Origin of the sequence: Planococcus sp. YIM B11945 (genome assembly GCF_050864155.1) — a bacterium.
Taxonomy (GTDB): domain Bacteria; phylum Bacillota; class Bacilli; order Bacillales_A; family Planococcaceae; genus Planococcus.
In genome coordinates this window covers 1-44,015 of sequence record NZ_JBOZWR010000012.1, presented here as the reverse complement: position 1 = coordinate 44,015, position 44,015 = coordinate 1, and the positions used below count along the sequence as shown (strand labels likewise).

Sequence of the window (44,015 nt, the reverse complement as noted above, 5' to 3'; positions counted from 1 at the left end):
GTCTTTCCGTCAAATCCCAGGAGGGATCTGAAACTATTCGGTATTAGCACCGGTTTCCCGGAGTTATCCCGATCTGCAGGGCAGGTTGCCCACGTGTTACTCACCCGTCCGCCGCTAAATCGAAAGAGCAAGCTCCTTCGATTCCGCTCGACTTGCATGTATTAGGCACGCCGCCAGCGTTCGTCCTGAGCCAGGATCAAACTCTCCATTATAGAAGCTTGATTGCTCATGCTGGCGCACCAACCGTTCCCGAAAGAACGCGTTGGCGCTTGATCTGGTAAACCTGATCAGTAGTTTTTGGATGAAGCGTTCGGAACGCTTCGATCCTGCTTTGTTGACGTTTTGCTGTTCAGTTTTCAAGGTTCATCATTTCAGGCTGTCGTTTGCGACAACTTTATTAGTATATCTTTTTTCTAATTTAGTGTCAACAATTAATTTGACATTAAATTAAAAGTTTTAAAAGATTTTACTACTGCTTTAATTAGCAACTTTATTAGTATAACTAGCAACAGGAATGATGTCAACAATAAATTCAGCTCTTTTATCTTTTCTCTTTTACCCCGTCTTAACTAGCCTCTCCACACTCTTCTTCACCAATAAAAAACGACTTAAAACAATGAAGTTTTAAGTCGTTAATTGTATATTAGTCACGCGGACGCATTTGTGGGAATAAGAGAACATCTCTTATTGAAGCAGAATTAGTAAGCAGCATGATCAATCGATCGATTCCGATCCCTAATCCCCCAGTTGGAGGCATACCGTATTCCAACGCTTCAATGAAGTCTTCATCCATTTCATGCGCTTCATCATTTCCTGCCGCTTTTTCAACAAGCTGAGCTTCAAATCGCTCGCGCTGGTCGATTGGATCATTTAATTCAGTAAATGCATTTGCATGTTCACGGCGAACAATAAACAATTCAAAACGATCGGTAAAGCGCTCGTCTTCCGGATTTTTCTTTGCTAAAGGAGAAATTTCAACCGGGTGGCCGTATACAAAGGTCGGCTGCACCAATTGCTCTTCTACTTTTTGCTCGAAGAATTCGTTTAAGATATGGCCCGTCTCCATTGTAGGTTTAATTTCAATATTATGTTCTTTGGCAAGATTTTGAGCTTCTTCTTTAGTAAGAGGCTGCCAGAAATCTACGCCTGTGTATTCTTTTACGGCGTCAGCCATATGCAGCCTTTTCCAGCCGGGCGCCAAATTGATTTCGTCTTCTCCGTATTGAACCGTTGTTGTGCCGAGCACTTCTTGCGCCACGTGGGCAATCAAGTTTTCGGTTAACGACATGATGTCTTGATAGTCAGCATATGCTTCGTAAAGTTCAAGCATCGTGAATTCCGGGTTGTGGCGCGTCGAGATTCCCTCATTGCGGAAAACACGGCCGATTTCATAAACTTTTTCTAATCCGCCAACAATCAAACGCTTCAAGTGAAGCTCGATCGCAATGCGGATATAGAGCTCCATGTCCAAAGCGTTGTGATGCGTAACAAATGGACGGGCAGCTGCTCCGCCGGCAATTGAATGAAGCATCGGCGTTTCGACTTCTAAAAACCCTTCGCCATCCAAGTACCGGCGCATTGATTGAATGATGCGGCTGCGCAAAATGAATGTCTCTTTGCTGGAGTCGCTTGTAAGCAAATCCAAATAGCGTTGGCGATAGCGTTGCTCGACGTCTTTCAAGCCGTGGAATTTTTCCGGAAGCGGACGAAGTGATTTTGTTAAGAATTCAACTTCTTTTGCTTTAACCGACAGTTCGCCGACATTGGTTTTAAATACTGTTCCTTTTACGCCGACAATGTCGCCAAGGTCGGCGCTGTTAAAGTAGCCGTAAGCTTCTTCGCCGATTGCGTCTTTGCGCACATAAATTTGGATGCGGCCTTTTAAATCTTGAAGATGCGCAAAGCCTGCTTTCCCTTTTCCACGCTTTGTCATGATGCGGCCGGCAATGACGACTTCATGAGGCGTTTCTTCCAGCTCTTCTTTTGACAATTCGCTGTACTCATTAATGATGTCTTGGGATAAATGCGTACGCTCGAAACGCGCACCAAATGGATCGATTCCGTTATCGCGGAACGTTTGCATTTTTTGGCGTCTCACTAATATTTGATCATTCAATTCTTCTGACATGTTTTACACTCCTTTGTCTTTAAAAACCACGCTCGTTCGTGTATTTCTCTATTGTACACAATTTTGCTTGCCTAAACATAAAAAAAGCTGTCACGAATTTGTGGCAGCCGGATTTTTTTCAATTAATATCAGACCGGTTACCGGCAACAGAAAGACGAGTGAGGGTTCTAGCGAATTTAACTCTCTCCCAAGAATGCGTCGATCCCATCATACGTTTTCCATAATTGAACGCCTTGTTGCGCCGGAAGTTCGAAATCGCCAAGCGCCGGATTTAGTTCAAGCAAAGGAATGAGGACAAATGCCCGTTCATGCATTCGCGGATGCGGAACCACTAGCCTTTCCGTATTCATATTTTCTTGATTGAAAAGCAAAATATCCAAGTCTATTGTACGCGGGCCCCAGCGGATAATGCGTTTGCGGTCAAGGCGCTGTTCGATTTCCTGGCAAATGTCCAGCAGTTCGTGTGCAGAGAGCGCAGTATTGATGTGGACAGCCATATTCAGAAAAGGATGCTGATCGGTAAAACCTACGGGTTCGGTTTCGTAAAGAGAAGAAATTTCGGCAACTTCAATCGCTGGGTGCTCGGTTAAATACCGGACTGCTTGCTTGAGCATGTCGAGCCGGTCGCCCATATTGGAGCCGAGCGATAAATAGCTGTCGTTCATATGAATTCACCGCGCGTCAGTTCAACCGCTACCGATTTGTAATGGCCGGGAATCGGTGGATCCGGTTTGATTAACACGACCCGGATGCCTTTGACGAGTGGAAACGCCGTTAAAATTGTCGAAGCAATCGATTCAGCGACCGCCTCTACCAATTTTTTCGGCTCGCCTTCGACGACCGAGCGGCACGCCTCATACACTTCTCCGTAATGAACCGTATGTTCCAGCTCATCCGTTTCACCCGCCGCCCGCAAATCTACGGCCAAGGAAACCGTTAAGCGGAACCGCTGGCCGAGTTTCGTTTCTTCCGGAAAAACTCCGTGGTAGCCATAAAACTCCATGTCGTTCACGTGAATAAAATCCATTACGCCATCTCCTCGTATTTCGTTTTGCCAACAAGAACGTCCATCATGCGGACGGCGCGAGCCGTTTCTTTCACATCATGGACTCGGACAATTTGGCAGCCTTTTTCAATGCCAAAACAAACAGTTGCGAGCGATCCTTCCAATCGCTCTGAAACAGGTAAATCCAACACCTTGCCGATCAGCGACTTGCGGGAAGTGCCGAGCAGCACCGGAAAGCCCAAGCCGACGAACTCGCTTAGCAGCTGCATCATTTCAACGTTGTGCGCAGTCGTTTTTCCAAAGCCGATTCCCGGATCGAGCCAAATAAGGTCTTTGGCTACACCGGCAGCTAAGGCAATTTGAACGCTCTCCTCCATATCTCGCTGGACATCTTCCCAAAAGTTAATATATGACGTATCGTTACGGTTGTGCATTAAAATGATCGGCACTTTATAAGCCGCGGCAACTTCAGCAATCGCCGGCTCGTACTTTGCCCCCCAAATGTCGTTGATGATATGGGCACCCGCTTTAACGGCAGCTTCCGCAACAGCCGCTTTGTACGTATCAATCGAAATGAGTACGTCTAGTTCTTTTACAATGGCTTCAATAACTGGAACCACTCGGGCAATTTCTTCTTCTATTGAAATTTGAATATGCCCCGGCCGCGTGGATTCGCCGCCAATGTCAATGATGCCTGCGCCGTCCGCCACCATTTGTTTGGCATGCGCGACTGCTTGTTCAAGTATTGTGTAGCTTCCGCCATCTGAAAAAGAGTCAGGGGTTACGTTTAAAATGCCCATTACCCATGTTTTTTCATTTACATTTAATTTCATTTTTACACCGCCTGATTGAATTATGTATAGCAATGATATTTCCTGGGAAATATCATTGCTGCAAGTAAGCTGACTTCATCTTAACGCGAATAGCCGAATTTTCGCCACAATAAAAGAGCATGCGTGGGCATACTCTTTTATCCAGTCTTTTAGTTGTTTTCTTCAAATTGGTAAAGCGGAGTGCTCAAGTAGCGCTCTCCGTTTGATGGAATGATTGCCAACACTTTTTTGCCTTTGCCTAAACGTTTCGCCACTTGTAAAGCTGCGTAGATGGCAGCTCCTGAAGAGACGCCTCCTAAAATGCCTTCTTCGCGGGCCGCGCGGCGGGCAGTGTCGTACGACTGGTCATTCGTTACTTGAATGATTTCATCGTAAATTTCTGTGTTTAAGACAGCTGGCACGAAACCAGCACCGATTCCTTGAATTTTGTGAGGACCCGGTTTTCCTCCTGAAAGCACAGCAGAATCTGTCGGCTCTACCGCAACGATTAAAATGTCTTTATAATTCTCTTTCAGCACTTGTCCAGCACCTGTAATCGTACCGCCAGTCCCGATCCCTGAAATGAATGCATCCAATTGATCCATCGTTTCAACGATTTCCGGCCCTGTCGTCAAACGGTGTATTTCCGGATTGGCTTCGTTGTTGAATTGCTGCGGCATAAACCAGCCGTTTTCCGCCGCTTTCTTTTCCGCCGTTTTGATGGCTCCGTTCGGGCCGTTCATACCATCCGCTCCCGGCGTCAAAATAAGTTCTGCCCCGTATGCCCGCAACAAGTTGCGGCGCTCCATGCTCATCGTTTCCGGCATCACAAGAACAGATTTATAGCCTTTTGCTGCCGCAATCATCGCAAGCCCAATTCCGGTGTTCCCGCTTGTCGGTTCTATAATGGTGTCGCCTTCTTTTAAATCCCCTGATTTTTCAGCCGCTTCAATCATCGCTAATGCAATACGGTCTTTCACACTGCTTCCTGGGTTGAAATATTCCAATTTCAAGTAGACTTCCGCATCTTCTGCGCCTGTTAAACGGTTTAGTTTCACAATAGGTGTTTGCCCAATCAATTCGGTAATCGAATTTCCAATACGAGTCATCATCAACACTCCTAATCCCCACTATTTTTATCGGCATTACTTATCCAGTATCGTACCAATCTTTCAGAGAACGTGTCAAATTGTACGAATTATCAAGAAAAATGCAAGTGCCGATGTTTCGGCAGGAAAAAAAGGCGCTTCCTATTTGGAAACGCCTTTCATTATTTATTCCCCGTAAAACCACTCAGCGTTGAATTCATCCCAAAAAGCTTCTGGAGTGATTGATTGCGGCAGTTGCTCTAGAGCCAATTCTCGGCTGATGTGCGCTTTTACGTCATCAAATGAGAAAGTCCGGCCTTCTGCTTTTTCCGTAACGGAAAGAACGGCGATGCGCCCGTCTTCCAATTTGATCGGCGAAGACCAGCTGTCGACATCAATTCCGACGACCGCTTGTGCAATTTTTGGATCGATGCCAGCCTGGCCTTCTGCCACATAGCCGATGTCGCCGCCCAAACTGCCAGTAGCCGTATCGATCGACCGTTCTCTTGCTAACGCTTCAAATGAAGATCCGTTTTCCAGTTCCGAAATGGTTTCATCCGCTGCAGCGGCAGAGTCCAAGACAATCATACGGGTGCGATACGTATCTTTGATGTCATAGAGCATTTGGTTTTCTTTGTAAAAGGCTTCCACTTCCTGCTCTTCAATGACGACATCTTTTGTCAAAACTTTTTCCAAGATCAATTGCGTTTTCACGTTCTCCCGCAATTGATTTTCATCCGCTGCATATAGCGTTTGTGCGCCGCCTTCTTGGCCGGAGCGCAGCATTGCCAGTTCCAATTCAATTTCTTTTTCACTGACTTTAATCTTGTATTCTTTCGCTGCCGTTTCCATCACTTTTTGATTGACCAATTCGAGAAGTGTGTCGCGCCCATGCTGCTCTTCCATTGCAGCCATCCACTCTTGGCGGGTGATTTCATCGCCATCGACCGAAGCGACTTCTTCATCGCTTCCTGCTTGGTTCGGAATCAGCCAAGCAATAAACCACAGCAAATTCGCGACAAATAAAATCAGCAAAAGGATAAGCAACGGTTTTGTTTTTAAACGTCTTTTCGGACGGCCCCCATCTGCCGGTGAAGACACAGGACGCGTACGGTTATGATTGGAGCTCATTGATGAATGCTTCAAGTTCCTTTTTAGAATACTGATACGTTTCCAAACAGAAATGGCATTGCGCTTCTGCCATTCCGTCTTCTTCGATCATTTCCCGAATTTCTTGTTGGCCCAATCCAATAATTCCATTTGCAAAACGTTCTTTTGAACAATTGCACTCAAAGCTCACCGGCATTTTGTCTAGGATTTGGACATTTCCTTTTCCAAGCACTTCTTCGAGCACTTCTTCAGGAGAAAGCCCCCGCTTGATCATCGTTGAAACTGGAGCAATTTTCGCAAGTTGCTGCTCGAGTTGTTGAATCGTTTCCTCATCGGTATTCGGCATAACTTGGATAATAAAACCTCCTGCCGCCAAAACGGAATTGTCGGTATCAACCAACACGCCCAATCCAACAGACGACGGCACTTGTTCGGAAACTGCGAAATAATACGTAAAGTCTTCTGCGATTTCACCCGAAACAATGGGCGTCTGCCCCGTGAAGTTTTCACGAAGGCCTAAGTCTTTGACGACGGACAACATACCTTCCGTGCCGACTGCCCGGCGTACATCCAATTTGCCTTTTTCATTTAAATCAAAATGCGTCTGCGGATTGGTGACGTACCCCCGCACTCCACCTCTTGCGTCGCTGTCTACTAAAATAGCGCCGATCGGGCCGCCGCCATCCACTTTAATGGTGACTTTGTTGTCGCCTTTTAACATCGCACCAAACATGACGCCTCCGGTCATCGTACGCCCTAGGGCTGCCGAAGCAGTTGGCCACATCATGTGGCGGCGCTGCGCTTCTCCAACCGTTTGTGTAGTATCTACTGCAAACGCACGGACACTGCCATCAAATCCGAGGCCCCGTACTAAATAATCTCCCATGGTGTTCATTCCTTCCTTACGCTTGGTTTCGTTTGTAAATAAAGTATAGCCCTTTCAACGTTAAAAAAGGATCCACTTTATCAATCACCGACGACTCGTTAGCAATCAACGAGGCCATGCCTCCAGTCGCCACAACGGTCGGCGGCAATTTGCTTTGTGCTTTCATGCGGGCGACGATGCCTTCCGCTTGTCCAACATAGCCGTAAACGATGCCCGCTTGCATCGCCGAAACTGTGTTTTTGCCCACAACTTGTTCAGGCCGTGCAATTTCAATGCGCGGCAATTTCGACGCACGGTTGTAAAGGGCTTCTGTGGAAATGCCAATTCCTGGAGCAATGGCTCCGCCCATATATTGCTGTTTTTCGTCAATATAGCAATACGTGGTGGCTGTGCCAAAATCCACGATAATCAACGGGCTTCCGTATTCTTGAATTGCCGCCACCGCATTGACAATCCGGTCAGCTCCAACTTCGCGCGGATTCTCGTATTTAATATTCAACCCGGTTTTAATGCCGGGACCGACGATTAAGGGCTTGATGTGAAAGTATTTCTGGCACATCCGCTCAAGCGAAAACATGATCGGCGGCACGACAGAAGACATGATAATGCCCGCAATATCATCAAACCTTAACTCAGCGTCCTGCAAAAAAGCCTTAATTTGCATGCCAAATTCATCTTCGGTTTTATGGCGGTCTGTCACCATGCGCCAATGATGCGTCAGTTGATCTTGGCTAAAGACCCCCAAGACGATATTGGTGTTCCCGATATCCATTACTAAAATCATAATCCAGCCCCATTTATCGACGATTTTCCACCACATCATACCATATTTTCAGGAAAAGAAAAAAGCTGATTGCCCATTCCGTTTACAGGAACTAGGCAACCAGCTAAATCAATTGTTTATTTTCGTTCTTCTTGGATGGGCCCTCGCACTTCGCCCGGGTGTCCTTCACTTGGCAAATCGCCAGATGACGGATCATTCGGAGCTCCTGTTACGTCAGGGTTTACTTCATCCTTTTTCAAATCAAGTGCTTTTTTCTCGAAATCTCCATTTAGCGCTTCGTATGAACGTTCAGGAAGCGTGCCATGTTCTTTCAAGTGCTGAATCTGGCCAGCGTCCAATGTTTCCACTTCAAGCAATGTAGTCGCAATTAACTTAAGAAGATCTTGATTTTTCGTCAAAATCTCTTTCGTGCGAATGTATTGCTCTTTGATGATACGTTGGATTTCCTGGTCGATTTCAAACGCAATCGCATCTGAATAATTTTGTTCGGAATTAAAGTCGCGGCCTAAGAAAACATTGCCGCCTTGTGCTTGGCCAAACTGAAGCGGTCCGATTTTATCGCTCATCCCGTATTCAGTAACCATGCTGCGAGCAATGGCTGTTGCGCGCTGGAAGTCATTATGGGCGCCAGTCGAAACTTCGCCGAATGTAATATCTTCCGCGACACGTCCGCCGAGCAAGCCGGCAATTTTATCCAGCAATTCAGGCTTCGTCATAAAGTAACGGTCTTCTCTTGGAAGCATAACCGCATAGCCGCCAGCTTGTCCGCGAGGAACGATTGTTACTTTATGGACGATATCGGCATCATCCAAGATCAAGCCGACAACGGTATGGCCCGATTCGTGGAAAGCAACAATATTGCGTTCTTTTTTCGAAATGACGCGATTCTTTTTAGCAGGCCCCGCAATTACACGGTCTGTTGCTTCATCGATATCGGACATATCGATTTTCAATTTACTGCGGCGAGCTGCAACAAGTGCTGCTTCGTTCAATAAATTCTCTAAATCTGCGCCTGAGAAACCAGGTGTACGTTGAGCGATTGCTTTCATGTCCACTGACTCATCAAGCGGTTTGTTGCGAGCGTGTACTTTCAACACTTCTTCGCGCCCTTTTACATCTGGACGGCCAACGGTAATTTGGCGGTCAAAACGGCCTGGACGAAGAAGAGCTGGATCCAAAATATCGGGACGGTTTGTCGCTGCGATAATGATAACGCCTTCGTTTGCACCGAATCCATCCATTTCAACCAATAGCTGGTTCAATGTTTGTTCGCGTTCGTCATGCCCGCCGCCGAGACCGGCACCGCGCTGACGCCCAACCGCATCAATTTCATCAATGAAAATAATACAAGGAGAGTTTTTCTTCGCGTTTTCAAACAAGTCACGAACTCGGGAAGCCCCTACTCCGACAAACATCTCAACAAAATCCGAACCACTGATCGAGAAGAATGGAACGCCTGCTTCACCAGCAACTGCACGGGCCAATAAGGTTTTACCGGTACCCGGAGGTCCGACAAGCAAAATCCCTTTTGGAATGCGTGCGCCGATATCAGCAAATCTGCGAGGGTCTTTCAAGAAATCAACAACTTCAACAAGTTCTTGTTTCTCTTCGTCTGCTCCCGCTACATCCGGGAAACGGACTTTGTGTTTCTGATCATCATACAGCTTCGCTTTGCTTTTACCAAAGTTCATCACACGGCCGCCTCCGCCGCCTTGTGACTGGTTAAGCAAGAAGAAGAAGAGGATGAAAATGATAATAAACGGAATGATCCCTGTGAAAAACTGAACCCAGCCGCTTGTTTGCGGAGCTGCCAAGTATTCAACATCCACTTCTCCAGCTGCCGCTGCATCGATTTCAGTCAACAGCGCTTCGTTTTCCATCGGGATATTTGTGACAAAAGATTCGCCTTCGTCATCAGTCTTGCGCTTCCCTGTCACTTCATAAACCATTTGATTTGGCTGAATGGTGATGTTTTCAATAGCATCACTGTTCATAGCCGCCAAAAATTCGTCGTACCCTATATTTTCGGTAGGTTGGTTGCTGTTGTTAAACGTCCCCAAAATCCCAATAATAACAAGGAAAATCAGTAGATAAAATATGGTATATCGAAATATTCGATTCATTCCGAGCCTCCTCACAAAGTTTCCCAAAAACTATACTAAATACTACCATAGGAACATTTAAGCGTACAACGAAAAGCCTTTGTTTCACGCGCCATTTCGGCAGTCTGTGAACTTCTGTTGTCTATTCCGATTCTCCGCTGTAAACCGATGGCTTCAAAATTCCGATATACGGCAAATTCCGGTACTTTTCCGCATAATCCAAGCCGTAGCCGACTACAAAAGCATCCGGTACTTCAAAGCCGACATAATCCGCTTTCAAATCAACTTTGCGCCCTGACGGTTTGTCCAAAAGCGTAACGATTTTAATGGAATTGGCTTTCCGGTATTTGAACAAGTCCACCAAATAGCTGAGCGTCAACCCGCTGTCGATGATGTCTTCGATGATCAAAAGATCGCGGCCTTCTACGCTGGCATTCAAATCTTTGATGATCTTGACTTCTCCAGAAGAAACAGTTGCATTGCCATAGCTTGAAACGTCCATAAAGTCCATTTCAATATAGCTGTCGATGCGTTTCATCAAATCGCCCATAAATGGCATCGCGCCTTTTAATACACCAATGGCAAGAGGGTATTTGTCTTGGTAGTCACGCGTTAATACTTCTCCAAGCTCGCGCGCTTTCGCTTGCAGGCGCTCTTCTGAAATCAATACTTCTTCAATGTCTTTCTCTAACATGGTGGACCTCCTATAATCCGCTTTCTGCGACCTAAATCTGTTGTTCAATCAATACCCAGTTATCTTCAGCACGCTTAGACCGGCTAACAAACTTTGATGGGCGCAAACCCGGCACAAGCAAAATCTCATCGCTTGCCGTAGCAATCACTGGCCAACTTTCCCTAACCGAGGCTGGGACTTTTTCATCAATCATCAATCGCGCTAATTTTTTTGGCTCTTCCATCCCTTTCAAGTGGATTCGGTCACCCGGCTTGCGGCTTCTAACCAGCAGCGGAAAAGTTCCCGAAGCAGAAAAATACCAAAAACTCGCATTGTCTTGTATGTTAACTTGGTTGAGCGGCACTGCCTTGTAACGAAAGCCGTTCACCTCTTCGGACCAGTCATGTGTAATGATCGAAGAGTAGGTTAAATCGTTTTCGCCAAATAGCTGACGGCTAAAATACACCCGATCATACTGGCGAACCATCATATAATTTTGCGGCAAGTGCAAGAAAACAGTGCCGGCTGAACTGTGCAGCAACTCACGCACTTGTTCAGCCAGCTGCTTGGCAATCGCAACTTGCTTCTCGTTATATAGATAGTTTAATAGTAGTAGAACCATTCTTTTTTGTAAAGCAAGGGGCTCTTGGCTAAATTTTTCTGCAGACAAGGCGATGCCTTTTTGTTCTTCTTGCAAAAGCGCTTGCAGCCTAGTTTCTGCCAAATCCATTAAAAAGTGCTGATCTTCTTGCAGCTGTTCGGCTAGTTCCGCAAACTGTTCAGAAGCTTGGCGGTTTTCTTTCTTTAATAAAGGGACGATGCTATGGCGGATGCGGTTGCGAGTATAGACAGGCTCTTGGTTGCTTGGATCTTCCCGGTGGGCAAGCGCAAAAAAGCGGGCATACTGGGAAATATCCTCTTTCGTTACTGCCAGCATTGGACGCACCAACTGTCCGGTGCCAAAAGGCCGGCTTGTCGGCATTCCGAAAGAAGAGTGCAGTGTTCCTTTCACGCCTCCCATCAAGATGGTTTCAAGCTGGTCGTCTGCATGATGCGCCGTCGCCAGTTTTGCTGCTTTCGCCACTTCCATCACCTCGGCAAAAAAGGCGTAACGCTTAGTGCGGCATAGCTGTTGTTTGTTGCCGCCTTCCGCTTTTAACAGTTCGGGAATCGGAATGTCACGGCTGTAGCACGGCACTTCCCATTCGGCGCAAAGCTGTTCGGTGAAAAAGCGGTCTTGCAGCGATTCCTCTCCCCGCAGCATGTGGTTAACGTGGACAGCAGATACTTTAATGCCAAGATCTGTTTGATGAGTCGCCAGAAAATGCAGCAGCACCACCGAGTCGATTCCTCCTGAGCAGCCGACCAGCACATGGTCTCCCGGAACAATCAATCGATGTTTCTTTATATAGCGTTGCATTTTCTCATAAAAGCCCTTCATCTTTTCACCTCGTTAAAGTTATACCAATATTTTTTTCAAAAATTCCGTTGACACATTTCTTTTTCAATAGTATGCTATTAAAGTTCGCTTGAACAAGGCGGCGTAGCTCAGCTGGCTAGAGCGTACGGTTCATACCCGTAAGGTCGGGGGTTCGATCCCCTCTGCCGCCATATTATTATTCAGTTTGAAAGCAGCGTTCCTTTTTAGGGACGCTGCTTTTTTCATGTCAAAAAAGAGTTGATTTGTTCGATATGGTGATGGTCGTGCTCCAGCATTCCGCCAAAATAAACTGCGGGTGACGTTTCTTTCCCGCCAGCTGAAAAACGTGCATGCCAATTCTGCTCATCCAGCTCTTCAATAGCTTGGCGCAATAAAGCCCGCTCTTTCTGAGCATGAGCCAGTATTTCGGAGAATTTCATTTCTTCAACGCCTTTTACAGCTTTTCGATTAAATTCATCCACATCTCCAAACCCTGCAAGGTTTGATCCTTCCTTCATGTAGGGCAACCGTTCCTCTCGGACAAAGCGATCCCATTCAGCAAGGTGCATAATGATTTGGGCAATTGACCATTTTCCCTCCGTGCATGGTGTATGGGCAACTGTTTCATCTTGTATCGCTGTTTGGAGCGACGTTAAATAAACTTCATACTCCTTATATGCTTCAAGTACACGAGCTTTTTCCATCACACTCTCACTCCCAACAAATTTTTTGATGAAAAAAACGCTTCCCAGGTGAGAAGCGTTCTAATTGAAATTTGTTCAGCTGTGCAAGAGCATTTTCCTATGCCTTTAAAACAGCTAGCAAGTTAACCTCTTCTTGCGCCACGGCCGCCGCGCTTAGATTCTGTAGCACGTTTCAATGTCGTCATATTTTCTTCGCTGTCTTTTAAGAATTTCGCCATTTTTGTTTCGAAATTCTCTTTTGGTGCGCGATCAAATGTCCGATTATTGCTTGGGCGTGGACGTTGTGGACGAGCAGTTGTTGCTGCTGCACCTTCTGGCTGTGGTTTTGCTTTGCGAATGGAAAGGCCGATTTTGCCATCAGCTTCCACATTCATGACTTTCACTTCTACCATTTCGCCAACTTTGAGGTGATCGTTGATGTCTTTGACGTAGTTGTCAGCGACTTCACTTATATGCACGAGGCCAGTTGCACCAGTCGGAAGCTGAACGAACGCTCCGAAATTTGTAATACCTGTAACTTTACCTTCTAACTTGCTACCTACTTCAATCGACATAAAAAAAATGCTCCTCCTTAAAAATTAAGATGACCCCATTCCAGTGTCATGCAAACGTTATAGCGGGACTTTTCCCACTTTTAATTATAACCATCAAAAAAAGAGTGTCAACTGACTACTCTTTTTTAACAGCTTTTTCTTCATTTTCAGGTATGGTGAAAATCGTTTCGCCGGCTTCAGACACAAACAGGTCTTTTCGGGCGAATTTCTTCACGTATTCGACATCATTCAATAACAGAATTTGCTCTTCAAGCTGCGCTTGTTCGTCTTCCGCTTTTTGAAGCGACACGAGTGCTTCTTCGCGCAATTGCTCTTTTTCAGAAATAGTCTGCGATTGCGCATGGAGCGTGGTGCCAATCCAGATACCAGCCATTAAAACCAGCAGCCCGAAAAACGACAACCTTCTGAAAAGCCGGACTTTATGCGCTTGATGGCGCTTTTCTTGGCGTTCAATCGAGCGGACATAGTCATTGCGAATTGAAGTGACTTCGCGCTGTTCCGCCTTTTTTTCCCTCTTCAAACCCATGACTTGTTTCCCCCCTTCCGAATCACGTTGATGCCATTATACACGAAAAAATGAATTTTTATAAGCTTTTTTTGCAATTCTTACTATTTTTTCCGCTTTCCTATTGGATTTGCATTATACAACTCCCGAGAATAAGTAATAAAAATACTATTGACTTTATATTTATACACAACGTATAATCTAAAACATCTTTAAAAATCTTTACATCAACTAATTATGTTTCACTTAATTTATATTTATGCAAATTTACCGAATAAATGAATGGAGTGTGAAGAAATGAAAGGATTGCTGTCACTGCCTACCAGACAATCGTTTACAGGGCTTTGACACGGATCGGAATCAAGCGTTCAAGGCGAACTGGTCTTTTATACAGGCATGACGGGTTATGAAGAAGTCTTAACGGACCCTTCTTATAAAAGGCAAATTATTGTTTTCGCTTGTCCCTTAATCGGCTATTACGGTGTGCAAATTTCTCATATTCAATCTGACAAAATCCAGGCAGCCGGAATTGTCGTAGCGGATTTGCATGAATGGCCCGTGGATGATGGTGCGATGCCGCTTGCGGAATTTGCCAAACTTGCGAATGTCCCGCTTTTAAGCAGCAAGGATACCCGTTCGATTATCCATGCAGTCTTCTCTGAGTCCCGGAACGGTTGCTCCTTCTTTTCGGCAAACAAAACCGAATTTCTTCTCTGACAGCTTGCCCGGCCAAAAAATCTTGTAGGTCGGAGAAGGCAGCATTATTCCCTTACAATACGCCGACCGAGCTAATGGATGCCCTTCATGAAAAATACGACAATAAAAACAAAAAGGAGTGCTTGCAAAATGACGGCAACTTTAACAATCGCCCCACCCCTTACGCAGAACCATCTCTTGTCGCTAAAGGATTATACGCCAGAGGAAATCTTTGGTTTATTGTCGCTTGCCGCTGAATTGAAAAAACCGGAAAACAAGTACTTGCCGCTGCTGCAAGGCAAGGTGCTCGGCATGATTTTCGAGAAGTCGTCGACGCGCACGCGCGTGTCGTTTGAAGCGGGCATGCTCCAACTCGGTGGACACGCCATGTATTTGAGCACACGTGACATCCAGATGGGGCGCGGGGAGACCATTGCCGACACGGCGCGCGTCTTGTCCGGCTATTTGGACGGCATCATGATACGCACGTTCCACCAGTCGACCGTCCAAGAACTCGCCGACCATAGTTCCATTCCGGTCATCAACGGCTTGACCGATGAATTCCATCCGTGCCAAGTACTGGCGGATTTATTGACCATCCACGAACATTTCGGTTCGTTCAAAGGCAAAAAATTGGCGTATATCGGCGATGGCAACAACATGGCGAATTCGTTGATGATCGGCGCAGCAAAAGCTGGCATGGACATTGTTGTTGCTGCGCCGGCCGCTTATGAGCCTGCCCCGGAGATGATCGCCCTCGCACAGCGCATTGCAGCAGAGACTGGAGCGAACATTTACGTTACGGCAGACCCGGTTGAAGCGGTCACCGGCTGCGACGTCATTTATACCGATGTTTGGGCAAGCATGGGACAAGAACAAGAAGCGCTCGAACGACTGGAGCATTTCAAAAGTTTCCAAGTGAATGGACAATTGGCTCAACATGCCAATCCTAATTTTATTTTCATGCACTGCCTGCCGGCTCACCGGGAAGAAGAAGTGACGGCCGAGGTTTTGGAAGGGCCGCATTCGGTTGTTTTCCAACAAGCCGAAAACCGGCTTCATGCCCAAAAAGCGCTGCTTGTGGCGCTGCTTGCCGAGAAATAAAAAAAGCTGTTCCTAAGCCTCGGCTTACGGAACAGCTTTTTCTGTGCTCAAAACACTTACGCTTCGTCATCGATAAATTCCGGTTCAACTTTATCGAGTTTTTCTTCTTTTAGAATTGTGTACATATTGGCCGTTTCTTCTTTTCGTGCGTTTTCTTTTAACAACTCAACGCGCACCGTTACCACTTTTTGGCCAAAACGGATTTGCAGTTCGTCATTTACTTTGATGACGGAGCTGGCTTTTGCTTTCGCGCCATTGACGGTGATCCGCCCTTGATCGGCCACTTGTTTGGCCAATGTCCGGCGCTTGATCAAACGCGAAACTTTTAAAAATTTATCGAGTCTCATTTGCCCTCTTCCTTTCGTGCCAATTGTTTGGCTTCGTTCCAAAACGCATCCAGCTGTTCAAGTGTGTAATCGCTGAAATCGCCTGTTCCTTCATTTACCCGTTTTTCCACATATTCAAAGCGCTGTTGGAATTTGCGGTTCGCGTGCAGCATCGCTTGTTCCGGCGACAAATCGAAAAAGCGCGCGATGTTGACCAACGTAAACAACAAGTCTCCGAGCTCATCCAGCTGACGGTCTTTTGATCCTTTCGCCGTTTCGGCTTGGAACTCCTGCAATTCTTCTTCGAATTTCGTCCAGGCGCCTTCTGCATCCGGCCAAGTGAAGCCGACTTTCGCCGCTTTTTTCTGGAAATTATACGACGTCGTCAAAGACGAACTAAAACGTTCTTGCCCTTCAAGGAGTGAAGCCGCTTCTGGTTTTTCCTGGGCTTTAATGGTTTGCCAATTGGCAAGCACTTCGTCGGAACCGGAAACTTGGGCGTCGCCGAAGACATGCGGATGGCGGCGGATCATTTTCGCGCTGACCGCTTCCAATACGTCTTCAAGCTGGAAATAGCCGTTGTCTTGGCCGATTTGTGCATGCAGGAAAATCTGCAGCAGCACATCGCCCAGTTCCTCCGCCACTGCCGCGTCGTCTTCTTCCTGAATGGCCTGAAGCAGCTCGTGCGCTTCTTCGATTAAATACGGGCTCAGCGATTCATGCGTCTGCTCCCGGTCCCATGGGCATCCTTCAGGGCTTCTGAGCACAGCGACAATGTCACGGAACGTCTGCCATTCTCTTAATCGCTGCATGCGGTCTGTTGCCGGCGGCACGTAAACGGTCGTCAAATTGTTCACTTCGGTACTGCGGTCGAGTTCATAAAGCGGCACCGTGCGAAGCGATTCCGCAGCAGATCCGGCCGCCGTGACAATCGTCACCGGGTAGTCGTCCGGGTATTTTTCCATCAGCGTCAGCTTGACTTCAGAAGCGCTGAACGAATCGTAGACTTGGGCAATCAATAAATGCTGCGTCATATTGAGTTGGCCGCTTTTCATGTCCGTTCCGTCGACCAATTGAAAGCCTTCGATCGGATCGATGCGCAAAGCACCGAACAAGGCATCCAAAAAGCTGTGCCCGCCTTCGATGCTCAAGCGGCACAAACCCGTTTTTTCCGCTTCGATCAAATGCTGAACCGTTTGTTCAGCCACAAGCGGATGTCCAGGCACCGCATAAACAATCGGTTTTTCAAGCGCCAGGCGGATCAGTGTATCGGCGATTTCCGCATAAACCGGCTCAAACGAATCATGCTTTTCGTACACGGCGTCAAAACTCAAGAACGCGACGCCTTCTTGCGCAAGTTCCGCAAGCACTGGATGGTCTTCTGTGCGCACATATAATTCGGCACTGTTTTTTAATTTTTTATAAACGCCAAGCGGCAATTGGTCCAAATCTCCTGCGCCGAGGCCGATGATGTGAATGGTATTCATGAGTTGCCACCTTTTCTTCTAGAATTTATTGCCAGCTGAAGCCCGGCCATTTTTCGGCCAAACGGAATGATGTACCATTCCCTTTCAGTAATGATGCGGCTTTTGGCGATGATCACCAAAAACAGGCCAGCACCAAGCGGAACAGCGGTCAGCGTCGTTAATAAGGCGCCCAGTCGGCTGGACAATCCGTCTACTGCAAACTGGTCCATTAACAACGCCCAACCGATAACGGCGGCGGCCATTGCCAAGGCGGCGGCAAAAATCCAGCCATAATAGCGGAGCGGGGCAAAACGGATTGGCCACACCGATTTAAAATAAAGGAACAAGCCGGCGACAATCACTATCAAGCCCACATTCCCTGCTATGGCAGCACCAAGCACGCCCCACACGGGAATAAGCAGCCAATTGCCGAGTATTTTAACAATCAAGCCAATCGCCAACAGCTGCGCCGGGACTTTTGTTTTGCCAAGGCCATGGAGGATGCCGTTCATGACCAAAATCAGCGACGTCCAAACGATTTGCCAGCTGAACACAATCAACGCCTCTGATTCATCCCGTGTTTCAAACAATGTTTCATTGACATAAGGCATGACAAGCGTCAACCCAGCCGCAGCCGCAAAGGCAAAAAGGAAAGACGTGCGAAAAGCGAGCTGCGCGTAAAGGTTAGCCGAGCGGCCGCTGCTTTTTTTGACGGTATGGGCAATCAACGGCACAATGGCCAGCGCCAAAGACGTTGCAATCAACAAACCGAATTGGACAAGCGGCTGGCCGCGGTCGTATACGCCTTTTTGCTTCATCGCCGCCAGTTCCCCCAATCCGCTGTCCGTCAGCAAACGGAACACAGTAAACGAATCGACGAGCTGGAAAAACAGCAAAATGAGCGAACTCATGCTGACGCTGAGGCTGACCGCGAGCATATTTTTGACGACCGGCCAAACCTTCACCGATAAACCGGCGGATGGCGCCATGTTTCTTTTTTGGAAAAACCAAAACAACAAAAGAACACCTGCAAGTTCCCCGGCTACGGTGCCAGACAACGCTGTTTGCCCAGCTGCATATAAAGAAGAACCGCTTGAGACAACGAGCCAAGTGCCGAGCAAAATGACCGAGACGCGGACCGCTTGTTCCCATACTTGGGAATAGGCGACCGGTTCCATGCGGTTATGCGATTGGAAAAAGCCTTTGTATACCGCAAGCGGCGGCATGAGCAGAACCGCAAAAGCGCTGACTTTCAACAGACCGCTCAACTTCCCATCACCCATCCATACAGCCAAAACACCCGACCCGAAGAACAGCGCGATAAAAAAGAAGGCCGAAATAGCCGCGATGCAGCCAAACGCAATGCGCAAAAGCGCCGCATGTTCACGCGAATCGTGGTCAGCCAGCACTTTCGAAACCGCCACCGCAAAGCCGTACGACGTCCAGACGCTGAAAATGCCGATAAACGGATAGACTTGCTGGTAAATGTAAAATCCTTGGTCGCCGACGAGGTTTTGAAAAGGCACTCGGTACACCGCACTCAGCCCTTTGACGAGAAAGCCCGCCAGCGTCAACAGCACGGCACCTTTCATAAACGATTTCATTGTGCCTTCATTATTCACCGGATTCACTCTTTCCTATTGAAAATTAACTAAATAAGTTGAACTAAAAAAAGTATTTTTTATAACCCGCTTCGGACGCTTTGGGCATAGCTCCCGCAGGAAAGCGAAGCTGTTTTGCAGAATATAAACAAATTCAACTAATTGATTTTTCTTCACGGCGTGATTCCGGAAGCAGTTTGACCATGCCTTCAAGCACGTCAAACGGATGGTGCTTGGCGGTTTTATTTTCATCGATCGTCATGACCAGCTGCTGGCCGGCCATGCTGAAGCCGACTGCACGGCCGTAAAGGGCAGATTCCTCCACCAATTTGCCGCCATTGACCGCTCTTGTGCCTTTTTCGCTCAGTTTGATCGAAATGATTTTGCCATTTTGCTTTATCGATTCCACGCCAACCAAACGCGCCCATACTTTCATGCGTGCGATGCGCAGCAAGCGGTCGGTTTCAAGCGGCATGTCGCCAAAACGGTCGATCAGCTCGTCTTGCAGTTCTTCCACTTCTTCAACCGAATCGATGCCTTTGACGCGTTTGTACATTTGGATTTTTTGGTAGCCGTCGTTAATATACGAATCCGGGATGTATGCATCGAGGTCCAGCGAAATCTCGATTTCCGGAATGTCTTCTTTCTTAATGCCCGTCTGCCGTTCTTCAATGGCTTCTTGCAGCATTTGCGAATACAAGTCAAAACCGACCGAGTCAATAAAGCCGTGCTGCTGCGATCCGAGAAGATTCCCGGCGCCGCGGATCGTCAAATCGCGCATGGCGATTTTAAAACCGGAACCGAGCTCGGTAAATTCTTTGATGGCCATGAGGCGTTTTTCTGCGACATCCGTCAGCACTTTGTCGCGCTGGTACATGAAATAGGCATACGCCACCCGGCTCGAGCGTCCGACACGTCCGCGCAATTGATACAGCTGCGACAAGCCCATGCGGTCCGCGTTTTCAATAATCAGCGTGTTGACGTTCGGGATGTCAATGCCGGTTTCAATGATTGTCGTTGTGACAAGCACATCGTAGTCGCCTTCTAAGAAGCTGATGATCACCGACTCGAGTTCCCGCTCTGTCATTTGCCCGTGTGCATAGCCAACGCGCGCTTCCGGCACCAATGCTTGAATTTCTTCCACTTTTCGCGACATGTCTTCGACGCGGTTGTACAAATAAAACACTTGGCCGTTTCTGGCCATTTCCCGTTCAATCGCTTCGCGCACTAAGGTGCCATTTTGCTCCATGACGTAGCTCTGCACCGGAAAGCGGTTTTCAGGCGGTGTTTCAATGACCGACAAATCGCGGACGCCGATCATCGACATATGCAAAGTCCGCGGAATTGGGGTAGCCGTCAGCGTCAATACGTCCACGTTGGTTTTCATTTGCTTGATTTTCTCTTTATGGGTTACGCCAAAGCGTTGTTCTTCGTCAATAATAAGCAAGCCAAGATCTTTATACACCAAGTCTTTTGATAAAATCCGGTGCGTGCCGACAACCACATCGACCGAACCGTTTTTCAACCCTTTAACGGTTTCGGTTTGCTGTTTTTTCGAACGGAAGCGGCTCATCAAGCCGACTTCGATCGGATAGTCTTTAAAGCGCTCCGCCATCGTTTCATAATGCTGCTGGGCAAGAATCGTCGTGGGCACCAAAAAAGCCACTTGCTTGCCATCGAGCACCGCTTTGAATACTGCGCGTATCGCCACTTCGGTTTTTCCGTAGCCGACATCGCCGCAGATCAAGCGGTCCATCGGCCGTTCTTTTTCCATATCCCGCTTAACTTCCGCAATTGACCGCAATTGGTCGACCGTTTCTTCATACTGAAACTCCGCTTCAAATTGGCGCTGCATATCCTGCTCTTTTGAAAAAGAAAAACCTTTTTGCGCTTCGCGTTCGGCATACAACTTGATCAAGTCGTCTGCAATGTCCTGCACCGCAGCCGATACTTTCTTTCGCGTTTTCTGCCATTCCGCGCCGCCCATTTTATGCAATTTCGGCTCTTTTTCTTCCGAAGCCACGTATTTTTGAATCAAGTCAATTTGATCGACCGGCACAAACAATTTGTCATCAGCTTTATAAACGATATGCAAATAATCTTTATGGACGCCGCCGATTTCCAAGGTTTCAATGCCGACATAACGGCCAATCCCGTGATGGACATGGACAATATAGTCGCCAGGTTTGATTTCAGAATAGCTTTTGATTCGCTCAGCATTCGTCAGTTTTTGCGGACGCGATTTTTTCTTCGCTTGTTTGGTGAACAATTCCGAATCGGTCAGGATGGCAAAGCGCTGCAGCGGCACTTCAAAGCCGCCTGACAACTCCCCGTCAACCAAATAAATTTTTCCGCTCTGCACTTCACTAGACGATGTCACGATTTCTGATTCCATGCCGTAATCTTCGAGTACGGACCGCACTTTCTTCAACCGCTCCTCGCCGCTCGCCACTACAAACACTCGGTATTTCGCAGTTGCCCAACGCTCCGCTTCCGCTTTCAGCAAATTCATTTGGCCATGGAACGATTGCATTGGCTTGCTGGAAAACGCCACGGATTTCTTCACGGTTACCAATGGGAATGTCCGGACAAACAACGACAAAAACGTCATTTTTTGCGGCAAACGTGTCAATACTTCACGGAATGTATAAGACAAATGAACATTTTGGAGAAACTTGCCTTCTTCTAAAAGTGAAACGATCCAATCCCCTTCTTCGCGCTCCAATGTTTCCGTCATTTCTTGAATGCGGCCCAACTCATCAAAAAAGACAAAGCCGGTTTCTGGGAAATAATCGCCTAAAAATGCCGATTGCTCTTCCACTAGAGCTGCATATTTCGCTATGCCATCTGGAACGTTTCCTTGCCGAAGCATGTCGATGTCATGCTGAATATGCATGAGAAGAGCTTCTTTCGTATCTTCTGCTTTTATTTTTTTCAATGTCCGTGCCAACTGATCCTCTAACTGATCTGCAAGTTTCCGTTGCTGCAGTTTGGAAAGAACCAATTCACTCGCCGGCAAAATGCGCAGCGAACGCATTTTCTCCAATGAGCGTTGATCTTCTGCTGAAAATAAACGGATGGAATCCACTTCTGTATCAAACAGCTCAATGCGTGCCGGATGGTCAAAATTCAACGGATAAATATCTAAAATTCCGCCGCGAAGCGCAAATTCTCCTGGCGTCGTCACCATTGTCGTTCGGGAATAACCCATCGCCACCAGTTTGGCTAACCATTCTTCCGTATCCAGCTCTTCGCCTTCTGAAGCCCGCAACGTGGAATAGTCCCATTGCGCTTTAGATGGCAATCGCTTCCGCATGCCTGCAACCGGTGTGATGTAAATGCCTTTGCCGACATTTTTCATGTGATCGAGCGTATCGACTCGGTGGGCCCGCAGTTCAGGGCCAGAAAACGAAACGTCCGCTGCGATCAATTCGTCTGCTGGATAAAGGTGAACGTTTTCTTCGCCAACCAACTTGATCAAATCGTCGTAAATGCGCTGCGCATTTAATAAATTCGGTGCCACAACCAATAACGGCTCGGCCATTTCACTCCAAACTGCTTGGTAAAACAGCGAGCGGGCGCTTCCCGAAAGTCCCGACAGCAGCTGATGGTCCTGCCCTTTTTTCAAATCTGCGATAAATCGTTGTATATGAGAATCCTCTGAAAACGCTTGTAAAATAGGCTCCATGAAGATTCCTCCTCTCTCAATAAAACTCTCGATAATAAAGCATATACCTCTTGTTGAATGGTTATGAACCTGTATGAAGAAAAAATCTAGCTATATAAGTTGAACTTAATTATTAATAGGGCATGATATTCCGCAAAACAGCTCCGCGAAAACCGTGTGCTCCTGCAGCGTTACACGCTTCGTCGCAAAGCCTTGCCCTCGCAGGCTTCGGTCAAGACTTGGCTATTCGCCCGAGTTAGTTCGGCACTTCGCTATCCCGCGGGAGTCTCCGCTGTTTTGCTCCATATCTTCTAGCTAACTAGCAGTAATAGAACAGCTATCCCAATAATTTCTTATGTAGTAAGAAATTTTTAGCTTCGGCGCGTCCAAGGGCTAGGCGAAGCAATAAGACGAGTGGTTTTCTCGGCTTATTGTGGGAGCCAAAGAGGGACCCAAAGGATTTGGGAACCTCTTTTGCGACGAGCTTGCGCAGGAGCAATCGTCTTTGCCCTTCCCAAAGCGACCGAAGCGGCTTATAAAAAAGCACTTTCTTTAATTCAACTTATATAACCAATCCACCAGCAAACAGAAAAAAGCTCTGAACGCGTTTTGCGCGTCAAAGCGAAATTAAGCTCCATTAAACTTTGTCATAACATCGATAAACGGTTTTGAAAGCCAGAATTCACAGGCATCCGCGCTTTTTTGAACCGCTTCTTCAACTTCTGCACTTTCTTCTTTTGAAAACCGCGACAATACGTAATCCGGAACTATCATGCCAGCAGGCGGACGGCTGATGCCGATGCGCACGCGGTTGAATTGCTGCGTCCCTAAATGATGGATCAGCGACTTGATGCCATTGTGTCCGCCGGCACTGCCTTTTTGCCGCAAACGCAGCTGGCCGGTTGGCAAATCCAAATCGTCGTAAATGACCACGATTTCGTCAATGTCGATTTCGTAATAATCCATCAACGCACTAACGCTTTCGCCTGAAAGGTTCATATACGTCAGCGGCTTTAGCAGCATGACTTTTCCTTCCGGCCGATGGATGATGGAGTACATGCCTTTGAATTTGGATTGTGTCAGCGGCGCATTCCATTTTGATGCCAGAAAATCCACCACTTCAAATCCGATATTATGCCGTGTCCCGGCGTATGTTTTGCCAGGATTCCCTAGCCCAATTATCAATTTCATCCAAACGCTTCCTTTGCTTTTCACTAACCTTTATTTTACCATAATCGCCCGCTAAACGAAAAAATAGGGGCTGTCATTGGACAGCCCCTTATTTCGTTGAATCTTATTATTCGTTGTCTTTCCCAGCAGCGCTATCGCCGATTACTTCCGGTTCAGCTTCTGCTTCTGTTGCCGTATCAAGGCTTTCAAGTTCTTCGTCAGTTCTTGGCGCCGTTACTGACACTAAGATAAAGTCGTCTTCTTCCAAAATTTGATAAGCTACCGTTCCTCGAATATCTCCGACAGTCAACGTATCACCAATTGCAAGGTTTGCAATATCCACTTCAAGGGCATCCGGAATATCCGAAGGCTTCACTTTAATTGTTACTTCACGGTTCGGTTGGTTCAACACGCCGCCTTCTTTTTCGCCAGCAGATTCGCCAGTTGTGTGGACAGCCGCTGAAACTTCCAATTCATCGGACATGTTGATTGCCAAGAAATCTACGTGCTTAAAGCTGCCTTTTAAAGCATCTGTTTGATAGTCGCTCAATACAACATTCAATGTTTTGCCATCGACGTCTAAACTGATGACACCATTGCGCCCTGATTCACGCAAAGTTTTAATCAAATCAATTTCGGAAACCGTTACAGGCATTGTGTCTACTTGATATCCGTAAACCACGCCTGGCACTTCACCTTTTCCACGCAATTGCGTTAATGATGAATGCGGTTGTCCGCCTTCTCTTTTTTGTGCTGTTATTTTTCCAGTCATAATAAGTCACCCTCCAAATTTAAGTACATAATATATAAATACCCTTTATAGGGAATTGCAAACCTAAGTTTGCCGGACTTATAAAGACATTAATCGAAAAGCGTGCTGACAGATTTTTGTTGGTGGACACGAACGATTGTTTCTGCCAATAATTTCGCCACGGACAATTGCTTGATTTTCGGCGACCATTTTTCTTCTGGCAACGCAATCGAGTTGGTGATAACCAATTCTTTGATGACCGAATCATTGATGCGGCCAACAGCAGGTCCGGAAAGAACCGGATGCGTACAGCAGGCATATACTTCTTTTGCGCCGCTTTCAATCAAAGCGCTTGCCGCAAGGGACATCGTGCCGGCTGTATCGATGATGTCATCAATGATAATCGCCGTTTTGCCTTCTACATTCCCGATAATGTTCATCACTTCAGAAACATTCGGGCGAGGGCGGCGTTTGTCGATGATGGCAATCGGTGCTTTCAAACGATCCGCCATTTTGCGAGCGCGCGTTACGCCGCCATGGTCAGGTGAAACGATGATGACGTTTTCCAAATCAATGCTGCTTTCGTTCAAGAAGTACTCTGAAAGAAGAGGCACAGCCAATAAGTGGTCAATCAAAATATCAAAGAATCCTTGAATTTGCGGAGCATGCAAATCGAGTACGATTGCGCGGGTCACTCCGGCAGTTTCCAATAAATTCGCAACCAGTTTTGCTGTAATCGGTTCACGTGAACGGGCTTTTCGGTCTTGGCGTGCATAGCCGTAATACGGAATCACCACGTTCACCGTGCGAGCAGAAGCACGTTTAACAGCATCTACCATAATCAAAAGTTCCATTAAGTTTTCGTTAACCGGCTCAGAAGTGGATTGAACGATAAAAACGTCGCAGCCGCGAATACTTTCTTCAATATTGATTTGGATTTCGCCATCGCTAAAGTGAGTAACAGAACTTTTTCCAAGAGGAATCCCGACATGTTCAGCAATTTCTTCTGCTAGTTTCTGGTTCGAATTCAGTGAAAAGATTTTTAGTTTGTTGTCGATATTTTGATAACTCATCGAGTGTGAACCCTCCTATTTTTTCCCGTTTAATTTGTTGGCGTAGCCTTCTTTATTTTCTTGGCGCGCACGCGCAATCGCTAATGAATCACTTGGCACGTTTTTCGAAATTGTGGATCCTGCTGCTACATACGAACCTTTGCCAATTGTAACCGGCGCAATCAAATTTGAGTTGCATCCAATAAAGGAATCATCTTCAATTTTGGTCAGGTGTTTATTTTTGCCGTCGTAATTGACGGTAATGGTGCCACAGCCAATGTTCACATTTGTTCCAATTTCTGCATCGCCAATATAGCTCAAGTGGGATACTTTGCTGCCATTTCCAAGCGCCGCTTTTTTCACTTCAACAAAATTGCCGATTTTCACGTCGTTTCCTAAATTGCTTTCCGGACGAAGATGAGCGAACGGCCCTACTGCCACATCTTCTCCTACAACACTGTCGTAGACATGAGATGAACGGATCGTCGTGCGATCCCCAATGACGCTGTTTGAAATCGTCGTTCCTGACGAAATAAAGCAATCTTCGCCGATTTTCGTCGCACCTTCAATCATGACGTTTGGCTGCAGAATTGTATCCGCTCCGATTTCTGCTTGCGCACTAATATAAGTAGAAGCAGGATCAATTATGGATACGCCAGCACGCATATGTTTTTCAGCAATGCGCACACGCAAAATGCGTTCCGCTTCGCTCAACGCCACACGGTCGTTCACGCCAAGCGTCTCTTCAAAACTATCCGTTGCAAAAGCAGCAACAACTTCGCCTTGCTTTTGCAGAATTTCAATGACATCCGGCAAATAGTATTCGCCTTGTGCGTTATTATTTGATACTAATTTCAACGCTTCGAAAAGCGCTTCGTTGTCGAAGCAATAAGTGCCGGTGTTGATTTCGTTCACTTGCTGTTCTTCAACCGATGCATCTTTTTGCTCCACAATTTTTTCGACGCTTCCCGATGCATTGCGCAGAATGCGGCCATAGCCGGTCGGATTTTCAGCAATCGCAGTTAAAATCGTCGCTTTGGCAGTGGTTGCTGCATGGTGCGCGAGCAAAGATTCCATTGTTTCCGGACGGATCAACGGCGTATCTCCGCAGACGACCAATGTTGTGCCCGGTTTTCCTTCAATTAACGAAGCAGCTTGCTGCACAGCATGGGCTGTTCCCAATTGTTCTGCTTGAAGCGCGTATTCGCTTTTTGCTCCCAATTGTTCTTTTACTTTTTCAGCGCCGTGGCCAACGATTGTGACAATTTTCTCGACCCCGAGCTGCTCGACATTATTGGCCACATGTTCGACCATGGGCATGCCGCAAACAGGATGAAGCACTTTGTACAATTTCGACTTCATGCGCGTGCCTTGTCCGGCCGCCAGAATAACTGTGTATGTATGTGTCATAAATCGATCCTCCATTACTTTGATCTTTGGTGCAGCTTTTCTTTATATAAGCTGTTACAGCTTTTCCTATTTTTTTGCTTAGAGTTTTCCTTCTTGACTATAGCGGAAAAACCTTGGTTTTTCAAGGTTCCAAGGCATGACAATCCCATGACATTATCAAAATCCAACAAAAAAAGAGCCTATCTTTTAGAGAAGGCTCTTTGGATTTGAAAAATTAAACACTGGCTTCTTCAAAAACCGGATCGTTTTCACTTTGTTCATAAGCGGATAATATCGCCTCTTGCAATTTATTGCGCGTGCCCGAATTGATCGGGTGTGCAATATCCCGGAATTCTCCGTCTGGCGTCCGTTTACTCGGCATTGCCACAAATAATCCCTCATTGCCATCAATCACACGAATATCATGTACCACGAACTCATTGTCTAATGTGATTGAAGCAATCGCTCTCATGCGCCCTTCTGTCTGTACGCGCCGTAATCTCACATCGGTAACTTCCATTGTGTTCTCACCTCTCCCCTAAGATGCCATTTTGTGAAGCTACCTAAAGGTATTCGATAAATAGAACTAAACTCCTTCAATAATTTTGAAATTAATTAGAAAATTTAATCAATAGTCCTGAATAATAAAAAAAACCAGTCTAAAAAGGCTGATTTAATAGTGTTTATTCAATTTATAAAGCTCTATAATTTTTGTGGATTGCCCATCATTTTAGCTGTAAACAAAAAAACCAAAGACCATTTGCCGCGGCCTTTGGGATTTTCGATTAGTTTGCTGTTTTTGCGATGACTTCGATTTCCACTTTTGCGTCTTTTGGCAAACGCGCCACTTCTACAGTTGAACGCGCTGGCTTATGCTCGCTGAAGTAAGAACCGTACACTTCGTTCAATGCGGCAAAGTCGTTCATGTCTTTAATAAACACGGTTGTTTTAATTACATCTTCAAGCGAAGAGCCTGCTTCTTGCAAAACGGCTTTCAAGTTCGCGAAAACTTGATGTGTTTGTTCTTCAATCGACCCTTGGATAAAGTCGCCTGAAGGAGTCAATGGAATTTGGCCTGAGCTGTAAAACAGGCCTCCTGCAATAATGCCTTGCGAATACGGGCCAATTGCCGCTGGTGCTTTGTCAGTTGCTACGTATTTCATATCAAAAACCTCCATGAGTAAAGTAATTGCCTTCTTCTAATGCAATGGTGCGTTCTTTTTCGCTCACTTCATGCAATTTGACGAGCGACAAATATTTCTCGACCAGCCGCTCATCGGCATGCTCCGCTTCCACCAATACCGCCACACCCGCCAACGTGCAGTCGAATTCTTCCAGCAAGTTTTTCATGCCGTTCATCGTGCCGCCGACTTTCATGAAATCATCGGTGATCAGCACGCGCTGGCCGCTTTTCATGCTGCGCTTTGACAACACCATCGTTTGGATGCGGCGTGATGACCCCGACACGTAATTGATGCTGACGGTTGAGCCTTCGGTCACTTTGCTGTCTCTGCGCACAATGACAACCGGCACATTCAAATGGCGGGCGATAGCGTGGGCGATCGGAATGCCTTTCGTCGCCACCGTCATAATGACATCGATTTTTTCCTTAGCAAATGCAGTGGCAAACACTTTGCCGACCCGGTTCATCATGTCCGGATTGCCAAGCACATCAGTCATGTACAAATAGCCGCCTGGCAAAAGCCGGTCGGAATGGCTCAATTCTGCCATCAATTCCTTCATAATGGTTTTAATTTCTTCCGCATGAAGTTTTGGAACGTATTTAACGCCGCCTGCTGCCCCCGGAACGGTGAGCAACAGCCCGATGCCTTTTTCTTCAAACGTTTCCTTGACGATCCCCAAGTCTTCGCTGATCGAAGATTTGGCAGACTGATACAAATCCGAAAAATAAGTAAGCGGGATTAGTTTATGAGGGTGTTCCAATAAATAATGCGTCATATCCACTAATCGTTCGCTGCGCTTCCACTTCATACTGCACTCTCCTAAACACGAATGATTTAATGAAAACTTACCATAAATATCCGTATTTAAGCAAGGATCTCTCGTTCACCAATCAACCGAACTGCATAAACTTCGGAACAGAACCCACGCAAGCCGTTGTAAATCCGTGGAATGCGGGCTTCTTGCTGCACCAAGCCAAACACGGTTGGGCCGCTGCCGCTCATTAAGACGGCATCCGCGCCAAATTTCTTCATTTGGTCTTTGATTTGCGCCACTTCGGGATGCAAATCTAATGTGACGCTTTCCAGGGCATTTCCTAAGTTGGCGCACATCGCTTCATAGTCCTCTGTTTCAAGCGCCCGGATCATTTGCTCAGTATCCGGGTGGTAGGCTTTATTCGCATCAAAAGCACCGTACACGTCAGCGGTCGAAACGCCGATTGTAGGCTTCGCTAAAATGACCCAGCAGTTCGGCGGCGTTGGAAGCTGTTCGATGATTTCGCCGCGGCCTTTTGCTAACGCGGTTCCGCCGTAGACGCAAAACGGCACGTCGGAGCCAATTTTAGCGCCCAGCTCCGCCAACTCGTCCAAGCTTAAATTCAGCTGCCATAACTTGTTCAGCCCTTTCAGCGTTGCCGCCGCGTCACTGCTGCCGCCAGCAAGCCCGGCCGCTACCGGAATCTGTTTGTCCAAATGAATGATTACGCCGGTGGAAATGTTGTATGTATCTTTGATCAGCTGGGCAGCCTGGTAGGCCAAGTTGCGGGAATCATTCGGCACAAAGCGGTCAGCCGATTCGATATGGATTCCTTTCGCCGTTCCCATCAACCCAATGCGATCTGATAAATCGACAGTGGTCATGATCATTTCGATTTCGTGATAGTTGTCGGGGCGTTTATGTAATACGTCTAATGTTAAATTGATTTTGGCAGGTGCTTTTACGTAGAGCATTCCACTGCCTCCTTTTATAGTCTAATGAAAACTATTTTAACACAAGACGACAAATTGGGGAGAATTGGAGAAAAGAAACAAAAAAAGCGCTGTAGTCTGAACACAAAAAAACCCACCTTCTGTTAATAACAGATTGCGAGTCTTCAAAAAAATACTATAGATAATATCGATTATTTAACTACTAATTCTTCTTCTGTTCCTTCATACACAGTAATTTCTACCGCTTCTGTCAGAATGTCTGCGTAGCTGTAAGACACACGTTCAAATGCGTGCTCATCTTGATCTAGTTCAATCACGAACACGGAGTGATATGTCTCGCGCAAAATCCCACTGCGTTCGACCGTTTTTTTGCGACCTCCGTTTGCCTTCAAAAGCAATCGTTTTCCTACATGTAGATCCAACGATTTTTTAATATCCGCCAAAGTTTTGGGCATCTTGTCTACACCTCACTATAGACAAACTCTACCATAAATCAAGTAATAAGTCAAATAAATTTATAATTTTATCAGCGTTGGTCATGTGCTGTCAATATTTTTTTACCCGAAATACATAATTTATTTTGCCCAAAGGCTTGTTGCTTATTCTGCTTTCATGAAATACGGATGCAATTTGTTAGCCAAGTTTCCGAATTCTTCAATCGACAAGGTTTCGCCGCGGCGGGTCGGATCAATTTCTGCTTCTTCTAATGCTTTCAAAATCCATTCTTTGTTTTCTTTTCCGCCTGGAAGGCCGACTTGCAAATTATTGAAGATGGTCTTGCGGCGCTGGACAAACGAACCCCTCGTTACCTTGAAAAAGAAATCTTCATCGATCACTTCTACGATCGGCCGCGGCCGTTTGATCATGCGAATGACTGCGGAATCGACGTTCGGCTGCGGAAGAAACACCGATTTCGGCACCGTCAGCGCCATTTCCGCTTCTGTGTAGTACTGGATCGCTATTGACAACGAGCCGTATGCTTTTGTGCCCGGTTTTGCTGTAATGCGTTCCGCTACTTCTTTTTGCAGCATGACGACTAAGCCGCGTATTGGCAACCGTTCGAGCAACAACTTTAAGATGATCGGCGTCGTTACGTAATATGGCAAATTCGCCACGACCATGATGTCTTCATAGCCGGCTAGTTCTTCTTTTATGGCCGCTTCCACGTCCGCTTTTAAAATATCGGAATGAATGATGGAGATGTTGTCATACGGCGACAACGTGTCTTCAAGCACCGGCAATAAGCGCTGATCAATTTCAAAAGCCAGTACTTTTCCCGCTTCCCGCGCCAAATGCTCGGTCAATGCACCGATTCCCGGACCGACTTCGATGGCAGCAGACTGCTTTGTCAATTTTGCTTGGCCGACGATTTTCCGAAGGATGTTCGGATCGATCAAGAAATTTTGTCCTAAACTTTTTTTCACGGTTAATCCGTGTTTCGCCATAATTTGCTGTGTGCGTATTGGCGTAGCTATATCTTTAGTCATGAAAGTTCCTCCTGATTTAACGCTTGCACAGCTTTAATAAACTGCCCTTTTGAAATGCCAAACATGTGAAGCCTTTTTTGAAGCTGTTTTCCGTTCGTGTAGCCGATTTGCAACAGATTCCCAAGCTCAGTGCGCCGTTTCTTTGCTTGCGGATGTGCCGCTAAACGCGCATCGATCAAGTCCTCCATCGTAATTTCAATGGGGCGCTCTGCTTCTACCGGCGTATAAACAGATGCTAAAGCTTCCCGGATATCGGCGTCGCATGCATGTTCAATTCCAAGGCCTTTGCCGTTTTTTGCAATCGTCTTTTCTTTTGCTAAAAAGGCGTGCTTGACGGCTGGCACGTATTCTTCAATAATAGCACGGATTCGTCTTCCCGGATAATCAGGATCGGTAAATACAATGACGCCGCGCTTTTTTTGGGCATGTGCAATCCGGTCAAGTGTCTCCATGGATATGGCCGACCCATTTGTTTCGATCGTATCGGCCTTGACCGCCCGCTTTACCGCTACAGTATCGTCCTTGCCTTCAACTACTATAATTTCATTTATCTTCATTCGTAATTGTCATCCTCGCTTCCAAACTTCCTGTTTTATTTTACACGCTGCCGGGTAAACCTGTAAAAAGAAAAAGCTTTCCGGGAAATTCCCAAGAAAGCTTTAGATAATATTAATTGAGTATTTTTATTTTGACTTGCTTGCGCCCAAAGGCAAGTGCTGCCGATTGGTCCGCATAAAACAAGTCAATTTTGTTTCCGTTTATCGCTCCGCCAGTGTCTCCTGCAATTGCATAGCCATAGCCTTCCACCCATACTTTAGAGCCGAGAGGAATAACGCTTGGGTCAACTGCAATCAATTTGATGCCTGGGTTTGACTTCAAGTTAATGCCAGTAGCCGTGATGCCTGAACAGCCAGCGCAATTCGCTGTATAAGCGGTAGCTGAAACGATTAATTCTTTCCCGCCTGATTGCGGTTCAGATGATTTTGTTGCTTTTGCCGCTTTTACCACTTTTTTAGCCGGCTCTGTTTTTTTCGCAGGAGCGGATGCTTGCGCTGCTGTCGCTTTTTTCGCAGAAGATGAATCTTTGCCACGCGATACAGAAGCAACCATTACTTTTGTTCCGACTGCCGTAACTTGTTTTTTTGGTTCTTTGACGACTTTTTCTTTCTTAAGGTCGCGTTTTACTTCTTTGCCGTTTTCTTTTACCACTTCATACGTTTTCTTAACAACGCCTTTTTTGCCTTTTTGAACCAGTTTTTCTTCCCCTTTAAGAAGCGAAGAATCTTTCTTTGTTTCAACTGCAAATTTTACAGAATCCTCAACTACATCGGTGACCTTTTCGACGCGAACAACTTGGACTTTTGATTTTGGAAGGACCAATTCGTCCATTCCTTTTTCAACTCGGTCAAGTTCGCTCAAAGAGACTTTTTGCTGTTTTAAAAAGTCAGCGACCGTAGTCGAAGTGGACCATACTTTTTTCTCTTCTAAACCATCCAAAAGTGTTACTTCGAATGCTTTTTCTACAGATATTGCTGTGTCCTCATCTACTTTTGCTTCAAGTGCAGGTGAAACTTTATCGTGCTCGGTTACTTCAATGTTCGCTTTCGCTAAAATATCAGCAACGGTATTTTGCGTCGTCCATGCGGAAGTGGTTTTTCCATCTACGGTAACGGCATACTGTTCAGCTTCGTCCCATTCGATGCTAAGATCGCCTTCGATTGGCGCACTTGCCGACTGGCTCAAGTAATCGTCTTCACCGACTTTGATTTCCTGTTCTTTCAAAAAATCCCCTACGGTTTTTGCATGGGTCTTCACTTCTTCTTTTTGGCCATTGGCCGTCATTGTGACTGTATTTTTCGTTCCTTCATATATGGCGAAAGTTAAAACAGCTGCAAACATCAATACTGTGGCAATTGTAATTGCTAAAGATTTTCTCTTTAAAGATTTTGCAGCTTTACTATTATTTGCTTCTTTTGACAAAAAGAACTCCTCCTTATTCACCTGGGTGATTATATAATCCTGATTTCAAGGCGTCAACTCATACGGGTTCTTCCAATTTTTCCGTACTTTACGATAACTTGAAAAATTTCTCTGCATTTCGTGTCGTGGCCGTGGCTACTTCTTCTACTGAAATTCCTTTTAAACGGGCAATTTCTTCCGCTACAAGCGGGACATACGAAGGCTCATTGCGTTTTCCTCGGTACGGATGCGGAGCTAGATAAGGAGCATCTGTCTCAATCATTAAATGGTCAAGCGAAATCAATTCTGCGACTTTTTTCGGCTGCTTGGCATTTTTGAATGTTACCGGCCCGCCGAGGGATATCATAAAATTCATCTCTATGCTTTCGCGCGCCGTTTCTACACTGCCGCTAAAGCAATGCATCACGCCGCCCGTTGTTTTCGCATCTTCTTCTTTTAAAATGCGCAAAACATCTTCTGTTGCATCTCGGTTGTGGATGATGATCGGCAAGTTTACTCGTTTTGCGAGGTGGATCTGTTTGCGGAACACTTCTTGTTGTATGTCTTTCGGGGATTTGTCCCAATAATAATCCAATCCGGTTTCTCCGATTCCCACCACTTTCGGATGGGCCGACAATTCCTCAATCCACTGCAAATCTTCTTCTGTGCAATCGATGGCGTCTACTGGATGCCACCCGACCACTGCATATAAAAAATCATATGTTTCTACAAGTTCCATGGCACGTTCAATTGTTTTCCGGTCAAAGCCGATGACAATCATTTTTGTGACATTGTTTTGTATTGCCCGTTCAATGACTTCTGTTAAATCCTCATCATACTGATCTGCATTCAAATGTACATGGGTATCAATAAACATCATCATTCTCCTCACACTACTAGTTATTTTAATCGTTTAGCTTGTTTCTTTCTTCACATAAACATTACATTTGTATAACAAAAGATGTTATTTACATGTCACATTCCTTTTTTCCAATTATTTCACCCGCCAAAATACCTACAACGCAAAAGGACCTGCTCGGAAAAGCAGGCCCTTTTTCTATAGAATTTTCATTTGGGTTATTACAAAAAGATTTCTAATTTTTAGCAGGACACACGATTTGCCCAATTGTTTATTTGATTTGAGCTCCGTTCGGCAATTTAGCATCTACTTCGGTCAAGGTTAAATAGCCGTCTTTTTGTCCAGCTAAAATCATGCCTTGCGACCATTCGCCGCGCAATTTCACCGGTTTCAAGTTGGTGACTACGACGACGCGTTTGCCAACCAGTTCTTCCGGCTTGTAATGTTCCGCAATGCCCGACACCACTTGGCGCTGCTCGTAGCCTAAATCCACTTGCAGCTTCAACAGCTTCGTCGTTTTCGGAACTGGCTCGCATGCGGTGACGGTTGCCGCGCGAAGGTCGATTTTCATAAAGTCGTCGATCGTAATTTCCGGAACGTCCGGCGCTTCGACCACTTCTTCCACTTTCTCTTCTTCAACAGGAGCGGAACCGCCGCGCATTTGCTCGCGGATGTACGCCACTTCGGGCTCTACTTCCAAGCGAGGGAAAATCGGCGTTCCTTTGCCGACGACTTTTGTGCTGGCCGGGATGTTGCCAAACTGTTCGAGCGTTTCCCACGCAAGCGTGTCTTCTGACAAGCCGAGCTGTTCGACGATTTGTTTTGGTGCGTTCGGCAAGAACGGCTGCAACATAACCGCTGTCATGCGCAAGCTTTCCGCCAAGTGGCCCATAACCGAAGCCAGTTGCGGCTGCAGCGCTTCGTCTTTTGCCAATACCCATGGCTGTGTTTCATCGATGTATTTGTTCGTTCTGGAAATCAATGTCCATACTTCGCTCAGCACCAGGCTAAACTGCATTTTTTCCATGTACTGTTCGTAATTTGCTACCGTTTGTTTCGCGATTTGCTGAAGCGTTTCGTCGAATTCGGTTTTGTAGCCCTCTACTTGCGGAACTGTTCCCTCAAAATACTTGTTGATCATCGACACTGTCCGGTTCAATAAATTCCCCAGATCGTTCGCCAAATCGAAATTGGTGCGCTCAATAAATGATTCCGGTGAAAAGACGCCATCTGAACCGAATGGCAGTTCACGCAATAAGAAATAACGCGTCGCATCTAGTCCATAGCGCTCTACGAGCATTTCTGGATACACGACATTGCCTTTTGATTTCGACATTTTGCCGTCTTTCATCATGATAAATCCATGTGCAAAGATTTTTTTGGGCAAAGGCAAATCAAGCGCCATCAGGAAAATCGGCCAATAAATTGTGTGGAAGCGGACAATGTCTTTTCCGACTACATGGACATCAGCCGGCCAATATTTATTGAACAGCGAATCGTCTTCCGAGCCATAGCCAAGTGATGTGATGTAATTCGACAACGCATCCACCCAAACGTAAATGACGTGCTTCGGATCGCCAGGAACCGGAATTCCCCAGTCAAACGATGTGCGGGAAACCGACAAATCTTCCAAGCCCGGTTTGATGAAATTGTTGATCATTTCATTTTTACGCGATTCCGGCTCGATAAATTCGACGTTGTTCTCGTAATAGTCGAGCAGCCGGTCCGCGTATTTTTTCATATTGAAGAAATACGATTCTTCTTTTACTTTGTGGACCGGACGGCCGCAGTCCGGGCAATTGCCATCGACAAGCTGCGCTTCCGTGTAAAACGATTCACACGGGGTGCAGTACCAGCCTTCGTACTCGCCTTTGTAGATGTCGCCATTGTCCAAGAACGTTTGAAAAATCTTCTCCACGCCTTCTTTATGGCGTGTTTCGGTTGTGCGGATAAAATCATCGTATGTGATGTCCATTGTTTCCCAAACTTTTTTAGCTGCCGCAGCCATTTCGTCCACGTATTCTTGCGGAGCCTTTCCTGCTTCTTGGGCTTTTTCTTCAATTTTTTGGCCGTGTTCGTCCATGCCGGTCAAAAAACGGACATCAAACCCTCTTAATCGTTTGTAACGGACGATTGCATCAGATGCAACTGTCGTATAGGCCGTTCCAATATGGAATTTTCCGCTTGGATAATAAATCGGAGTCGTCAAATAAAAAGTATTGTTTTTAGCAGTCACGAAAAATTCCTCCAGTTTTTTTGTATAGTTCTTATTTTAACGAAGTCGCCAATTTTGTACAATCTTTCAATTCCAAACCACTTTTTTCGACATTCTCTTGACTGTCTTTTACAGCTGTCTTGTTGCCTGTATTGACAAATCGGAAAGAACTTTGCTAAAAAATGCGATTAGCCACAGATTCTCGTCAAAGAAAATGAAAATTTGTTATGGATTTGATAGTTTTTTATTGACCTAATTGCCAGTACTTGGTATGATTTATGACAGGAAGTGGTAAATGTCGAATTTTGACGATTGGATCCAAAACAAATTAAAGGGGGATTTTTATTATGAAATCAACAGGAATTGTTCGGAAAGTTGATGAACTAGGCCGAGTAGTTATTCCAATTGAATTGCGCCGTACGTTAGGGATCGCAGAAAAAGATGCGTTGGAAATCTATGTCGATGATGATAAAATTATATTGAAAAAGTATATGCCGAATATGACATGCGCCGTAACTGGCGAAGTTTCGGATGAGAATATGCAACTTGTAGGCGGGAAATTGATTTTAAGCCCAGAAGGCGCAGAAATGCTCATGAAAGAAATTCAAAACAACTTGAAAAAATAAGGCAAGAAAAAACCGGAGGCTCTCGAGCTTCCGGTTTTTTTATATGTGATACGCTTGATAAATGTCACGTTTCGACATTTGACGTTCGGCTGCGACCTCTTTGATGGCTTCTTTTGACGACAGTTTTTTCTTTTCCATTACCTCGTTGACGTGTTCTTCGACGGTCAGGCCTTCCCACCACTTTTCATTTTCAACCACATCGGGTGAATCGTTTCCTTCTATAATAATGCAGAACTCTCCCCGTATTTCGTTTTCATCCGTCCACATTACCGCTTCTTCCACAGTGCCTCTTAAAAACTCCTCAAACTTTTTCGTCACTTCACGGGCAAGGACGATTTTCCGGTCGTTCCCAAACGTCTTTTGTACGCTTTTCAAACTTTCTTTCAGCCTGTGCGGCGCTTCGTAAAAAATAAGCGTTTCTTCTTTCTGGCTTAATTTCTCGAGTTCAGCTTGGCGTTCTTTTTTATTGCGCGACACAAAGCCGTAGAACAAAAACGGCTGCGGCGCAATGCCTGACGCGATCAAGGCGCTAAGCGCGGCATTGGCCCCTGGCACCGGCACAACTGGATAATCTTCGGCAATGGCGCGTTTGACAATGTCTTCGCCAGGATCCGAAATACACGGCATGCCGGCATCACTGACCAGTGCGACTGACTTTCCTTCTGCCAGATAAGAAAGAATTTTAAAGCCCCCGCTTTCTTGGTTGTGTTCGTGGTAACTCACCAATTTAGTTTGTATATCAAAATAATTGCATAGTTTTTTCGTGTTTCGGGTGTCTTCTGCCGCAATGACGTCCACTTCTTTCAAGATCCGGAGCGCACGGACGGTCATGTCTTCGAGGTTGCCGATTGGCGTGGCAACCAAGTACAGCGTCGGCCGATTTTCTTGAAAACTTTTTTGCGATTTCATTGAGCGCCCTTCTTTCCTTCCGCAATATAACGGATTTTTTGTGGTTTGGATAATTGCTTGAAAGCGTATTCCGCTTTCATGGCCAGTGGTTTTGACTCGAAGGTTTCCTGGTGGATTACATGGACTGGCCCTTTTGCCCGCGTATACTTGGCTCCTTTGCCAGCGTTATGGGCAGCCAGCCGTTTGGCCATATCGTTTGTATACCCTGCATAATAAGAACCGTCTGCGCATTCCAGTACGTAGAAATAATGCTCATTTGTCTCCATAAAGCAGTTCTCTCACTTCTTCGGTATATTCCCCGTCTTTACCGTAAACAATTAACGGCGGCAGGACCTTCAAATCTGGTTTGCCGTCTTTAATCCCTTCGATCAATAACGTATTCGCTTCTTTTCCTGCTTTCGGATAAACAAGGCGAATGCGTTTGGGTTCCAGCCGGTTGGCCCGCATGGCGGCAATCAAATCGATCAAGCGCCCCGACCGGTGGACAAATGCTGCTTTACCGCCTTGCTTCAATAACTGGCTAGCAGCCAGGACCGCTTCGTCCAGCGTTAAATGCAGTTCGTGGCGCGCAATGGCCATGTGCTCACTGATGTTCTTGTCGCTCATTTCATGGGCTGGAAAATAAGGCGGGTTGCAGGTTACGGCATCGTATTTCTCAAATCCAAGCCGGGAAGAGATGGTTTTAACATCCCCTTCCATAATTTCGATTTGATCGGACAAGCCGTTATAGTCAACGCTCCTCCGAGCCATGTTAGCGAGCCGCTCCTGCAGTTCCACGCCGATGATACGGGATTCGGTCCGTGCACTTAAAAACAGCGGTATGGCACCATTGCCGGTACACAAATCGACAACCGTTCCGCGCTTTAGCGGCACATAGGCAAAACGCGCCAATAACACCGCATCCAACGAAAAGGAAAAAACCGACGGGCTTTGGATGATCCGCAAATCTTCCGCCAGCAAATAATCAAGCCGTTCATCATCCATTAACATAACGTCACTCCTCATACATAGCAAAAGGCTGCCGCCACACGCAGTGTCGGAAGCCTTTCGTTTTTTATTCAGTTTTGTTTATTCAAAAACGACAAACAAAACAAGCAGTCATCGCCTTTTCTGGAACTGCCGAAATGCACATGGCAGACATGGTAGCCTTCATGATACAAACGCGCCAAGTTATCATAGCCTTCGCCGATGTCCATCGCCGTTTTTTTCAACTTCACGGCATCCACAGCCACCGTTTCAGGTACGGCTTTGTGGAGTTCATCCAAACGCGCACGCAAATGATGATTCTCCAGCTGCAGCGCATGGTGTTCTTCCATCGTATGCGCTACGACCGCTTTTAATTCACGGAATTGCTCTTGCATCGATTCAAGCTGCTGCTCAAAATCCATGACAGTATCCAAAAAGTTTTTCTCTTTCACTTGCACCACCTCACGCTCTCGTTCCTTGGTTCATGATTTCTTCTAATGTATATTCCAACGTTTGTTCTTGCTCAGCCAAACGAATTTTCAACACACGCTCCAAAATGTTCATGCCCACTACGCGGCCTGCACCATCTGGAGTTGTTACGTGCGTGCCGACATCCGGCATTTCTTTTTTCGCGGTTTCGTATTCATCGTTTTCGTATTTCAAGCAGCACATCAACCGCCCGCAAAGGCCGGAGATTTTTGATGGGTTCAACGACAAGTTCTGGTCTTTCGCCATCTTGATCGATACCGGCTCAAAATCCCCTAAAAACGTTGAACAGCAAAGCATTCTGCCGCAAGGGCCGATGCCGCCGAGCATTTTTGCTTCATCGCGTACGCCAATTTGGCGAAGTTCAATGCGCGTCCGGAAAATTGACGCCAAGTCTTTCACCAAATTGCGGAAATCCACTCGGCCTTCCGCGGTAAAATAGAAAATGACTTTATTGCGGTCAAACGTATATTCCACGTCAACCAGTTTCATATCCAACCGATGCTCTTCGATTTTCTCGGTTCCTTGTTCAAAAGCCCGAGCCGCTTCGAGGCGGTTTTCTTCCACTTGCTGGCGATCGCGCTCGCTTGCCACGCGGACCACTTGTTTTAATGGCAACACGACATCGTTTTCTCCAACCGCTTTCGTTGGAACGACCACTTTGCCGTATTCTACGCCACGCGTCGTTTCCACAATCACGTAATCATCTTTTTCAATCACGAATTCGCCTGGATCGAAATAATATATTTTACCCGCTTTTTTAAAACGGACTCCTATGACATTATACACTTGCTACCCCTCCTGCAGATTCAGCATTAATTGCTCCATCAGCAGCGTCCGGTTCATATTGCGCTGCAATTGCTGCTTTGCTTGTAAAATGGCCTGCAATTGTTTGGACAACACGCTAAATGAACGCTGAAGCGCTATCTGCTTCCAAATTTCCTTCATATCGGGATACGTGCATACAGCGTCGAGACTTGCTTTTACTGTCGCGATGTCCCGATATGCAAATAATAACATGTCCAGCCCTCTTTCGGCATCTTCTTTTTCTTTAAAAAATGGAAGCCATTCTGCTTGGACCAGCAATAACGCCTCGTGGACGTTTTTTCCGGCAACATCGACCATTTTTAAAACCAGTTTCCGGGCTTGTGCAAACTGCTCGTCTTCGCTTAGCGCAACTGCTTCTTCTACACTTTGCGTCAACATGCTGACGGTTGCAGCCATCGAAGCGGTCATGCCTTCTGCCATCAGTTTTTCCATCAGTTTCGGCCGTGACAGCGGCTGAAAACTAACAAGCTGGCAGCGGGAGCGGATTGTGCTCATGATGGCGTTCAACCGGTCAGTCAAAAGAATCGCTGTGACGTTCACTTCTGGTTCTTCTAAAAATTTCAACAATGCATTGGCAGAAGAATTGTTCATTCGGTCTGCATGTTCGATCACATATATCTTACGGCCTGAAGCCAAGCCTGTTTTATTCATCGTTAAAATCAAATCACGAATTTGATCGATTTTTATATTTTGCCCGTCTGGTTCAATGAATACAATGCTTGGGTGGTTCCCAGAATTGTACGTTTTGCAACTATGACATGTTTCACATGGAACATTTTGAATAGGGGTTTCGCATAATAAAAGCTTTGCAAAAAAATGAGTGATTTCTTTTTTTCCTGAGCCTTCGGGGCCTTCAAAAAGAAAGGCATGTGCCAGCCGATCTTTTTCAAAAGCTCCTTGCAGCCTCTTCATGACCACTGGCTGCGTTTCTTGGATTTCTTCAACCGTCTTCTGCACATTTTCACCTTCAGCCTTTGTAAAAAATCCCGTGTTCCAAGCGGAGCACGGGGGTTGCTGGCCGGAAAGAAGCTTTCAGCCAGCGATTGTTGCGTTGATCTATAGCAGTTCTTAAAAATGATGGAACTGTTCGATGGGAAGAACAAAAATGGTCGCGCCGCCTACTTCTACTTCCACTGGGTAAGGGATGTAAGAATCAGCATTGCCTCCCATTGGCGATACAGGTGCCACCATTTGTTCACGGGCACGGCAGTTTTCACGGATTAAATCCATCAGTTTCGGCACAAGGCCGTCTTCGACACCGATTAAAAAAGTCGTGTTCCCTGAGCGCAAAAACCCTCCTGTACTGGCAAGCTTGGTAGCCCGGAAATCATTTTTTGTTAAGGCATTGGATAAACGGTTACTGTCTTGATCCTGTACAACTGCTACGACGAGTTTCATCAGCACTCACTCCTTTTATATTTTTCTTCTATATAAGTATAACATGAAGAAAGAATCACACCCTATAACTTTCCAACCGTTTTTCAATAATTGCTAAGGCATCCGCCAACACACGGTCGACCGTTTGGGAAGCATCCACTTTGACGATGCGATCTGGGTAGCGCTTCGCTACTTCTTCGTAGCCTTCGTAGACCTTTTGATGAAACGACAACTTCTCCATATCCAAGCGGTTTTGTTCTCTCCCGCTATTGGCTGAAATGCGCTGAAGACCGATTTCCGGCTCGATATCAAAAAGCAAGGTCAAATCCGGCATGGTATCTTGAATGGCAAATTGATTGATTGCCAGAACTTCATCAACGCCCAAGCCGCGCGCAAAACCTTGATAAGCAAGCGAACTGTCGATAAATCGGTCGCACAGCACCACTTTACCTTGCAAGAGTGCCGGTTCGACTTTCTCCACTAAATGCTGCCGACGCGCCGCTGCATACAATAACGCTTCCGTACGGGCATCCATTGCCGTATGCGCTTTATCCAAAATCACTTCGCGGATTTTCTCGGCAATTTCAATGCCGCCTGGCTCTCTCGTCAACACCGCTTCTATTTGTTTTTCGGTTAATTTTTTCATGACTTCTTCGATGACTGTCGACTTTCCAGCCCCTTCTGGCCCTTCAATCGAAATAAAATACCCTGACTTTTTCATTCGTCCTGCCTCCCTGCTTGTATGACCGACAATTGCTTGAGATGTAAACGATGCTCTCCTTGAATGGCAGCGCCTGCCGCCAAATAATCCAGCAGGCTTTCCAGTTTGGCGGTTGTCCAAATTTCACCGGCTACCACAAGCGGCACTCCCGGCGGATATGGCACAACCATTGTTGCTGAAATACGGCCAATCACTTGAGTATAGGAAATCCATTCCTGTTCGGCCGCATTCATTTCTTCAAACGACAATTCCGGAACGCTTATTTTTTCTTGTTCCAACGCCTTTATTGTCACAGGCGAGGGCACTTCTTTTTTCAACGCTAGGACCGCTTCTTTTAGCCGGCTGCGAATTTCCGCAAATGGATAGACATGCTGCTGCTTTAACAGCGGCAAAATCAACAGCACTTGATAAGGGTCTGCCAGTTCGGCATAAATGCCGTTTTGTTCTAGCTGGTCTTGTAACTGATAGCCGCTGTAATTTTCAACCCGCAACAGCAATTTTAGCGGATCATCCGTTTCAATTACGGCAAGGCTCGGTATCGTCTTAGCGCTGTCAATAAAACGTTGGCGCTTTTCTTGAAACGTCCGAATGTCGGGTTGCGAATAAGTTTGCAAAAAGGCACGCGCATCGTCCAAAGAAGCCATGATGGGATAGGACGGGCTGCTCGATTGGAACATATGTAAATACTTGCTGATGAGATTCGAATCAATGCGGGTTCCTTGCAAATGGAGGAAAGAACCCATCGTCATCGCAGGCAAGGTTTTGTGCGCAGAATGCACCACCGCATCGGCGCCAAGCGCTAAAGAAGAATGCGGAAAAGGCATACCGGCTTGAAAATGGGCGCCATGGGCTTCATCCACCAATACGACCAAGCCATGCTGATGGCACAAATAGATGATCTGTTTGAGCTCTGTGATAGCCATGCCGTAATAATTGGGATAGGTCAGCACCACGGCTTTTGCTTTCGGAAAAGCATCAATCGCTCGTTTCATCGTATCGAAGGATACGCCCACGGCCGTTAAGGAAGACGCATCCCATTCAGGGGCTAAGTAGATCGGCCGCACTTTGGCCAGCTCGAGCGCATGGAAAATCGACTTGTGGGCATTGCGCTGGACAATCACTTCATCTCCTTCTTGGCACACCGCTTGCACCATTGCCAAGTTCCCAACCGTCGAGCCATTCACAAGAAAGAAACTCTGGTCTGAACCATACGTTTCCGCCAGCAATTGCTGGGCCTCTTCAATGGCCTCTTCTGCATAGTGCAAATCATCGAGCCCAGTTAATTCAGTTAAATCATATAAAAGAGCCGAACGCATTTCTTCAGGTAAATTTGATAAGCGTCCATGTTTATGTCCCGGCACATGAAATGAAATCGGCCGTTGTTTTTGAAATGCCAGTAATGCCTCTACTAAAGGGCGACGCTGTGTCATAATCCACATCCTCGCGTATTAATTATGTGCTTTCGTTTCATTATACCGGAGTTTGGTTTGATGAGGTTGTGCGAAGAGCTGAAAGAACGGTTTGATTGAAAACAATAAAAAAGCCGCTACCGGGAACCGGTAACGGCTTTTCTTTTAATGCCCAGCGACGTCCTACTCTCACAGGGGGAAACCCCCAACTACCATCGGCGCAAAAGAGCTTAACTGCCGTGTTCGGGATGGGAACGGGTGTGGCCTCTTTGCCATCATCACTGGACT

43 protein-coding genes, 1 tRNA gene, 2 rRNA genes and 1 pseudogene are annotated in these 44,015 nt (G+C 46.3%); 4 read left to right on the top strand and 43 right to left on the bottom strand.

Annotated elements, in window-relative coordinates:
- The 12 genes from ACRRQV_RS17900 to tilS all read right to left on the bottom strand — a co-directional run.
- Positions 1-212, bottom strand: a 16S ribosomal RNA gene (locus ACRRQV_RS17900); the annotation flags it as partial.
- 431 nt (positions 213-643) lie between these two features.
- Complete coding sequence (gene lysS / locus ACRRQV_RS17895) at positions 644-2,128, bottom strand: lysine--tRNA ligase (RefSeq protein WP_432533610.1); 1,485 nt, start codon at positions 2,126-2,128, stop codon at positions 644-646.
- A gap of 176 nt (positions 2,129-2,304) precedes the next feature.
- The gene (gene folK / locus ACRRQV_RS17890) at positions 2,305-2,793 is read right to left on the bottom strand and encodes a 2-amino-4-hydroxy-6-hydroxymethyldihydropteridine diphosphokinase (RefSeq protein WP_432533607.1); all 489 of its coding nucleotides are present in this window, start codon (positions 2,791-2,793) and stop codon (positions 2,305-2,307) included.
- Positions 2,790-3,155: a dihydroneopterin aldolase gene (gene folB / locus ACRRQV_RS17885; protein WP_432533604.1), complete on the bottom strand. Its 366-nt coding sequence runs from the start codon at positions 3,153-3,155 to the stop codon at positions 2,790-2,792. The genes folK and folB overlap by 4 nt, the downstream gene beginning before the upstream one ends.
- Positions 3,155-3,967: a dihydropteroate synthase gene (gene folP / locus ACRRQV_RS17880; RefSeq protein ID WP_432533601.1), complete on the bottom strand. Its 813-nt coding sequence runs from the start codon at positions 3,965-3,967 to the stop codon at positions 3,155-3,157. Before folP ends, folB begins: the two co-directional genes overlap by 1 nt.
- Before the next feature lie 149 nt (positions 3,968-4,116).
- The gene (cysK, locus tag ACRRQV_RS17875; RefSeq protein WP_432533598.1) at positions 4,117-5,055 is read right to left on the bottom strand and encodes a cysteine synthase A; all 939 of its coding nucleotides are present in this window, start codon (positions 5,053-5,055) and stop codon (positions 4,117-4,119) included.
- 165 nt (positions 5,056-5,220) lie between these two features.
- The gene (locus ACRRQV_RS17870) at positions 5,221-6,165 is read right to left on the bottom strand and encodes a peptidyl-prolyl cis-trans isomerase (protein WP_432533595.1); all 945 of its coding nucleotides are present in this window, start codon (positions 6,163-6,165) and stop codon (positions 5,221-5,223) included.
- Positions 6,149-7,030: an Hsp33 family molecular chaperone HslO gene (gene hslO / locus ACRRQV_RS17865; RefSeq protein ID WP_432533592.1), complete on the bottom strand. Its 882-nt coding sequence runs from the start codon at positions 7,028-7,030 to the stop codon at positions 6,149-6,151. Before hslO ends, ACRRQV_RS17870 begins: the two co-directional genes overlap by 17 nt.
- A gap of 16 nt (positions 7,031-7,046) precedes the next feature.
- A complete protein-coding gene (locus tag ACRRQV_RS17860) occupies positions 7,047-7,814 on the bottom strand; it encodes a type III pantothenate kinase (RefSeq protein ID WP_432533616.1) in 768 nt (255 codons plus the stop codon).
- A gap of 116 nt (positions 7,815-7,930) precedes the next feature.
- Entirely contained in the window at positions 7,931-9,937 is a 2,007-nt protein-coding gene (gene ftsH, locus ACRRQV_RS17855; RefSeq protein ID WP_432533589.1) for an ATP-dependent zinc metalloprotease FtsH, read from the bottom strand.
- A gap of 121 nt (positions 9,938-10,058) precedes the next feature.
- Positions 10,059-10,610, bottom strand: a complete 552-nt coding sequence (hpt, locus tag ACRRQV_RS17850; RefSeq protein ID WP_432533586.1) for a hypoxanthine phosphoribosyltransferase — start codon at positions 10,608-10,610, stop codon at positions 10,059-10,061.
- Between the two features lie 31 nt (positions 10,611-10,641).
- Entirely contained in the window at positions 10,642-12,030 is a 1,389-nt protein-coding gene (gene tilS, locus ACRRQV_RS17845; protein ID WP_432533583.1) for a tRNA lysidine(34) synthetase TilS, read from the bottom strand.
- Between the two features lie 96 nt (positions 12,031-12,126).
- Between tilS and ACRRQV_RS17840 the strand changes: the two genes are divergently transcribed.
- A tRNA-Met gene (locus ACRRQV_RS17840) sits at positions 12,127-12,200 on the top strand.
- 51 nt (positions 12,201-12,251) lie between these two features.
- On the opposite strand, the gene ACRRQV_RS17835 is transcribed toward ACRRQV_RS17840, so the two are convergent.
- The 3 genes from ACRRQV_RS17835 to ACRRQV_RS17825 form a co-directional block, all read right to left on the bottom strand.
- Entirely contained in the window at positions 12,252-12,713 is a 462-nt protein-coding gene (locus tag ACRRQV_RS17835; protein ID WP_432533580.1) for a DinB family protein, read from the bottom strand.
- A 122-nt stretch (positions 12,714-12,835) separates the two neighbouring features.
- Positions 12,836-13,267: a S1 domain-containing RNA-binding protein gene (locus ACRRQV_RS17830; protein WP_432533577.1), complete on the bottom strand. Its 432-nt coding sequence runs from the start codon at positions 13,265-13,267 to the stop codon at positions 12,836-12,838.
- 115 nt (positions 13,268-13,382) lie between these two features.
- Positions 13,383-13,793 carry an FtsB family cell division protein gene (locus ACRRQV_RS17825; RefSeq protein ID WP_432533574.1) on the bottom strand — a complete coding sequence of 137 codons (411 nt, stop codon included), beginning with the start codon at positions 13,791-13,793 and terminating at the stop codon, positions 13,383-13,385.
- Between the two features lie 342 nt (positions 13,794-14,135).
- On the opposite strand from ACRRQV_RS17825, the pseudogene ACRRQV_RS17820 reads away from it, so the two are divergent.
- Positions 14,136-14,489: pseudogene (locus tag ACRRQV_RS17820) on the top strand (carbamoyl-phosphate synthase domain-containing protein); the annotation flags it as partial.
- 129 nt (positions 14,490-14,618) lie between these two features.
- Entirely contained in the window at positions 14,619-15,572 is a 954-nt protein-coding gene (argF, locus tag ACRRQV_RS17815) for an ornithine carbamoyltransferase (RefSeq protein WP_432533571.1), read from the top strand.
- 56 nt (positions 15,573-15,628) lie between these two features.
- Here argF and ACRRQV_RS17810 read toward each other — a convergent pair whose 3' ends face one another.
- From ACRRQV_RS17810 to metG, 18 genes are all read right to left on the bottom strand, one after another.
- The gene (locus tag ACRRQV_RS17810; protein ID WP_432533568.1) at positions 15,629-15,919 is read right to left on the bottom strand and encodes an RNA-binding S4 domain-containing protein; all 291 of its coding nucleotides are present in this window, start codon (positions 15,917-15,919) and stop codon (positions 15,629-15,631) included.
- Entirely contained in the window at positions 15,916-17,385 is a 1,470-nt protein-coding gene (gene mazG / locus ACRRQV_RS17805) for a nucleoside triphosphate pyrophosphohydrolase (protein WP_432533565.1), read from the bottom strand. Before mazG ends, ACRRQV_RS17810 begins: the two co-directional genes overlap by 4 nt.
- Positions 17,382-18,968 (bottom strand): putative polysaccharide biosynthesis protein, encoded by a 1,587-nt coding sequence (locus ACRRQV_RS17800; RefSeq protein WP_432533562.1) that lies wholly within the window; start codon positions 18,966-18,968, stop codon positions 17,382-17,384. The genes mazG and ACRRQV_RS17800 overlap by 4 nt, the downstream gene beginning before the upstream one ends.
- Before the next feature lie 151 nt (positions 18,969-19,119).
- Positions 19,120-22,653, bottom strand: coding sequence for a transcription-repair coupling factor (gene mfd / locus ACRRQV_RS17795; protein ID WP_432533559.1), 3,534 nt, complete (start codon positions 22,651-22,653; stop codon positions 19,120-19,122).
- A gap of 606 nt (positions 22,654-23,259) precedes the next feature.
- Positions 23,260-23,823 (bottom strand): aminoacyl-tRNA hydrolase, encoded by a 564-nt coding sequence (gene pth / locus ACRRQV_RS17790; protein ID WP_432533556.1) that lies wholly within the window; start codon positions 23,821-23,823, stop codon positions 23,260-23,262.
- A gap of 106 nt (positions 23,824-23,929) precedes the next feature.
- Positions 23,930-24,574 carry a 50S ribosomal protein L25/general stress protein Ctc gene (locus ACRRQV_RS17785; RefSeq protein WP_432533553.1) on the bottom strand — a complete coding sequence of 215 codons (645 nt, stop codon included), beginning with the start codon at positions 24,572-24,574 and terminating at the stop codon, positions 23,930-23,932.
- Between the two features lie 89 nt (positions 24,575-24,663).
- Positions 24,664-25,626 (bottom strand): ribose-phosphate diphosphokinase, encoded by a 963-nt coding sequence (locus ACRRQV_RS17780; RefSeq protein WP_432533550.1) that lies wholly within the window; start codon positions 25,624-25,626, stop codon positions 24,664-24,666.
- A gap of 15 nt (positions 25,627-25,641) precedes the next feature.
- Positions 25,642-27,015, bottom strand: coding sequence for a bifunctional UDP-N-acetylglucosamine diphosphorylase/glucosamine-1-phosphate N-acetyltransferase GlmU (gene glmU / locus ACRRQV_RS17775; RefSeq protein WP_432533547.1), 1,374 nt, complete (start codon positions 27,013-27,015; stop codon positions 25,642-25,644).
- Positions 27,016-27,229: 214 nt separating this feature from the next.
- On the bottom strand, positions 27,230-27,514 hold the full coding sequence (gene spoVG / locus ACRRQV_RS17770; RefSeq protein WP_432533544.1) for a septation regulator SpoVG: 285 nt from the start codon (positions 27,512-27,514) through the stop codon (positions 27,230-27,232).
- A 265-nt stretch (positions 27,515-27,779) separates the two neighbouring features.
- Positions 27,780-28,157, bottom strand: coding sequence for a RidA family protein (locus ACRRQV_RS17765; RefSeq protein ID WP_432533541.1), 378 nt, complete (start codon positions 28,155-28,157; stop codon positions 27,780-27,782).
- A gap of 1 nt (position 28,158) precedes the next feature.
- Positions 28,159-28,986: a pur operon repressor gene (gene purR, locus ACRRQV_RS17760; RefSeq protein ID WP_432533538.1), complete on the bottom strand. Its 828-nt coding sequence runs from the start codon at positions 28,984-28,986 to the stop codon at positions 28,159-28,161.
- Between the two features lie 56 nt (positions 28,987-29,042).
- On the bottom strand, positions 29,043-29,906 hold the full coding sequence (ispE, locus tag ACRRQV_RS17755; protein WP_432533535.1) for a 4-(cytidine 5'-diphospho)-2-C-methyl-D-erythritol kinase: 864 nt from the start codon (positions 29,904-29,906) through the stop codon (positions 29,043-29,045).
- Between the two features lie 170 nt (positions 29,907-30,076).
- Complete coding sequence (gene veg, locus ACRRQV_RS17750; protein WP_432533532.1) at positions 30,077-30,340, bottom strand: biofilm formation stimulator Veg; 264 nt, start codon at positions 30,338-30,340, stop codon at positions 30,077-30,079.
- 144 nt (positions 30,341-30,484) lie between these two features.
- Positions 30,485-31,372 (bottom strand): 16S rRNA (adenine(1518)-N(6)/adenine(1519)-N(6))-dimethyltransferase RsmA, encoded by an 888-nt coding sequence (gene rsmA / locus ACRRQV_RS17745; protein WP_432533529.1) that lies wholly within the window; start codon positions 31,370-31,372, stop codon positions 30,485-30,487.
- The gene (gene rnmV / locus ACRRQV_RS17740) at positions 31,369-31,929 is read right to left on the bottom strand and encodes a ribonuclease M5 (protein WP_432533526.1); all 561 of its coding nucleotides are present in this window, start codon (positions 31,927-31,929) and stop codon (positions 31,369-31,371) included. Before rnmV ends, rsmA begins: the two co-directional genes overlap by 4 nt.
- Before the next feature lie 112 nt (positions 31,930-32,041).
- On the bottom strand, positions 32,042-33,352 hold the full coding sequence (locus tag ACRRQV_RS17735; RefSeq protein WP_432533523.1) for a ubiquitin-like domain-containing protein: 1,311 nt from the start codon (positions 33,350-33,352) through the stop codon (positions 32,042-32,044).
- A gap of 88 nt (positions 33,353-33,440) precedes the next feature.
- Positions 33,441-34,208, bottom strand: a complete 768-nt coding sequence (locus ACRRQV_RS17730; protein WP_432533613.1) for a TatD family hydrolase — start codon at positions 34,206-34,208, stop codon at positions 33,441-33,443.
- A gap of 253 nt (positions 34,209-34,461) precedes the next feature.
- Positions 34,462-36,426, bottom strand: coding sequence for a methionine--tRNA ligase (metG, locus tag ACRRQV_RS17725; protein WP_432533520.1), 1,965 nt, complete (start codon positions 36,424-36,426; stop codon positions 34,462-34,464).
- Between the two features lie 326 nt (positions 36,427-36,752).
- On the opposite strand from metG, the gene ACRRQV_RS17720 reads away from it, so the two are divergent.
- A complete protein-coding gene (locus tag ACRRQV_RS17720) occupies positions 36,753-37,031 on the top strand; it encodes an AbrB/MazE/SpoVT family DNA-binding domain-containing protein (protein WP_432533517.1) in 279 nt (92 codons plus the stop codon).
- Positions 37,032-37,070: 39 nt separating this feature from the next.
- Here the strand turns inward: ACRRQV_RS17720 and rsmI are convergent, their stop codons facing one another.
- The 10 genes from rsmI to rrf all read right to left on the bottom strand — a co-directional run bounded on the left by rsmI (position 37,071) and on the right by rrf (position 44,013).
- Positions 37,071-37,940, bottom strand: coding sequence for a 16S rRNA (cytidine(1402)-2'-O)-methyltransferase (rsmI, locus tag ACRRQV_RS17715; protein WP_432533515.1), 870 nt, complete (start codon positions 37,938-37,940; stop codon positions 37,071-37,073).
- Positions 37,937-38,206, bottom strand: a complete 270-nt coding sequence (locus ACRRQV_RS17710; RefSeq protein WP_432533512.1) for a GIY-YIG nuclease family protein — start codon at positions 38,204-38,206, stop codon at positions 37,937-37,939. The genes rsmI and ACRRQV_RS17710 overlap by 4 nt, the downstream gene beginning before the upstream one ends.
- The gene (locus ACRRQV_RS17705) at positions 38,193-38,930 is read right to left on the bottom strand and encodes a tRNA1(Val) (adenine(37)-N6)-methyltransferase (RefSeq protein WP_432533509.1); all 738 of its coding nucleotides are present in this window, start codon (positions 38,928-38,930) and stop codon (positions 38,193-38,195) included. Before ACRRQV_RS17705 ends, ACRRQV_RS17710 begins: the two co-directional genes overlap by 14 nt.
- A 68-nt stretch (positions 38,931-38,998) precedes the next feature.
- Positions 38,999-39,358 (bottom strand): DNA replication initiation control protein YabA, encoded by a 360-nt coding sequence (yabA, locus tag ACRRQV_RS17700; RefSeq protein WP_432533506.1) that lies wholly within the window; start codon positions 39,356-39,358, stop codon positions 38,999-39,001.
- Positions 39,359-39,368: 10 nt separating this feature from the next.
- Entirely contained in the window at positions 39,369-40,181 is an 813-nt protein-coding gene (locus ACRRQV_RS17695; RefSeq protein ID WP_432533503.1) for a PSP1 domain-containing protein, read from the bottom strand.
- Positions 40,182-40,184: 3 nt separating this feature from the next.
- Positions 40,185-41,177, bottom strand: coding sequence for a DNA polymerase III subunit delta' (holB, locus tag ACRRQV_RS17690; RefSeq protein ID WP_432533500.1), 993 nt, complete (start codon positions 41,175-41,177; stop codon positions 40,185-40,187).
- A 111-nt stretch (positions 41,178-41,288) separates the two neighbouring features.
- A complete protein-coding gene (locus ACRRQV_RS17685; protein ID WP_432533497.1) occupies positions 41,289-41,618 on the bottom strand; it encodes a cyclic-di-AMP receptor in 330 nt (109 codons plus the stop codon).
- A 55-nt stretch (positions 41,619-41,673) separates the two neighbouring features.
- Positions 41,674-42,318, bottom strand: a complete 645-nt coding sequence (tmk, locus tag ACRRQV_RS17680; protein WP_432533494.1) for a dTMP kinase — start codon at positions 42,316-42,318, stop codon at positions 41,674-41,676.
- Positions 42,315-43,748: an aminotransferase class I/II-fold pyridoxal phosphate-dependent enzyme gene (locus tag ACRRQV_RS17675; RefSeq protein WP_432533491.1), complete on the bottom strand. Its 1,434-nt coding sequence runs from the start codon at positions 43,746-43,748 to the stop codon at positions 42,315-42,317. The genes tmk and ACRRQV_RS17675 overlap by 4 nt, the downstream gene beginning before the upstream one ends.
- 149 nt (positions 43,749-43,897) lie before the next feature.
- Positions 43,898-44,013, bottom strand: a 5S ribosomal RNA gene (gene rrf / locus ACRRQV_RS17670).
- Positions 44,014-44,015: the final 2 nt, after the last annotated feature.

Bases quoted from the DNA above. Each gene is read 5' to 3' on its own strand.
- lysS (WP_432533610.1), bottom strand. From the start codon at position 2,128: ATGTCAGAAGAATTGAATGATCAAATATTAGTGAGACGCCAAAAAATG.
- folK (WP_432533607.1), bottom strand. From the start codon at position 2,793: ATGAACGACAGCTATTTATCGCTCGGCTCCAATATGGGCGACCGGCTC.
- folB (WP_432533604.1), bottom strand. From the start codon at position 3,155: ATGGATTTTATTCACGTGAACGACATGGAGTTTTATGGCTACCACGGA.
- folP (WP_432533601.1), bottom strand. From the start codon at position 3,967: ATGAAATTAAATGTAAATGAAAAAACATGGGTAATGGGCATTTTAAAC.
- cysK (WP_432533598.1), bottom strand. From the start codon at position 5,055: ATGACTCGTATTGGAAATTCGATTACCGAATTGATTGGGCAAACACCT.
- ACRRQV_RS17870 (WP_432533595.1), bottom strand. From the start codon at position 6,165: ATGAGCTCCAATCATAACCGTACGCGTCCTGTGTCTTCACCGGCAGAT.
- hslO (WP_432533592.1), bottom strand. From the start codon at position 7,030: ATGGGAGATTATTTAGTACGGGGCCTCGGATTTGATGGCAGTGTCCGT.
- ACRRQV_RS17860 (WP_432533616.1), bottom strand. From the start codon at position 7,814: ATGATTTTAGTAATGGATATCGGGAACACCAATATCGTCTTGGGGGTC.
- ftsH (WP_432533589.1), bottom strand. From the start codon at position 9,937: ATGAATCGAATATTTCGATATACCATATTTTATCTACTGATTTTCCTT.
- hpt (WP_432533586.1), bottom strand. From the start codon at position 10,610: ATGTTAGAGAAAGACATTGAAGAAGTATTGATTTCAGAAGAGCGCCTG.
- tilS (WP_432533583.1), bottom strand. From the start codon at position 12,030: ATGAAGGGCTTTTATGAGAAAATGCAACGCTATATAAAGAAACATCGA.
- ACRRQV_RS17835 (WP_432533580.1), bottom strand. From the start codon at position 12,713: ATGGAAAAAGCTCGTGTACTTGAAGCATATAAGGAGTATGAAGTTTAT.
- ACRRQV_RS17830 (WP_432533577.1), bottom strand. From the start codon at position 13,267: ATGTCGATTGAAGTAGGTAGCAAGTTAGAAGGTAAAGTTACAGGTATT.
- ACRRQV_RS17825 (WP_432533574.1), bottom strand. From the start codon at position 13,793: ATGGGTTTGAAGAGGGAAAAAAAGGCGGAACAGCGCGAAGTCACTTCA.
- argF (WP_432533571.1), top strand. From the start codon at position 14,619: ATGACGGCAACTTTAACAATCGCCCCACCCCTTACGCAGAACCATCTC.
- ACRRQV_RS17810 (WP_432533568.1), bottom strand. From the start codon at position 15,919: ATGAGACTCGATAAATTTTTAAAAGTTTCGCGTTTGATCAAGCGCCGG.
- mazG (WP_432533565.1), bottom strand. From the start codon at position 17,385: ATGAATACCATTCACATCATCGGCCTCGGCGCAGGAGATTTGGACCAA.
- ACRRQV_RS17800 (WP_432533562.1), bottom strand. From the start codon at position 18,968: ATGAAATCGTTTATGAAAGGTGCCGTGCTGTTGACGCTGGCGGGCTTT.
- mfd (WP_432533559.1), bottom strand. From the start codon at position 22,653: ATGGAGCCTATTTTACAAGCGTTTTCAGAGGATTCTCATATACAACGA.
- pth (WP_432533556.1), bottom strand. From the start codon at position 23,823: ATGAAATTGATAATTGGGCTAGGGAATCCTGGCAAAACATACGCCGGG.
- ACRRQV_RS17785 (WP_432533553.1), bottom strand. From the start codon at position 24,574: ATGACTGGAAAAATAACAGCACAAAAAAGAGAAGGCGGACAACCGCAT.
- ACRRQV_RS17780 (WP_432533550.1), bottom strand. From the start codon at position 25,626: ATGAGTTATCAAAATATCGACAACAAACTAAAAATCTTTTCACTGAAT.
- glmU (WP_432533547.1), bottom strand. From the start codon at position 27,015: ATGACACATACATACACAGTTATTCTGGCGGCCGGACAAGGCACGCGC.
- spoVG (WP_432533544.1), bottom strand. From the start codon at position 27,514: ATGGAAGTTACCGATGTGAGATTACGGCGCGTACAGACAGAAGGGCGC.
- ACRRQV_RS17765 (WP_432533541.1), bottom strand. From the start codon at position 28,157: ATGAAATACGTAGCAACTGACAAAGCACCAGCGGCAATTGGCCCGTAT.
- purR (WP_432533538.1), bottom strand. From the start codon at position 28,986: ATGAAGTGGAAGCGCAGCGAACGATTAGTGGATATGACGCATTATTTA.
- ispE (WP_432533535.1), bottom strand. From the start codon at position 29,906: ATGCTCTACGTAAAAGCACCTGCCAAAATCAATTTAACATTAGACGTA.
- veg (WP_432533532.1), bottom strand. From the start codon at position 30,340: ATGCCCAAAACTTTGGCGGATATTAAAAAATCGTTGGATCTACATGTA.
- rsmA (WP_432533529.1), bottom strand. From the start codon at position 31,372: ATGACTAAAGATATAGCTACGCCAATACGCACACAGCAAATTATGGCG.
- rnmV (WP_432533526.1), bottom strand. From the start codon at position 31,929: ATGAAGATAAATGAAATTATAGTAGTTGAAGGCAAGGACGATACTGTA.
- ACRRQV_RS17730 (WP_432533613.1), bottom strand. From the start codon at position 34,208: ATGTTTATTGATACCCATGTACATTTGAATGCAGATCAGTATGATGAG.
- ACRRQV_RS17720 (WP_432533517.1), top strand. From the start codon at position 36,753: ATGAAATCAACAGGAATTGTTCGGAAAGTTGATGAACTAGGCCGAGTA.
- rsmI (WP_432533515.1), bottom strand. From the start codon at position 37,940: ATGAAATCGCAAAAAAGTTTTCAAGAAAATCGGCCGACGCTGTACTTG.
- ACRRQV_RS17710 (WP_432533512.1), bottom strand. From the start codon at position 38,206: ATGGAGACAAATGAGCATTATTTCTACGTACTGGAATGCGCAGACGGT.
- ACRRQV_RS17705 (WP_432533509.1), bottom strand. From the start codon at position 38,930: ATGTTAATGGATGATGAACGGCTTGATTATTTGCTGGCGGAAGATTTG.
- ACRRQV_RS17685 (WP_432533497.1), bottom strand. From the start codon at position 41,618: ATGAAACTCGTCGTAGCAGTTGTACAGGATCAAGACAGTAACCGTTTA.
- tmk (WP_432533494.1), bottom strand. From the start codon at position 42,318: ATGAAAAAGTCAGGGTATTTTATTTCGATTGAAGGGCCAGAAGGGGCT.
- ACRRQV_RS17675 (WP_432533491.1), bottom strand. From the start codon at position 43,748: ATGACACAGCGTCGCCCTTTAGTAGAGGCATTACTGGCATTTCAAAAA.